General features: G+C 37.2%; 59 protein-coding genes, 1 tRNA gene, 7 pseudogenes and 1 riboswitch (2 of these 68 running past the window's edge). Of the genes and pseudogenes, 34 read left to right on the top strand and 33 right to left on the bottom strand.

Annotated elements, in window-relative coordinates:
* The 4 genes from AAZO_RS44045 to AAZO_RS39255 all read left to right on the top strand — a co-directional run.
* Window positions 1–177 carry the end of a glycosyltransferase family 4 protein gene (locus AAZO_RS44045; RefSeq protein ID WP_420807029.1) on the top strand. The gene continues 2,073 nt to the left of window position 1, outside the view, so 177 of the gene's 2,250 nt are visible here — the last part of the coding sequence; its start codon lies beyond the left edge, outside the window; it ends in the stop codon at window positions 175–177.
* Between the two features lie 278 nt (window positions 178–455).
* Entirely contained in the window at window positions 456–1,205 is a 750-nt protein-coding gene (locus AAZO_RS39265; protein ID WP_228371296.1) for a tetratricopeptide repeat protein, read from the top strand.
* A gap of 78 nt (window positions 1,206–1,283) precedes the next feature.
* Window positions 1,284–2,045 (top strand): O-linked N-acetylglucosamine transferase family protein, encoded by a 762-nt coding sequence (locus tag AAZO_RS39260; RefSeq protein ID WP_228371295.1) that lies wholly within the window; start codon window positions 1,284–1,286, stop codon window positions 2,043–2,045.
* A 26-nt stretch (window positions 2,046–2,071) separates the two neighbouring features.
* A complete protein-coding gene (locus AAZO_RS39255; RefSeq protein ID WP_228371294.1) occupies window positions 2,072–2,428 on the top strand; it encodes an O-linked N-acetylglucosamine transferase family protein in 357 nt (118 codons plus the stop codon).
* A 30-nt stretch (window positions 2,429–2,458) separates the two neighbouring features.
* Here the strand turns inward: AAZO_RS39255 and AAZO_RS19300 are convergent, their stop codons facing one another.
* From AAZO_RS19300 to AAZO_RS27315, 5 genes are all read right to left on the bottom strand, one after another.
* Window positions 2,459–3,964 carry a glycosyltransferase family 4 protein gene (locus AAZO_RS19300; protein WP_013192536.1) on the bottom strand — a complete coding sequence of 502 codons (1,506 nt, stop codon included), beginning with the start codon at window positions 3,962–3,964 and terminating at the stop codon, window positions 2,459–2,461.
* Between the two features lie 20 nt (window positions 3,965–3,984).
* Window positions 3,985–6,228: an O-linked N-acetylglucosamine transferase, SPINDLY family protein gene (locus AAZO_RS19295; protein ID WP_013192535.1), complete on the bottom strand. Its 2,244-nt coding sequence runs from the start codon at window positions 6,226–6,228 to the stop codon at window positions 3,985–3,987.
* 147 nt (window positions 6,229–6,375) lie between these two features.
* On the bottom strand, window positions 6,376–6,915 hold the full coding sequence (locus AAZO_RS19290) for a type IV pilin-like G/H family protein (RefSeq protein ID WP_013192534.1): 540 nt from the start codon (window positions 6,913–6,915) through the stop codon (window positions 6,376–6,378).
* Window positions 6,916–7,348: 433 nt separating this feature from the next.
* The gene (locus AAZO_RS35655) at window positions 7,349–7,552 is read right to left on the bottom strand and encodes a hypothetical protein (protein ID WP_187289526.1); all 204 of its coding nucleotides are present in this window, start codon (window positions 7,550–7,552) and stop codon (window positions 7,349–7,351) included.
* A 260-nt stretch (window positions 7,553–7,812) separates the two neighbouring features.
* Entirely contained in the window at window positions 7,813–8,001 is a 189-nt protein-coding gene (locus tag AAZO_RS27315) for a hypothetical protein (protein ID WP_049790828.1), read from the bottom strand.
* Here AAZO_RS27315 and AAZO_RS44040 point away from each other — a divergent pair.
* Window positions 7,989–8,315, top strand: coding sequence for an IS66 family transposase (locus AAZO_RS44040; protein ID WP_144031411.1), 327 nt, complete (start codon window positions 7,989–7,991; stop codon window positions 8,313–8,315). The two genes, AAZO_RS27315 and AAZO_RS44040, sit on opposite strands and share 13 nt — an antisense overlap.
* Before the next feature lie 325 nt (window positions 8,316–8,640).
* Here the strand turns inward: AAZO_RS44040 and AAZO_RS39250 are convergent.
* Window positions 8,641–8,873: pseudogene (locus tag AAZO_RS39250) on the bottom strand (class I SAM-dependent methyltransferase); the annotation flags it as partial.
* 284 nt (window positions 8,874–9,157) lie between these two features.
* On the bottom strand, window positions 9,158–9,385 hold the full coding sequence (locus AAZO_RS19280) for a type IV pilin-like G/H family protein (RefSeq protein WP_013192533.1): 228 nt from the start codon (window positions 9,383–9,385) through the stop codon (window positions 9,158–9,160).
* Window positions 9,386–9,806: 421 nt separating this feature from the next.
* Here AAZO_RS19280 and trxB point away from each other — a divergent pair, with 421 nt between their 5' ends.
* The 3 genes from trxB (at window position 9,807) to AAZO_RS35650 (ending at window position 12,677) form a co-directional block, all read left to right on the top strand.
* Window positions 9,807–11,168 carry a thioredoxin-disulfide reductase gene (gene trxB, locus AAZO_RS19275; protein WP_013192531.1) on the top strand — a complete coding sequence of 454 codons (1,362 nt, stop codon included), beginning with the start codon at window positions 9,807–9,809 and terminating at the stop codon, window positions 11,166–11,168.
* A gap of 365 nt (window positions 11,169–11,533) precedes the next feature.
* Window positions 11,534–12,412: an ABC transporter permease gene (locus AAZO_RS19270; RefSeq protein WP_013192530.1), complete on the top strand. Its 879-nt coding sequence runs from the start codon at window positions 11,534–11,536 to the stop codon at window positions 12,410–12,412.
* A 103-nt stretch (window positions 12,413–12,515) separates the two neighbouring features.
* Window positions 12,516–12,677 (top strand): hypothetical protein, encoded by a 162-nt coding sequence (locus AAZO_RS35650; RefSeq protein ID WP_013192529.1) that lies wholly within the window; start codon window positions 12,516–12,518, stop codon window positions 12,675–12,677.
* Between the two features lie 358 nt (window positions 12,678–13,035).
* On the opposite strand, the gene AAZO_RS27305 is transcribed toward AAZO_RS35650, so the two are convergent.
* The 5 genes from AAZO_RS27305 to AAZO_RS19250 all read right to left on the bottom strand — a co-directional run bounded on the left by AAZO_RS27305 (window position 13,036) and on the right by AAZO_RS19250 (window position 15,284).
* Window positions 13,036–13,359, bottom strand: a complete 324-nt coding sequence (locus AAZO_RS27305; RefSeq protein ID WP_187289668.1) for a glycosyltransferase family 61 protein — start codon at window positions 13,357–13,359, stop codon at window positions 13,036–13,038.
* Complete coding sequence (locus tag AAZO_RS27300; protein WP_049790826.1) at window positions 13,360–13,593, bottom strand: glycosyltransferase family 61 protein; 234 nt, start codon at window positions 13,591–13,593, stop codon at window positions 13,360–13,362.
* On the bottom strand, window positions 13,583–13,720 hold the full coding sequence (locus AAZO_RS35645) for a hypothetical protein (RefSeq protein WP_187289524.1): 138 nt from the start codon (window positions 13,718–13,720) through the stop codon (window positions 13,583–13,585). Before AAZO_RS35645 ends, AAZO_RS27300 begins: the two co-directional genes overlap by 11 nt.
* Before the next feature lie 519 nt (window positions 13,721–14,239).
* Entirely contained in the window at window positions 14,240–14,446 is a 207-nt protein-coding gene (locus tag AAZO_RS19260; RefSeq protein WP_041641467.1) for a tetratricopeptide repeat protein, read from the bottom strand.
* 595 nt (window positions 14,447–15,041) lie between these two features.
* Window positions 15,042–15,284, bottom strand: a complete 243-nt coding sequence (locus AAZO_RS19250) for a hypothetical protein (protein WP_013192528.1) — start codon at window positions 15,282–15,284, stop codon at window positions 15,042–15,044.
* Window positions 15,285–15,478: 194 nt separating this feature from the next.
* On the opposite strand from AAZO_RS19250, the gene AAZO_RS19245 reads away from it, so the two are divergent.
* A complete protein-coding gene (locus AAZO_RS19245) occupies window positions 15,479–16,387 on the top strand; it encodes an ROK family protein (RefSeq protein WP_013192527.1) in 909 nt (302 codons plus the stop codon).
* 25 nt (window positions 16,388–16,412) lie between these two features.
* Here the strand turns inward: AAZO_RS19245 and AAZO_RS19240 are convergent, their stop codons facing one another.
* Together AAZO_RS19240 and AAZO_RS19235 are read right to left on the bottom strand one after the other, a co-directional pair.
* The gene (locus AAZO_RS19240; RefSeq protein ID WP_013192526.1) at window positions 16,413–16,841 is read right to left on the bottom strand and encodes a hypothetical protein; all 429 of its coding nucleotides are present in this window, start codon (window positions 16,839–16,841) and stop codon (window positions 16,413–16,415) included.
* A gap of 163 nt (window positions 16,842–17,004) precedes the next feature.
* Window positions 17,005–18,642: a CTP synthase gene (locus AAZO_RS19235; protein ID WP_013192525.1), complete on the bottom strand. Its 1,638-nt coding sequence runs from the start codon at window positions 18,640–18,642 to the stop codon at window positions 17,005–17,007.
* A 294-nt stretch (window positions 18,643–18,936) separates the two neighbouring features.
* On the opposite strand from AAZO_RS19235, the gene AAZO_RS19230 reads away from it, so the two are divergent.
* A complete protein-coding gene (locus AAZO_RS19230; protein ID WP_013192524.1) occupies window positions 18,937–20,694 on the top strand; it encodes an N-acetylmuramoyl-L-alanine amidase family protein in 1,758 nt (585 codons plus the stop codon).
* A gap of 48 nt (window positions 20,695–20,742) precedes the next feature.
* Here the strand turns inward: AAZO_RS19230 and AAZO_RS31365 are convergent, their stop codons facing one another.
* A complete protein-coding gene (locus AAZO_RS31365; RefSeq protein ID WP_081462827.1) occupies window positions 20,743–21,093 on the bottom strand; it encodes an ISAs1 family transposase in 351 nt (116 codons plus the stop codon).
* Window positions 21,094–22,123: 1,030 nt separating this feature from the next.
* A complete protein-coding gene (locus AAZO_RS19215; protein ID WP_013192523.1) occupies window positions 22,124–22,627 on the bottom strand; it encodes a DUF2085 domain-containing protein in 504 nt (167 codons plus the stop codon).
* A 260-nt stretch (window positions 22,628–22,887) separates the two neighbouring features.
* Between AAZO_RS19215 and AAZO_RS27295 the strand changes: the two are divergent.
* The 3 genes and pseudogenes from AAZO_RS27295 to AAZO_RS42790 form a co-directional block, all read left to right on the top strand.
* Window positions 22,888–23,166: pseudogene (locus tag AAZO_RS27295) on the top strand (hypothetical protein); the annotation flags it as partial.
* A 77-nt stretch (window positions 23,167–23,243) separates the two neighbouring features.
* A pseudogene (locus tag AAZO_RS19205) lies at window positions 23,244–24,484 on the top strand (IS701 family transposase).
* A gap of 239 nt (window positions 24,485–24,723) precedes the next feature.
* Window positions 24,724–25,074 (top strand): DUF4351 domain-containing protein, encoded by a 351-nt coding sequence (locus tag AAZO_RS42790; protein WP_049790824.1) that lies wholly within the window; start codon window positions 24,724–24,726, stop codon window positions 25,072–25,074.
* Between the two features lie 474 nt (window positions 25,075–25,548).
* On the opposite strand, the gene argZ is transcribed toward AAZO_RS42790, so the two are convergent.
* On the bottom strand, window positions 25,549–27,660 hold the full coding sequence (argZ, locus tag AAZO_RS19195; protein ID WP_013192522.1) for a bifunctional arginine dihydrolase/ornithine cyclodeaminase: 2,112 nt from the start codon (window positions 27,658–27,660) through the stop codon (window positions 25,549–25,551).
* Window positions 27,661–27,948: 288 nt separating this feature from the next.
* On the opposite strand from argZ, the gene AAZO_RS19190 reads away from it, so the two are divergent.
* Complete coding sequence (locus tag AAZO_RS19190; RefSeq protein ID WP_013192521.1) at window positions 27,949–28,194, top strand: antitoxin family protein; 246 nt, start codon at window positions 27,949–27,951, stop codon at window positions 28,192–28,194.
* A 598-nt stretch (window positions 28,195–28,792) separates the two neighbouring features.
* The gene (locus AAZO_RS19185; protein WP_013192519.1) at window positions 28,793–29,101 is read left to right on the top strand and encodes an RNA recognition motif domain-containing protein; all 309 of its coding nucleotides are present in this window, start codon (window positions 28,793–28,795) and stop codon (window positions 29,099–29,101) included.
* Window positions 29,102–29,352: 251 nt separating this feature from the next.
* Here the strand turns inward: AAZO_RS19185 and AAZO_RS39245 are convergent, their stop codons facing one another.
* From AAZO_RS39245 to AAZO_RS39235, 3 genes are all read right to left on the bottom strand, one after another.
* Window positions 29,353–29,568 carry a hypothetical protein gene (locus tag AAZO_RS39245; protein WP_228371293.1) on the bottom strand — a complete coding sequence of 72 codons (216 nt, stop codon included), beginning with the start codon at window positions 29,566–29,568 and terminating at the stop codon, window positions 29,353–29,355.
* 29 nt (window positions 29,569–29,597) lie between these two features.
* Window positions 29,598–29,828, bottom strand: a complete 231-nt coding sequence (locus AAZO_RS39240; RefSeq protein WP_228371291.1) for a zinc-binding dehydrogenase — start codon at window positions 29,826–29,828, stop codon at window positions 29,598–29,600.
* 176 nt (window positions 29,829–30,004) lie between these two features.
* Entirely contained in the window at window positions 30,005–30,382 is a 378-nt protein-coding gene (locus AAZO_RS39235) for a hypothetical protein (protein WP_228371290.1), read from the bottom strand.
* Between the two features lie 179 nt (window positions 30,383–30,561).
* Between AAZO_RS39235 and AAZO_RS19175 the strand changes: the two are divergent.
* Both AAZO_RS19175 and AAZO_RS19170 read left to right on the top strand, forming a co-directional pair.
* A pseudogene (locus tag AAZO_RS19175) lies at window positions 30,562–31,482 on the top strand (ribonuclease D).
* A 301-nt stretch (window positions 31,483–31,783) separates the two neighbouring features.
* Window positions 31,784–32,626 (top strand): tetratricopeptide repeat protein, encoded by an 843-nt coding sequence (locus tag AAZO_RS19170; protein WP_013192518.1) that lies wholly within the window; start codon window positions 31,784–31,786, stop codon window positions 32,624–32,626.
* 87 nt (window positions 32,627–32,713) lie between these two features.
* On the opposite strand, the gene AAZO_RS19165 is transcribed toward AAZO_RS19170, so the two are convergent.
* From AAZO_RS19165 to chlP, 3 genes are all read right to left on the bottom strand, one after another.
* Window positions 32,714–34,369 (bottom strand): sodium:solute symporter family protein, encoded by a 1,656-nt coding sequence (locus AAZO_RS19165; RefSeq protein ID WP_013192517.1) that lies wholly within the window; start codon window positions 34,367–34,369, stop codon window positions 32,714–32,716.
* A gap of 9 nt (window positions 34,370–34,378) precedes the next feature.
* Window positions 34,379–34,630: a DUF4212 domain-containing protein gene (locus AAZO_RS19160; protein WP_013192516.1), complete on the bottom strand. Its 252-nt coding sequence runs from the start codon at window positions 34,628–34,630 to the stop codon at window positions 34,379–34,381.
* 311 nt (window positions 34,631–34,941) lie between these two features.
* Window positions 34,942–36,198, bottom strand: a complete 1,257-nt coding sequence (gene chlP / locus AAZO_RS19155) for a geranylgeranyl reductase (protein ID WP_049790823.1) — start codon at window positions 36,196–36,198, stop codon at window positions 34,942–34,944.
* A 314-nt stretch (window positions 36,199–36,512) separates the two neighbouring features.
* Here chlP and yidD point away from each other — a divergent pair, with 314 nt between their 5' ends.
* The 4 genes from yidD to AAZO_RS19140 all read left to right on the top strand — a co-directional run bounded on the left by yidD (window position 36,513) and on the right by AAZO_RS19140 (window position 40,263).
* A complete protein-coding gene (gene yidD, locus AAZO_RS42785; protein ID WP_338027215.1) occupies window positions 36,513–36,647 on the top strand; it encodes a membrane protein insertion efficiency factor YidD in 135 nt (44 codons plus the stop codon).
* Window positions 36,648–36,782: 135 nt separating this feature from the next.
* Window positions 36,783–36,977 carry a hypothetical protein gene (locus tag AAZO_RS34235; protein WP_013192514.1) on the top strand — a complete coding sequence of 65 codons (195 nt, stop codon included), beginning with the start codon at window positions 36,783–36,785 and terminating at the stop codon, window positions 36,975–36,977.
* 94 nt (window positions 36,978–37,071) lie between these two features.
* Window positions 37,072–38,088 (top strand): sulfate/molybdate ABC transporter ATP-binding protein, encoded by a 1,017-nt coding sequence (locus tag AAZO_RS19145; protein ID WP_013192513.1) that lies wholly within the window; start codon window positions 37,072–37,074, stop codon window positions 38,086–38,088.
* Between the two features lie 201 nt (window positions 38,089–38,289).
* Window positions 38,290–40,263, top strand: a complete 1,974-nt coding sequence (locus tag AAZO_RS19140) for a WD40 repeat domain-containing protein (RefSeq protein WP_013192512.1) — start codon at window positions 38,290–38,292, stop codon at window positions 40,261–40,263.
* Window positions 40,264–40,347: 84 nt separating this feature from the next.
* Here the strand turns inward: AAZO_RS19140 and AAZO_RS19135 are convergent.
* Together AAZO_RS19135 and AAZO_RS35640 are read right to left on the bottom strand one after the other, a co-directional pair.
* A tRNA-Gly gene (locus AAZO_RS19135) sits at window positions 40,348–40,419 on the bottom strand.
* Window positions 40,420–40,695: 276 nt separating this feature from the next.
* Window positions 40,696–40,851: a hypothetical protein gene (locus AAZO_RS35640; protein ID WP_187289523.1), complete on the bottom strand. Its 156-nt coding sequence runs from the start codon at window positions 40,849–40,851 to the stop codon at window positions 40,696–40,698.
* Here AAZO_RS35640 and AAZO_RS19130 point away from each other — a divergent pair.
* Window positions 40,841–41,716: an Npun_R2479 family HD domain-containing metalloprotein gene (locus tag AAZO_RS19130; protein WP_013192511.1), complete on the top strand. Its 876-nt coding sequence runs from the start codon at window positions 40,841–40,843 to the stop codon at window positions 41,714–41,716. The genes AAZO_RS35640 and AAZO_RS19130 overlap by 11 nt on opposite strands.
* A gap of 155 nt (window positions 41,717–41,871) precedes the next feature.
* Window positions 41,872–42,987, top strand: coding sequence for an ABC transporter permease (locus AAZO_RS19125; RefSeq protein WP_013192510.1), 1,116 nt, complete (start codon window positions 41,872–41,874; stop codon window positions 42,985–42,987).
* A 246-nt stretch (window positions 42,988–43,233) separates the two neighbouring features.
* Here the strand turns inward: AAZO_RS19125 and AAZO_RS44035 are convergent.
* Window positions 43,234–43,609: pseudogene (locus AAZO_RS44035) on the bottom strand (ISAzo13-like element transposase-related protein); the annotation flags it as partial.
* Between the two features lie 720 nt (window positions 43,610–44,329).
* Between AAZO_RS44035 and AAZO_RS19115 the strand changes: the two are divergent.
* Both AAZO_RS19115 and AAZO_RS34230 read left to right on the top strand, forming a co-directional pair.
* Complete coding sequence (locus tag AAZO_RS19115) at window positions 44,330–44,557, top strand: transposase family protein (RefSeq protein WP_041641430.1); 228 nt, start codon at window positions 44,330–44,332, stop codon at window positions 44,555–44,557.
* 319 nt (window positions 44,558–44,876) lie between these two features.
* Window positions 44,877–45,017, top strand: a complete 141-nt coding sequence (locus AAZO_RS34230) for a hypothetical protein (protein WP_013192509.1) — start codon at window positions 44,877–44,879, stop codon at window positions 45,015–45,017.
* A 121-nt stretch (window positions 45,018–45,138) separates the two neighbouring features.
* Here AAZO_RS34230 and AAZO_RS42780 read toward each other — a convergent pair whose 3' ends face one another.
* A complete protein-coding gene (locus tag AAZO_RS42780; RefSeq protein WP_338026936.1) occupies window positions 45,139–45,300 on the bottom strand; it encodes a hypothetical protein in 162 nt (53 codons plus the stop codon).
* 725 nt (window positions 45,301–46,025) lie between these two features.
* Between AAZO_RS42780 and AAZO_RS19105 the strand changes: the two genes are divergently transcribed.
* The 4 genes and pseudogenes from AAZO_RS19105 to AAZO_RS19090 all read left to right on the top strand — a co-directional run.
* Window positions 46,026–46,244 carry a DUF4327 family protein gene (locus tag AAZO_RS19105; protein WP_013192507.1) on the top strand — a complete coding sequence of 73 codons (219 nt, stop codon included), beginning with the start codon at window positions 46,026–46,028 and terminating at the stop codon, window positions 46,242–46,244.
* A 600-nt stretch (window positions 46,245–46,844) separates the two neighbouring features.
* Complete coding sequence (locus AAZO_RS19100; protein ID WP_228371289.1) at window positions 46,845–47,420, top strand: IS200/IS605 family accessory protein TnpB-related protein; 576 nt, start codon at window positions 46,845–46,847, stop codon at window positions 47,418–47,420.
* Window positions 47,421–47,460: 40 nt separating this feature from the next.
* Window positions 47,461–47,748, top strand: a complete 288-nt coding sequence (locus tag AAZO_RS19095; protein ID WP_049790822.1) for a Uma2 family endonuclease — start codon at window positions 47,461–47,463, stop codon at window positions 47,746–47,748.
* A 310-nt stretch (window positions 47,749–48,058) separates the two neighbouring features.
* Window positions 48,059–48,271 (top strand): annotated as a pseudogene (locus AAZO_RS19090) (Uma2 family endonuclease); the annotation flags it as partial.
* Here the strand turns inward: AAZO_RS19090 and AAZO_RS19085 are convergent.
* On the bottom strand, window positions 48,257–49,501 hold the full coding sequence (locus tag AAZO_RS19085) for an FHA domain-containing serine/threonine-protein kinase (protein WP_013192506.1): 1,245 nt from the start codon (window positions 49,499–49,501) through the stop codon (window positions 48,257–48,259). The pseudogene AAZO_RS19090 and the gene AAZO_RS19085 overlap by 15 nt on opposite strands.
* A gap of 32 nt (window positions 49,502–49,533) precedes the next feature.
* Complete coding sequence (locus AAZO_RS19080; protein ID WP_013192505.1) at window positions 49,534–51,462, bottom strand: serine/threonine phosphatase; 1,929 nt, start codon at window positions 51,460–51,462, stop codon at window positions 49,534–49,536.
* Window positions 51,463–51,660: 198 nt separating this feature from the next.
* On the opposite strand from AAZO_RS19080, the gene AAZO_RS39225 reads away from it, so the two are divergent.
* Entirely contained in the window at window positions 51,661–51,846 is a 186-nt protein-coding gene (locus AAZO_RS39225) for a hypothetical protein (RefSeq protein WP_228371288.1), read from the top strand.
* A 44-nt stretch (window positions 51,847–51,890) separates the two neighbouring features.
* On the opposite strand, the gene AAZO_RS19075 is transcribed toward AAZO_RS39225, so the two are convergent.
* Window positions 51,891–52,478: an rRNA large subunit pseudouridine synthase E gene (locus AAZO_RS19075; RefSeq protein WP_013192504.1), complete on the bottom strand. Its 588-nt coding sequence runs from the start codon at window positions 52,476–52,478 to the stop codon at window positions 51,891–51,893.
* Between the two features lie 181 nt (window positions 52,479–52,659).
* A riboswitch (TPP riboswitch) is annotated at window positions 52,660–52,756 on the top strand.
* Window positions 52,757–52,762: 6 nt separating this feature from the next.
* Between AAZO_RS19075 and thiC the strand changes: the two genes are divergently transcribed.
* From thiC to AAZO_RS27285, 3 genes are all read left to right on the top strand, one after another.
* Window positions 52,763–54,136 carry a phosphomethylpyrimidine synthase gene (thiC, locus tag AAZO_RS19070; protein WP_013192503.1) on the top strand — a complete coding sequence of 458 codons (1,374 nt, stop codon included), beginning with the start codon at window positions 52,763–52,765 and terminating at the stop codon, window positions 54,134–54,136.
* A 370-nt stretch (window positions 54,137–54,506) separates the two neighbouring features.
* Window positions 54,507–54,776 (top strand): hypothetical protein, encoded by a 270-nt coding sequence (locus tag AAZO_RS19065; protein WP_013192502.1) that lies wholly within the window; start codon window positions 54,507–54,509, stop codon window positions 54,774–54,776.
* A gap of 33 nt (window positions 54,777–54,809) precedes the next feature.
* Entirely contained in the window at window positions 54,810–55,004 is a 195-nt protein-coding gene (locus tag AAZO_RS27285) for a hypothetical protein (RefSeq protein ID WP_013192501.1), read from the top strand.
* A 1,247-nt stretch (window positions 55,005–56,251) separates the two neighbouring features.
* On the opposite strand, the gene AAZO_RS44655 is transcribed toward AAZO_RS27285, so the two are convergent.
* Together AAZO_RS44655 and AAZO_RS27280 are read right to left on the bottom strand one after the other, a co-directional pair.
* Window positions 56,252–56,419: a type IIG restriction enzyme/methyltransferase gene (locus tag AAZO_RS44655; protein WP_476691482.1), complete on the bottom strand. Its 168-nt coding sequence runs from the start codon at window positions 56,417–56,419 to the stop codon at window positions 56,252–56,254.
* A gap of 137 nt (window positions 56,420–56,556) precedes the next feature.
* Window positions 56,557–56,781 carry a type IIG restriction enzyme/methyltransferase gene (locus AAZO_RS27280; protein ID WP_049790819.1) on the bottom strand — a complete coding sequence of 75 codons (225 nt, stop codon included), beginning with the start codon at window positions 56,779–56,781 and terminating at the stop codon, window positions 56,557–56,559.
* A gap of 170 nt (window positions 56,782–56,951) precedes the next feature.
* Here AAZO_RS27280 and AAZO_RS19055 point away from each other — a divergent pair, with 170 nt between their 5' ends.
* The gene (locus tag AAZO_RS19055) at window positions 56,952–57,356 is read left to right on the top strand and encodes a hypothetical protein (RefSeq protein ID WP_013192500.1); all 405 of its coding nucleotides are present in this window, start codon (window positions 56,952–56,954) and stop codon (window positions 57,354–57,356) included.
* Window positions 57,357–57,630: 274 nt separating this feature from the next.
* Here AAZO_RS19055 and AAZO_RS19050 read toward each other — a convergent pair.
* A pseudogene (locus AAZO_RS19050) lies at window positions 57,631–57,671 on the bottom strand (glycosyltransferase); it runs 1,142 nt beyond the window's last position.

Below are 57,671 nucleotides of genomic sequence, written 5' to 3'. Positions count from 1 at the left end.
GAACTTGTTCCAGTAGGAAATTTAGCTCCAATTCAATGGAAAGCTTTATTGCCTCGTATTCATGCTAGAATTAGCTTACCTAATGAAGATAAACAAGCTTTAACACAGGCGCAATTTGTAAATCTAAAATCTTATGAATTACATAGACTGATTAATCAAGCATATACTGCGATTTAAACAAAAATGACAAAATTAAAGTTTTTAGTGAGCGGGTTAACCATAAATTCTAGCAATTGACCTTATTTAAAATAACAACACAAAGAATTTCAAAAGTGGAAGCAACCAAGTTTATTAACCACACAGAACAATATATATTCGAATCATGAGCTATAACTCCAGGGAATATTAATATTCTGATTGTCCCTGATTGGTCACAACCAGAATATCTACTGATTACAGAATTAGAACAAGCCATTAAAGCGGTAGTAACTCATCCTGATAGTCACCAGATAACATTGCTCATAGATACCAATGGTATTGATGTCCAAGAAGCCAATTTATTATTATTTGCCCTGGCTATGAATTTACTCCTAGCAGAAAATTTTGATATAACTCCTGAATGCGAAATTTCTCTAGTGGAAGATACAAGTGAACTTGAAAGAGAGAATTTAAAAGATTTTATTCATATAAAAATTATTATACGGCCTCAAAATCTCCAAAGATTAGCACTATTTCACATAAAGAAAATTCCAGCTTATGATATCAAAAATTTCATTAATATCCCACTAAGTCAGTTAATTTTGCATTTGGGTAATAGATTATTTGAAGAACGCAAATGGCAAGTAGCTAGTGAACAATACACAAAACATATACAAATTAACTCAGGAAATCCCGAAACTTATTGGCGGTTAAGCCAATGTTATAGAAATTTAAACTTGTCAGATAAATATTTTAGCACCCTCAAAGAAGGAATTCAAATGCAGCCAAGTGACCCAAGGTTAAATTTTCCCTTAATTATAGACTTGCGGATTAGTGGGCGCAATCAGGAAGCAATTATCAGTGTAGAAAATGCTTGTCAACTCTTACCGGATGATTACACTTTTCAAAAACTTAAATATTTAACAGTTCCTACCATCTATGATGATCAAGAAGAAATGACATTTTATCGCCATCGTTACACAGAAGGATTACACAAGTTAATTCAACAAACATCTTTAAAAACTCCTGAAGAACAAAGCAATGCTTTAGCTGGTATAGGTAGATGAACTAATTTTTATCTTTCCTATCAAGCAAAAAATGATGTAGATCTACAACGCCAATATGGCCAGTTAGTTCATGAAATCATGGCAGCTAACTTTCCAAAATGGGTTGTACCTTTATCTATGCCAAAACTTCAGCAACAAGAAAGAATTCGTATTGGTTATGCTTCTCATTATCTACATTTTTATAGTGGTACACTTTGGTTAACTGGTTGGCTGCGCTACTGTGATCATCAAAACTTCGAAATCTACTGTTACTATACAGGTAATCAGCCAGATCTAATTACTCAACAATTTAAAGACTATAGCGACTTTTTCTATAAAATTCCTGATAACTTACCCGCAGTTTGTAAGCAAATACTTGCTGATAAACTACATATTTTAGTTTATCCCGAAATGGGTATGGATCCGCCAACTATGCAAATGGCAGGTTTGCGACTTGCACCAATACAATGTGTTCCTTGGGGACATCCAGTAACTACTGGTTTACCAAGTATTGATTATTTTTTATCCAGTGAGTTAATGGAAGGGGAAAATCCCCAAGAGCATTACTCAGAAAAACTCATTCTTTTACCTAATATTGGTGTTACTTACCCTAAACCCTACATTCCCCCAATTGTTAAATCTCGCTCAGATTATAGTTTAAGTGACAATGATGTTATTTATTTATGTTGTCAAGCACCTTTTCAATATTTACCACAATACGATTTTATTTTGGCAGAAATTGCTCATCGTATTCCTCAAGCGAGATTTGTATTTCTACGTGGTACTGTATTAAAGTCACGGTTACACAACTTATTTTTGCTGCTGCGGGACTTGATAGCGAAGATTATTGTGTTCATCTAACTATTCCAGAACGGTTAGATTATCTAATGATTAACCTATTATCAGATGTTTATCTAGATACATTTACTTGGTCTGGTGGTAATACCAGCTTAGAAGTGATCGGTTGTAATCTTCCTATAGTCACTTGCCCAGGGGAATTTATGCGAGGTCGTCATACTGACAGTTTCTTGAAACTATTAGGAATGACGGATACTATCGCTAAAAATGAACAGGATTATATTGAAGTTGCTATTAAATTAGGCTTCGATCCAGATTGGAGAAAAAGTATTGCAGAAAGGATGAGTCAAAATCATCATCGTCTTTTTGATGATAAAAACTGTGTCACAGCATTAGAGGCATTTTATCAAGAGGTTTTGAAAACAAGTTTATCACTAAGCTCTTAGTAGTTATCTAGGTAGTATATATCTAAATTTCTATTTCCAAACTAGTAGTTTTTCTGCTGAAAATTTGACTATAACTTCTTGATTTTCCGCATCTAATATAATTCTACCATGCAAATGTGGTAAGAGACTTTTCCAATGTTTTTCATTGATGTCTAGCATTAGTGAAATTTCCAGATTTTCGGTAATATCAATCTCATCTTCCATCATTAAATTAACTGCTATACTGGATAACAGTAAATCAGCAGTTTCCCCTTCAGTATCATCAAGAACATATATCAGTAAAGTAGTTTTATAAGAATTAATATCGCTCACTCGTTTTTTAATTACTTCAACTAGTTGAATATATAAATCACCTTCTGATTGACTCCAATCAGGGAATATGATTAGATTAATTTCTCGCAAGTTTAAAAACTTTAGAGTTTCATCAATGAAAACATTACTCACTTCTTCAGCCATTTTTGACCAGGAAAACTTCTCAGCTTGTGCTAATCCTGCTTGAATGAGAGTTTGTCTTATTTGTTCATGTTGAATAGTTATTAAAGCTCTTTTCATGATTTCAATATCATCATCAATATAAAGCGCGGCTTTACCAAGCACCTCAGGAATAGCAGAACTGGGGTAAGTAATTACTGGACAACCACAAGCTATAGCTTCTAACACAGCTAGACCGAATCCTTCATACAAAGACGGGTAAACAAGTGTGATCGCACCTGAATAAGCCATACTTAATTCCTGATCAGTAAGTTGCAATTTTAAAATTTGTGTTTGAGTAATATATTCTTTAAATTGTTCTTCTATTCCCCAACCACCACCAACACAAACAATAGAGAAATCTTCTTGATTTGGTAACTGAGCAAACGACTTAAAAAATAAGAGAGCATTCTTATAACCAGTTCTTACTCCCACTAAAAGAAAATAGGGTTTAGTAATACCATAAGATTGTTTAAATTGATTAATTTCGGTTAAACTAGCTGGACGAAATACTTGATGATCTACACCATTATAAATGACCTTAACTAAAACATGATCAATTTCTGGAAAGAAGTGGGAAAAATCTTTAGCTGTATTTTGAGAAACTGCTATATATGCAGAGGCAGATCTAATACATTCATGTTTCTGCTTCCATTGAGGTTCATCCAAACCCTCAATTTCAGGAATCATATCATGAAGCATTAAAACACTGGGAGTATTAATAGGTCTTGTATAGTAGGTAGAAACAAATAAATCAGCATTTTCCTCATCACAAATTTCTTGTAACATTTGCATATCAGTTTGAGCATTTTCATAACTATAACCAGGAATTAACCTATACTTTAATCCTGGTAATCTTGGCATTGTCCCTAATGGATGAAAAACAGCATCTGGAGGAAAATTAAATGCACTTCCTTGACGATCTAAAACAATTATGTTTTCAGCATATCCGCTTTTAATCCATGCCTTGAGTAATTCCATCCATACTCTAGCTACCCCCAAAATATGAAGTTGGAAAAACACTCCATCTACAATGATTTTTAAATTAGGTTTACCAATTGTCATAAAGTTAATCAAATTAATAACTAACTATCAATATACCTTTGCCACATCTGCTCATAAGCTGTTTCCATATCACGGGTAAACTGCTTGGCATTCCATAGCGGTGCTGTATGTCTCGACTGACGCAACTGCCAAGAAATTTGTTGTCGTAATTTCTCATCCTTACCCAAACGCACACCCCACTCTACATACTCATCTTCAGTCCAAGCAATACCTTCTGTAATAGCAGCATTAATCATCATCCCATAGCTATTACGTGCAGAAAATTGTTCCCCAACTCTTGTTACCAAAGGAACACCCATCCAAAGGGTTTCTAATGTTGTCGTTGCTCCATTATAGGGATAAGTATCTAAAACCACATCAGCAATTTGCAAATTAGCTCGATGGACAGCTTCACTACGAGCATAAGGCAAAAATTTTATCCGATTAAAATCTACACCTTCTTCCTGTGCAATCTCTTCAAAAAATACCTTACTTGCTTCTGGGTCAGCATCCCCTTTAATCAGCAAATAACTATTAGGTACCTCTTTGATAATTTTCATCTGTAAACGTAAATGGGGGCGATGCCTTTTATATCCCTTTTGAGTCATGAAATAAATAATGGCATCTCTAGGAATATTTAAATCTTCCCGTCGTAAATCAGGTACATCTATCTCAAATCCATCAACCGCTATATATGTTTGTGGTAATCTCCAAATAGTTTCACTATAATAATCCTGTGCTGACTCTGGTAAAACATAAGGATCAGCAATAAAATAATCAATTGATGGTAAACCGGAACTATCCCAACCCAGCCAAGTTGCCTGTATGGGAGCAGATTTGATTGATAATAATTCACAGACTTGATCTAAAGTTAAACTATCTAAATCAACTAAGATATCAATTTCATCTTCTTGAATTTGATTCGAAAGATTATAAGTTTGACGAAGTCCAAATTTATAAAATTTATAAGATTTATCAACAAAATACCTCTGGGTAAAACTGTCTATTCCTTCAGAGTCATCATAAGAGTAACAATGTATTTTAAATTTTTCTTGGTTATGATATTTAAAAATCCATCTGCATAACCAAGAAACAGAATGTCGCTTAAAACAATGGGAAATATAACCAACCTTCAAAGTTTCTTTATTTAGGGTGAAATTCTGTCGCCGTAAATGAAAGTTTTTATAATTTTGTTCTACTATCTCTGTATGTTGCTTAATAAAATGAGATTGGCAAAAACTAGATATCTGATGTTGAAGTATGTGGTTTCTTTCAGGTTTATCCTCAAAATAGGGAAGAAAAGACAACGCATTCGATAACCTGGTAATATCTATTATGTGAGCAACATCAGGTTGGTTTTTTACTAACTGTTCAGTTAATAAAATCTGCTCTTGCAAATGATCATAAGCTTCTTTCCAGTAACTACCAGAAGTCATGAATCCTCTGAGAACAATATGGTTAGCACAAATTTTTTCTGCTACAGAATCTCCTAGTTCATAACATAGTTTGGCACTTTCTATACCTTTATCATATTGTTGGTTGTCTTGGTAAAAATATGATATCAGTGTTAAAATCTCTCTATGTTGAAGATGGTAATTTTTGGGAACTCTCCCCAAACAAAGTTCTGCAAATTTTGCTGCTAAATCGGGTCTTCTATAAAAAGCTGATAATTTGATGCATTGGGTCATTACAGTTTCAATAATAATCATCACAGAACTATCTGAATAGCTGTGTAAGCAAACTTTAATAAAATCAAAAACTGAATTAATTGCTGCTTTCCGTTTACTTGTATAAACTAAGATTGTTTTTATAACATCTACCAATAAATTGGTATCACATTTATCTGTGCTAATACATAAAGAATGACGGACTGATTCTAATAACTCTGCAATATCATGATTGAATGTTTCTGAACTAATGACAATGGAAACAAGATGCAGTAAGTTATTAATATCTTCAGATACAATTTCTTTGATATGCTGACGGATTGCCCAAGCAACATGATAATCTTCAATTGTGATGCGACGCTTGGCTTCTTTATCTAAAATTTCTAATAGTTCTTGCGTATCAAAATCTATTTCTTCTGATTCTGATAAGGCAGTAAACCAAGTAATTTGTGCTTCGGTTTCCTGATTCTGTAATAATAAAAGTAATCCTAAATACCAATAATAACTCTTAATATTAGTTTCTCTTTCTATTGCTTCTTCGTAAAGTTTTACACCTGCATTGTAATTTTCATCTATAAGATATTTTTGTGCTTGTTCTTGCCAATTATCTGGAATCATAAGATAAGACAAACCTATTATATTATTATTTCGTAATAAAAAATATAAACCCTCTATGTCAAACTATCTCAAAGTCAAACATGGAGGGTTAAGCATGATTTCGATTTCTTACCCTTGATTTAGTTAGTAAGAATAACAATTTATTAATTACTTAATTAGTTTACCGCTGTTAGTACAAGTTGTGCCAGTTGTACCAACGGCTACACTACCATTAGCTTCCACGTCCTTGGTTTCACAGAGGTACGCTACGCTCGTTAACTCAGAGTTAGCACCGATTGATTTCAAATAAACATTACCACCGTAGTTTTTCAGTCCACTTCCTGTGGTTGTTACAACTGAATAGTTAACAGCATAAGCCTCTGTACCAGCTCCAGTACCAACGTTAGCATAGAATATATAATTAGCTGTCTGAGTGGAAATACCAATGCCCATAGCATCAATACTGCTAGTAAAGGAATCGTTTTCTGTCATGTATGCTTGCTGACCTCTGTTCATAGAACCAACGTAGGTCTTAGATTCAGACTGTTTAGCTTTCTTCGCTTGGTTTAAGAAGGAGGGTAACGCAATAGCGGACAGAATACCGATGATGATGATTACAACTAACAATTCAATCAGGGTGAAACCTTGATCATCTTTCTTTTTACCGAGGAGGTATTGTAAGAATTTTACCTTCAGTTCGGTTTTCATAGTAGTTTTTCTTGGGTTAATGTGTTGTTTGTTTCTTTACGAAAATAACTTACCCACTTCTGAGCAGTTTCATATCACCCCATGGAAAAAATTTTCTCTTTGCCTTGGTGTATAAGGATCAAAGCCTTGCTATTACTAGATTTTAGTAAATCCTGGTTTATGTACAGCAGATTGGATATTTATAAAATACAGTAGAGACGTTGCATGCAACGTCTCTACTACAAGGGTTAAGATTTTATTTGTTTACCTGATTTAGCTCATATCTGCTGTATCTTCTCATCTCTCAGTAGGTGGGCGGAAAAATTTATAACTATGTCATGGCGAATACAGCCAAGGGGAATCAACCAATCCCAAGGGTTTCCAGTAATTTACATTTTGTTACATAGTTATGTTCATCTTTGTTACATAGTTATGTTTATTTGTGTCTACCTACTTAGAGATGAGAAGATAGCTTTTCCAAAATCATGCAGTCAAAATCTTCTAGCGTTAATAGCGTCGCTTTCACTAGTTCAAATACTTGAGTGGTTGATATAGGTTCTCCAGTTAGCCTATCAATAGGTCTAACTTGTTGCCAATACTCCACTAAGTCCATCATTAAGTATGGTTTCTCAAATAGAGGAAGTAAGCACAGAGCCATAGCACTATCTATATAGATACTTTCCTTGTCCAAGGTGACTTTTTAAACATGGGAAAACCCTTATTCTTGCTTAAGTATTTATTACTAGAGTTGTTAAAACTTAAGTTATTAAATTGTGGATGTAAATACATTTTAGTAGTTTCCCACTTAGAATTATGCCACTCAGAAACAGGTACGAAATTGCGTTTTGCTTGGGGGTATCCACACCAAAAATCCAGTAGTCTGTGCATGGGATGTACTAATTCAAATAACTATAGCTGTTATTCAAAAGGAATTTCTGGTAAACCCATGGACAGAAAAGGAGGTAAATTATCAGGTTCTTTAAATAAGCTGATTAAATCCCATTGTCGCCAATTCACCATACTAATAAATTCTAACTCTGCTGCTCGTAAAGCGGAAAACATATTACTGACAGTATAGCCTTGATCTCCTTGAAATAAATAGTTCATCAAAAACGGACTTCGCTTTATTTCATGGGTCTGATACTCGTTTTCCTGGCGAGTTAGAATCTGTTCTGGGGTTAAGTTACTCTGGTGTACTCAGTTGTGATGACTTTACTGCCTATAACGGTTATCCGGTCACAGCTCAACAGAAATGTCAGGCACATCTACCCCGTCACTTCAAGACACTAACCAAGATTCCTGGCTTCAATCACCAAGAAGTTGGCACAAAATTCATCGACCTCATAGATGAAGGTTTTAAAAACTACCCCTTATTCCAACAAACCCAAAACCTTCATGAACTCTTGACTTGGCCATCCTAGTTTCAACCAAAAGTTGAATCTTCCATTCATTCATTGATCAAGCCCCAGGGGAACCTGGTAAACTTTTACCTTCCTTAGGCAATAGACCTTGATCATAATTTAGCTGAACCAAGATTAGGTTTAGCACTGACATAACGAAAAGTCTGTGGTGATTCTCTTTCTCTGGAGCTATTCCAACATCCTGCCAATTTATTGACGGTTATACAAACTTGTCGTCCTCAAGCACTTTCTCTAACTAAGTTTTCTGACCAACCTATGAAAGCCATGGTTCACTATGCTTTCCATAGACCTTCTTTAATCCCTCTACCTTAGACCTGAATCCTTACGCTTCTGCTAATACCAAAGATTTGTAACCTGTTCCACACCCAGCGTCTAATATGACTTTGTCTTTGTTATCTACAACTTTTTGATTCCGCAAATAATATCCAGTTACTAAATTATGAAAATATAGTAAACTAGCATAATTTTGGGATTTTTACCAAGTGGTGTGTTTGGGTAGGGTGCGCTATCAAATTGTTGGCTAATTTTATCCCATAAACAAATCAGAGTTGGAATCATTCATGATAATTAATGTTACTCCTAAGAGGTTGGATGCTTAAAACCAATAAATTAGATTACATAACATTACTTAACTTGGCAACAGTAACCAACCAGTAGGACCAGCACGTGATGAAACTGTCTGAGTAGTACCTATACCAGCAGTAGAAATTTAACATGAAAAAATAGTTAGAGTCACTGATTCAGTAGTACCTGCTGGTGTCATAAATGAATTTAAATAGGTAACTCCTGCATAAGAATTTAAACTGACTTCCCTGGAAACACTGTTGTTTGTAGCTACTGTATTATTTCAAGTGATTATTTAAAGTGATTATATATTGGTAATTCTCCGTTTTTTGTTGAATACCAACTCCTAATTCGTCAATAGAAGTAGTAAACGCACTATTTTCTAGGTAATAAGCTTGTTGAGCGCGGTTCATTGAGCCAGTATATAGTTTAGCCTCAGTCTGCTTAATTTTATTAGCTCTACTCAACAAAGAAGGTAGGGCGCTCGCAGACAGTATACCAATCATTACTGTAACTATAATTAATTCTGTCAGTATAAACCCTGGATTTCTTGCTTTTGTGCGATAAAATGCCGTAACAATCCCGCTCGATAATTGGTGTTCATGGTGTTTTTAGAGGTTAACTTATTTTCTTTAGGGGTTAACTTAGCAGATATTCTTAGCAGATATTTAAAGATGCGCTTTGACATAAATGTCAAAAATATCCAGAAATATACCCTGAACTCAGTATTCCCAATAGCTCTCAAATTTCTATCACCAAGGAGCATCGTAAATTCGCTTTCTTTTGCGAGTCATGTATAAACTTACTATGGAAAGTCCTTATACAGAAGAAAATAACGGCTTTTTGCTTTTATGGAAATGCTCCTATCACCAAACTTCAGTTATGCTATATTAAATAGTACGTAGTGGTTATGAGTTTGTAAAAAAAATGACTAACTCCACAGCAGAAAACTTAGTAATTATCGGTTCTGGACCCGCAGGGTATACAGCAGCTATCTATGGGGGACGTGCTAATTTAAAGCCTGTCGTTTTTGAAGGATTCCAAGCAGGAGGTTTACCTGGTGGACAACTCATGACAACGACGGAAGTTGAGAACTTTCCAGGTTTTCCCCAGGGTATAACGGGACCAGAACTGATGGATAATATGAAGGCACAGGCAGAACGCTGGGGGGCTGAGTTATATACTGAAGATGTGATATCAGTGGATTTAAGTCAACGTCCATTTACTATCCGTTCCCAAGAAAGGGAAGTGAAGGCACATAGTTTAATTATCGCTACTGGTGCAACAGCGAAACGTTTAGGTTTACCTAGTGAAAATGAATTTTGGAGTCGGGGAATTTCCGCTTGTGCGATTTGTGATGGTGCTACTCCAATTTTTCGCGGTGTGGAGTTAGCAGTTATTGGTGCGGGGGACTCGGCCGCTGAGGAAGCTATTTATTTAACGAAATATGGTTCTCAGGTACATTTGTTGGTGCGTTCTGAGAAAATGCGGGCTTCCAAAGCGATGCAAGATAGAGTTTTTAGTAACCCGAAAATAAAGGTACATTGGCATACAGAAGCAGTCGATGTGGTTGGTAAAGGTAATATGACGGGTGTGCAGGTCCGTAATAATCAAACTGGGGAAGAAAGCACAATTAATGCCAAAGGTTTATTTTACGCTGTTGGCCATACGCCCAATACAGGATTGCTTCAGGGACAATTAGAATTGGATGAGGTGGCGTACATTATCACTAAACACGGTGGCGTAGAAACCAGTATAGATGGTGTATTTGCGGCAGGTGATGTGCAGGATCATGAGTTTCGGCAAGCTATTACTGCTGCGGGTACTGGTTGTATGGCGGCCATGTTGGCGGAAAGATGGTTATCATCAAGGAATTTAATTCATGAGTTTCATCATCAGTCAGAAACCGCTGCTAATGAATTAGCAGCACAACCAGCAGCAGAGAAAACAGAAACAGAGTTTAATTTGCAAGCGACACGCCATGAAGGTGGTTATGCTTTAAGAAAATTATTCCATGAGAGCGATCGCTTGATCTTAGTTAAATATGTCTCTCCTGGTTGTGGTCCCTGTCATACCTTGAAACCAATATTAAATAAAGTAGTGGATGAATTCGATGGTAAAATCTACCTTGTCGAAATAGACATTGACAAAGATAGAGACATTGCCGAAAATGCTGGAGTGATTGGAACACCTACGGTACAGTTCTTTAAAGATAAGGAACTAGTCAAGGAAGTTAGAGGTGTAAAGCAGAAAAGTGAATATCGGCAGTTAATTGAAAGTAATCTGTAGGATTGGGGACTGGGGACTAGGGACTGGGGAAATTTCACTAAAGTAAATTATGATTCAAGCTTTACCTGAAACTAAATTAGTCTCTTTTAAAGAGTTTGTAGAGTGGTATGGAAATACAGGAAAACGTTCCCAGAGTTAAACTTAACTGCTAAGCAAATCTTTCAAGCAGGTTTTTAGCAGTATTGAATATTGATTTTTACTCAATGTGAAATAAAATAATTATAAATAAATTTCTATCAAAAACTATTTTGAATTTTGAATTCTTTAACCCCACTCTCCAATCTTCCATGACCAATAATTTCTTGATGGTACAAGCCACCAGATTTATCCGTCGAATCAATCCAAAATCCAAAATCTAAAATCGGATGACCATTACAACACGTCAACTACCAAGTTTCCTCAAATTTACTAAAAATCCTACCCTATCTCAGGGTTTGATGCTAATAGGGTTATGTATGACGCTATTTTTTATCTTTATAGCCTTTTTGGCACCTGTTTTTCAAAGTTGGGGATGGTTACAAAACCCCAAAGAATTTCTCTCTAACCCTATTCATAATGCACCTTCAGCTAAACATTGGTTTGGTACAAGTAGGTTGGGTTATGATGTCTTCTCGCGGACTATATTTAGCGCACAAGCTGCACTGCAAGTAGTTATCTTAGCTACTGCACTTAGTATGATAGTGGGTGTGCCTTTAGGGATGGTGAGTGGCTATTTGGGGGGAAGATTGGATAAAGTGCTGCTGTTTCTCATGGACAGTATTTATACTTTACCGGGATTACTGCTTTCCGTGACACTGGCTTTTGTGGTAGGTAGAGGAATTTTAAATGCTGCGATCGCAATCAGTATAGCCTACATCCCCCAATATTATCGCGTAGTTCGTAACGACACAGTCAGCGTCAAAACAGAAGTCTATATCGAAGCCGCACAAGCAATGGGTGCTTCTACCTGGATTGTACTTTCACGCTATCTATTTTTCAATGTCATTCAAAGCGTTCCCGTCCTCTTTACCCTCAACGCCGCAGATGCCATATTAGTTTTAGGCGGTTTAGGCTTTTTGGGTTTAGGACTGCCAGAAGACGTACCCGAATGGGGCTATGATTTAAAACAAGCTCTAGAAGCACTACCTACAGGCATTTGGTGGACTACCCTCTTTCCCGGTTTAGGGATGACAATTATGGTGGTAGGGTTATCACTACTTGGTGAAGGCTTGAATGAATTTGTCAATCCCCGTCTGAGAAGATAAAATAGGTGATTGGTGATTGGTGATTGGTGATTGGTGATTGGGAAAAATAACTTAATGACTAATGACTAATAACTAATGACAACTGACAAACTGAGAGACTCGTGTGAAAGATAACATTACTGTAATTGCAGCTGCGACAGGTGGATTCATGCTTTCTGTAGTTTTATCCGGTATTTTAAAAGGCGCAGCCGTGACAACTTGGGAACAAGCACGTATTAGTTCCTACCCTGTGGCTAATGTACGAATTATTAGCAATAACAAATAAACTAAAACTATCTATCACTAAAACCTAATATTTATAGTGTTTTCAGTGGCTAAAATTCCATCGAAAATACTGTGATTTATAATAATCTATTTCCGAAGTTTCTGAAAAAACTGCGGATTTATTTATATATTTCCTAATTCGATATTTTTATAAATATCATTGATATTAATTAAAATATCTTCATAAAAGTCTTGAGGATAAATAAGATGATGCAAATACTAACCAGGAAGAGTTTCACCGATTAAATAATAATAATCTAAACCAACTAAATTACTAATCCACCAATAGCAATGATAAACGTAATTGGGGGAAAATAACTCCATCACTTTAGTACCGGGTTGACAAAAAACTAAATTTGTTAACCCACTTCACTTCCATGAGAAGAAATAAAAATTTCAGCTTGAGAAAATAATACCGCTTGTTCTTCTACTGACATTAACTCTAAAATTACTGATTCAAAACCATAAAGCTGAAGGAAATTTAATATTTCCTCTTCATTTAAAAGTCTGCGACTTTTAGCTAATTTAAGAGTAATATAAATCCTTTTCTTAGAAGAAGTAATCTTTAGATATTGTGTATTTAAAAACTGTTGCTTTAAAAATTCGCAATTCCAAATAGGCATCCATGCTACACAACCAGGGAAAGAAGGAACAATTAACTCAGTAGCTTGTAAATGTTGAATTTAACTAATATTAATCTGTTTATCTTCTGGTATTTCTAGTTTCCTTAAAGTTTGTAGTGGAAATGGTAGTCGATTATCTAGCACAGAATAATCAATTTCCGAAAAAGAAAAATTATAATTTATTATTCTCAATAATTCCCATATTGCTAAAATATCCAACATCCAATGAAAATATATATGATTTGTTAATCCCGCTAAAACAGCTACTTTTCGCTCAACAAACTTAATCAACAAACTTAATAGGAGGTAATTTTTGAATTGATAAAATAGGATGTTGGTTAGGATGTTTATCAGGATGATGAAGAATTAATATAGGAAGATGTGGAGAAACATCAGCTAAAAAATATGATTCATCTGTCATAATCGCAGAAAGAGTTTCATCATAACTCAACCAAAATCTACCTTGGGGAATTTTGACTACATAAGAAGCTGGTAACTTAACTAAGTTACCAAATCTAAGCCTAAAGTGTATATCTTTATGGAGAGATTTAAGATAAGTTAATTTAACATCATTCTCTGGATAAGTCTGTACATAATTATCTCTACATAATCAATTATTTTCTGCCCATTCTCAGCTTGATCCATGAAAATGTCTGGGAGGAGATACAAGTTGAATTTCCGAGAAATCAAATCTTTGATTTAACTTTCCTGTTTGCACAATATTAGATAGTCACTCATCTATAAATGGCGTAACATAAGAGTTAATTTCCATAGCTTTTTGAAAAAAAAATAGCATCTTCAAACTGGTAATTATGTGCCAACATAAAACCTAAATAAGCTAAATTAAAGGAGGAATTAAATTTTAAGTTTAATTGCTTTGCTGCTTCGAAAAAATAATTACTTCATCAAAGTTACCAATTTTAAATAATGCAATCCTTAATCAATAATATGCTTCTGTTAAATCAGGATTAATACCGATAGATTTTCGTAAATAAACAATTGCTTGCTGATCATTTTCAAATTTCATCCAGTACTTACCAAGAGTAAAATAAACTTGTTCATGGTTGTAAATATCAATAATCCTGCCTAGAATAGCAACTGCTTCTGGGCATTTATTTTGGTTTAAAAATAAAGTGCTTAATTCCACAGATGTCAGTAAATTCTGTGGTTCATTTTCTAATATTCTTGGAAGTAAATTTAAATATATTTCAGGATAGATATTAAAAATGATTTTATGGAGAAATAAATATGACTCACTAGTTTCGTGTCAGATTTGAAAGATTTGATTTAAGGAATTGAACTCCATCATTAATAGTATTTTTTGAAGATGAAATTAATGCTTGAGAAATATTTATTAAGGCTTGGGATAATTCCGGTTTAACTTTAATAGCTTTTCGTAAATAATTAATACCTTGATCAAAATCGGCTTGCTGAAAAACAACAAAAGCTAAATCACTATAAGCAGGTGCATAATCAGATAATATTTGAATCGTATTGGAAAACTATCTTTAGATAATTACCACTGTTTATTGTAACAGTAAATCAACCCTAAGTGATAATAAGTTAAATAAGTTTTTTCTAAAGGAAAATCATTTTGAGAATTTCCGATTCCTAAATTCAAATGTCCTAATTTTTGCCATATATAAGCTTGGTGAAGATGTGCATCAACCCAATCTAATCTGGTTAGATTTGAAGAACCGTTTCCCAATAGGAAATTGCTACTTCTAAATTACCCTCTATTGCTATTGCATGACCCAAGTTATAATATCAGCTTGCTTGTCATCCCACTCTAAAATAGCCTTATAAATTTCCTGAGCTATGTCAGCTCTCTGCACAGATAAATATTCTTGAGCTCGATTTTTACGGAAATCAATAAATTCCGTTAATACTGCATCTTTATGTTCTAATTCTATCGTTGCACAACTTGATAGCCAAGTCATTTGACATTTTTCTTCATCTCCTTGCAAAAGCCAAGATAAACCCAAATACCAATATAAAGAAATGACATGAGGTTCTAAGTCAAGACATTATTCGTAAATACTAATAGCTGTGGCAAAATTCTCTTGTGATAAACACATATTTGCCTGATTGTTAAGTTGGTGAATATCCATAATAGTAAAATTGGATAATTTCTGTAAATTTGTGGTTTGATATAAAATCAAGAATTAGGAATTAATCTGTGCAGCAAGTAATCGGTATTGATTTAGGTGGAACAGCGATTAAGCTAGGACGGTTTACAAAAGATGGAAATTGTCTACAATCTATAACTGTGGATACTCCCCAACCTGCAACACCAGAGGCTGTATTATTTGCAATGGTGGATGCCATAGCTACGCTGACCAAAGGTAACGCTCAAATAGACCCAGATAATCAAACTATAGCTATAGGTGTAGGAACTCCTGGCCCTGCTGATGCTGCTGGTAGAGTTGCCAAAGTTCCTATAAATTTAGCAGGATGGCATGATATACCTTTAGCAGATTGGTTAGAAGCAAAGACCAGTAAACCTACTATCCTCGCTAATGATGCTAACTGTGCAGCTTTAGGAGAAGCTTGGTTAGGTGCTGGACGTAATTTTCAAAATTTGATTTTGTTGACTTTAGGAACTGGGGTTGGTGGTGCAATTATTCTTGATGGTAAATTATTTGTCGGTCATCAAGGTGCAGCTGGAGAATTAGGTTTAATTACCTTAAACCCCGATGGTCCAACGTGCAATAGTGGTAATCACGGTTCTTTAGAACAGCATACTTCTATTTCCGCTATTCGTCGTCGCACAGGCAAAGAACCAGCAGAATTAGGCAAACTTGCCCAAAATGGTAATCCTGAAGCATTGACTTTTTGGCAGAATTATGGTAAGGACTTAGGAATTGGTTTAACGAGTTTAATTTATGTTCTCACACCCCAAGCAGTAATTATTGGTGGTGGTATCAGTGCGAGTTTTGAATTTTTCTTTCCAGCAATGCAAGCAGAAATTGAAAAGCGGGTTTTACCAACATCGCGTGTACGGTTACAAATATTACCAGCAGAACTGGGTAACTCAGCCGGAATGGTAGGTGCTGCTAAGTTAGCATTGGGAATAGGTGACAGGTGACAGGGAGAAAATAACAACTGACAAATCACGAATTATCAAGATAAACTCCTGTGTATTTTTCCAGGTAGTGTATGACCTTTTGATAGGATTCGGGATTGCTTATGGGGTTAATAATTATGGGAAAATTAAGATCAGGTAGCCAAAAAGTTAACTTGCCATTATGTTCATGACAGAAAGAATTAATGCAGTTGAGATTAATTATATATTCTTTTCTCTCGTATATTATTTTTACCCAATAGGCATGATTGATATCTAATCCTTGGGCGTACTCTACATAATCACAAATTTTCTGATAGTCTTCCCAATTACTCTGGGGGTTAATGACTATGGGTATGGAACTATTGGGCAACCAGAAGGTGACTCTAGCATTTTTTTCATAGCAAAAAGTGTTTACACAGTCAAGATTGATTACATATTCCTTCCTTTGGTCTTGTATTTTTACCCAATAAGCCACAAAATTGCCTCAACACTGACTAAATAATCATGTATTTTCTATAGCAATTTTACCCAAATTTTGATGTTTACCACAAATAGGAAATAGGGAATAGGGAATAGGGCATTGGGAAAATTACTTCCCCATCTCCCTCATCTCCCCTAGTTCCCACTACCCAAAATGATTAAGAAACTTGAACTGGTTTTGGTGCTGTGGGAGTGGGTTGAGTAAGAGGAATGGCTGCTTCCATGAATCCTTTAAATAAAGGATGGGGGTTGCTAGGACGAGATCGAAATTCTGGGTGAAATTGGCAAGCTATAAAGAATGGATGTTTGGGATATTCGACAATTTCCACTAAACGTCCATCGGGAGAAGTCCCACTCACAACATAACCAGAGTCTAACAAGGTATTGCGGTAGAGGTTGTTAAACTCATAGCGATGACGATGGCGTTCATAAATTACTTCTTGTTGATAAAGCTCAAATGCTCGTGTACCTGGTTGAATGCGACAAGGATAGAGTCCTAAGCGCATTGTTCCACCTAAATCAACTACATCTTGTTGTTCGGGCAAGAGGTTAATAACCGGATCATTGGTGTAGGGGTCAAATTCAGCACTGTTGGCATCAATTAAGCCTTCTACGTTTCTAGCCCATTCAATTACGGAACACTGCATTCCTAAGCATAAACCTAAGAAGGGAATTTGGCGATCACGTGCGTATTTAATTGCTGCAATTTTTCCATCTATACCCCGGCTACCAAAACCACCGGGAACAATGATACCATCAACACCTGCAAGATAGTTTTCTGCTGGTTCATTTTCTAAGGCTTCTGAGTTTACCCACCGCAAACGCAAATCGCTGTGAGTAGCAATAGCTGCATGACGTAAGGATTCGACTACAGATAGATAAGCATCACTTAAACGCACATATTTACCAACAATGGCAATTTCGACGCTGTATTTGGGACTATACATCCGTTCTACCATTATTTCCCACTGTGTTAAGTTGGGTTGGCCTTGTTCCATTTGCAGGAGGTCTAACGTTTGTTGTGCCAGTCCTTCCCGTTCTAAAATCAGGGGTACTTCATAGATACTACTGGCATCTTGGCAAGTGATGACGCATTCTACTGGGACATCGCAAAATTCTGATAATTTCTGTTTTAAGCCGACAGGGATTGTGCGATCGCACCGACAGACTAAAATATCTGGTTGAATCCCAATTGATCTCAATTCCTTAACAGAATGTTGTGTTGGCTTAGTTTTCATCTCTCCCGCTGAAGCAATCCAAGGCAAAAGTGTAACGTGCATATATAAGACATTTTGCCGTCCTACTTCTTTACGTAACTGGCGAATTGCTTCTAAAAAAGGCAGCGATTCAATATCACCTACAGTCCCACCAATTTCAGTAATTACGGTGGAAGGATTAGTTTCTTTAGCAACTCTAAGAATTCTGTCTTTAATTTCATTAGTAATATGGGGAATTACTTGTACAGTTCCACCATTATAGTCTCCTCGGCGTTCCTTATTAATTACTGACTGATAAATCAAGCCAGTAGTAACGCTGTTTAATCGAGACATAGAAGTATCTGTAAAACGTTCATAATGTCCCAAATCCAAATCTGTTTCTGCACCATCTTGGGTAACGAAAACCTCCCCATGTTGAAAGGGACTCATCGTACCTGGATCAACATTAATATAAGGATCGAGTTTGAGAATGGATACCGAATAATCCCGTGATTTGAGTAACCTCCCCAGACTAGCTGCTACAATGCCTTTACCAATACTGGAAACAACGCCTCCAGTTACAAAGATAAACTTAGTCATAGTATTTTCAATTTCTAGCAACTTCTAAAAATACATACCATCTCTTGAAGGATAAAACCTGCGTCCCAATACTGAATATGAAGGATGGAATGTAATCCCCGGATGAATAGGCGTGTTTTCATCAGATTTATTAACCAATAATTCCTTGATGGTACAAGTCCCCGATTTCTCCGTAGAATCAATCCAAAATCCAAAATCCTGTTAGAGGATGACCTCTTATTTCATGCTTCATTTTCGCTCTTGATAATACTCATTGTCTCACAGTCACTATCCTGAAATCTTCTCTGTTTTGCCGTGAAAAAAGTCTTAGGATTAGTAGTGTTTAACTGTCTGTTTACCTCCTCCGTTGCTTTAGCACAAACATCACTCCTAGTAGTTTTTCCCCCAACAAACTACCAAACCAGTGCAGAAAAAATATTTTTTATCGGTACAGCGCCAACGGATGGACAAGTCCTTATCAATAGTAGACCAATTACCTGCAGTAAAGCTGGTCATTTTTCTCCCAGTTTCCCCTTACAGTTAGGGGAGAATGTATTTAAGGTACGTTACCAGAATCAGGAACTAGAGATTAAGGTAACAAGGTTGTCTACTCAATCAGAATTACCCCAAGGTTTAGGCTTTGCTAAAGATTCTCTGACTCCTGCTGCTGATATTGCTAGACTGCCGGGAGAATTGATTTGTTTTGGTGCTGTTCCACCTCCTCAAGCTACTGTCTCTGTCAAGCTGGCTAATCAAACCATTCCCTTGTCACCACAACCACCACAGGCGCAATTACCTGCTAATTCAAGTGTACTAACGGGAATAAATAAGCCTAGTACTAGTACTACTAGTCCTAAAAAATATCAAGGCTGTACAACAGTGGCCAATGTTGCTGATTTGGGACAACCTCAATTTAGTTTGACATTGAATGGTCAGACCATCACTCAAACTGGTAAGGGCAGAATTCAAATTCTTGATGCTGCACAGTTAACAGTTGTTGAAGTAACAGCAACTTCAGGGGTGACTCGTACAGGAGCAAGCACAGATTATTCTCGACTCACGCCACTACCAAAAGGTACAAGGGCAACAGTGACAGGTAAAGAGGGTGATTGGTTACGCTTAGACTATGGGGCTTGGATCAATAGCAAAGAAACCAAAATTATACCAGATGCACTACCACCACAGACGGTAATTAGTAGTGTCGGATATCGTCAGCTTCCAGGTGCGACAGAGATGATTTTTCCATTACAAATGGCTGTACCTGTGAGTGTGGAACAGAGCGATCGCACTTTCACACTCACCCTTTACAATACCACTGCCCAAACAGACACTATTCGTTTGGATGATAACCCCCTAATTTCCCGGCTAGATTGGCAACAGGTCACTCCACAACAGGTTAAATACACCTTTAACCTCAAAAATCTCCAGCAGTGGGGCTATAACCTGAGATACGACAATACAACTATGGTGTTAACTTTACGTCATGCACCGCATCTTGAACAAAGAAAACGCCTGCCTCTATCTGGCATCAAGATTGTACTTGATCCGGGACACGGTGGTAAAGAATCTGGTGCAAGTGGTCCAACGGGGTATTTAGAAAAAGATGTAAATTTGATAGTTTCTAAGTTACTGCGAGATGAGTTAGTGCAGCGTGGTGCAACAGTAATGATGACAAGGGAAGATGATCAGGATGTTTCTTTAGTAGAACGTCAGGAGATAATTAGTAAAGAAGAACCTGCGATCGCACTTTCTATCCATTACAATTCTTTACCTGATGATGGAGATGCCGAAAAAACCAAAGGCTTCGGGGCTTTTTGGTATCATCCCCAATCACATAGCCCAGCAGTGTTTTTACATAATTACGTAGTCAAAAAACTCCGAAAACCTTCCTATGGCGTCTTTTGGAAGAATTTAGCCCTGACTCGTCCCTCTATTGCACCTTCCGTACTATTGGAATTGGGTTTTATGAGTAATCCCTATGAGTTTGAAGAAGTAGTGAACCCAGAGGAACAGAAGAAAATGGCCAAGACTCTGGCTGATGGGGTGACAGAGTGGTTTAAAGCGGTCAAGTAAGAAAGGGTTTCGCGCAAAGACGCAGAGGACCAAAGGCACAAAAAATAGTTAATTCATGTGTAAAATTCTGAAATAGGATATTTGACGATGACTAATGGTTTCTATCCATCTCCAGAAACAACGATTTAGTTCTTCTGGATTGATCAACTCAAATACTCGTGGGAAGGTGTCATCGGAAGGGATTCCGTTTGATAATCCTAAAAACTCTTCTAAGCACCTTTGCTTACTGATGCCATACTTCTGGATATCTTCCCACCCTTGGGCTCCGGCTATCACTACCAGAATCCCAATTACCAGGATATCTGTGAGTTGATGTTTCTTTGTTCGCTCTACTCTTGGGTCTTTGATGTCTCCAAAATTCTCCACTAAAGTCTTTTGAATGGCTTCAATGGATGCCACCTGTCCTGGCTATTGCTTTTCTTCGCTTGACCAGATTTAGTTTCAAACTGCTCAGACATAAAGCTTAATTCCCTTTTTATGTTGAGGTTAATTAAGATTAACAAGATCCAATGATTTTTACGTTCAAATAAATTTCATAATCTCAATGAACGAATAATATCAAATATATCACCAACATTCATCAAAACATAACATCCTGGGAATCCTTAAATCCTGATTCAGATAAGAATGTCCCATGAACATTAATAATAAGTCCTTCATACCTTTTTCATTACAGCAACTAACATAGGTGGGCGGAAAATTTATAACTATGTCATGACGAATGCAGCAAAGGGTAATCAAGCAATTACATCTTGTTACATAGTTATGTTTATTTGTTTCCACCTACTTAATACCTTCATTAAACTTAATACTCTCATTAAAGTGTCTAAATCAGTGGGTACACGATAAAGAGTTCAATCTTGAGTAATTTGTTTTGATTGACGATGCAAAATCACAAACTGCCAAATATTGCTAATTGACACTGCTCCATTCCATAAAGTATAGGATCATCAATAGGCGACTAATTATCAAAAGCGATTAATTCTACAGCTAGTTAGACAACTCCTCTTTCTAAATCTGCATTTTTAGCTTCAATCACTAATAATTGGTTTCAGATTTGAGATAATAATCAACAACTCCTTTCAATTGGTTATTGATATTTAACGCATATTCTACTCTAACCTTAGCATGGGTATAGTGAATTAGTTCCATAATTAGAGGAGCAATTAAAAACTCCCATCTTACTGTTTCACTTGTTAAACTAACCTAACATAAGGAAAACTTTCTTCAATTCGAGATTTTAGGCCTGTTAATATTTATAGATTTTCTTGAGTTATTGGTAAAGTAACAGATTCAGATTGAAATTTCTAGCCAAAATCTTCTAAAATTTCTTCTGGCTCAGAATTTAATTTGAAGTAATCTGCATAAGTATAGGATTCATTAGGATCAATTACTTTTGTCTTTGCCATAATCCAAACCTCAATAAAAATTATAATGTCTTACGAAAATGCAAAATTGGCATGGTAAATAAACCCCAAGCCAAACCCGTAATTAAACCAAAAGGCGTAACAATGTAATTGTTAAAATCCCACAAACCAAAAACTTGCGCTGCTAACTCCAACGGATAAGCCATCATTAACACACTAGCAAAAGCCACACCATCCCAACCATATTGACATAACCAAAAAATACCCTTACGACCAGTCACTTCATACAAAATCCGAGTAATTAATAGTCCAGTTACCGTCCCATAACAGCGCATACATACCGCCATAATAAAAGGTGGAGATAACTCCAAACCAAGTGTAGGCTGAGGACATACATGATCACCCATAAAGTAAATCATGTCCGCAATACCCGGAAGCAAAAACACACCAGAAGCAGCCAGAAAAGGAGCAATCGGGGGACCAAAAACCATTCCAGCTAACAGGAAATCAGCAAAAAGACTCACCCAATTAACCTGTAATAACCTTGATAAAACCACCATTTGCATCTTCTCTTCCTTTGTGTAAAACCTTTATTGATCTGATATTATATCAGGAATGAAAGCAGAATTACCCATCTATCTAGGTAGTACCGCCGTGAATTCAAAATGCTTCTTTCAGAAGAGCTAAGCTGACAAAATAGTGCTTCCAGCAGGCTGCGCCAACAAAATTCAAAGTGAATACAGCGAAATCTTGTCAGGGGTTTGGAATGGGTGATTTATTTCCCCCGTACTCTACTAGTATAATCATAGTTGTTATATCTATCTTCGTGAGTTTTGACAATCTTTGTAAATTATTAGCTGAAAAATATCCCCTTGATTTTGCTGGTTGGTTACTAACTGAAGAACCTCAAACTGTCAAAGTCTTAAAAACCGAATTAAGTATAGAACCAATTCGCGCTGGTTTTGTCAATTTCTTACAAGGAGAAAACCGAATTTTACATCTAGAAGTTCAGACATAAGCAACTTCTAAACCTCCTATTCCTTTACGGATGTTAGATTATTCAGTCAGACTAATGCGTAAATATCAACTTCCTATCACTCAAGTAGCGGGACTTAAACAAAAGTTAAGAGTAAAAAGGAGTATAATGCAATTTCGGTGTAGCTTTCACGTTAAAAGAAGCTGATGGAAGAAAGCACTCCCGCAGCATTTGATGATGTATTTACTCATAAAGCGGAAAAAAGAGAGTTTAGACATTATTTAGGGGGATGATTGGGTGAAAGTGAGAGAAAAAACCTATTTCAAATGGCAGAGAATGCCCTAGGGGTGATGTACCAACGATTACACCACGTTTTAACTGAAGCACCTTGGTCCAGTTCTCAAGTCAATGAGTGTCAGTTAGAGATTATGAAGAAGTGTAGTCAGAGGAGAATTACCAGAGGATTTAGCTTAATAATTGATGATTATGGCCATAGAAAAAGCGGGAATTTTAGGGATGGAGTAGGAAGAAAATATATTGGAGAAATTGGGAAAAGGGACAATGGAATAGTAGTAGTAACAACACATCTATATGATGGCAGTAAAAGCTTACCATTAGATACAGAGTTATATCACCACGGTGATTCTTGAACCAAAGGAAAACAAGACCCTCTATTTGAGAATAAACCTGAGTTAGGAATTAAATTAATAGATCTGACCTTAAGCCGTGGTAATCAACCAGGAATAGTAATTATAGATCCTGGATATGGCCACATATCTAAAATACATCTTTCTTATTAAAGATAGAAAATCGGAATTGAAAGTATTGAGGAGGATTAGCTAAAAATCCCAAATTCCTTGCCAGTGACCAAGAGGATAGTCTAAAAATAATTAGGTTAGATGAATTAGCACAAAGTTTACCCCAAGAGGCTTTTACAGAAATTCAACTGGAGTTAGATAAACTCAAAACATTATGGGTAGTAACTCAAGAAGTAGAAATATCACCCTTAAGTGCAAAGAGGAACATTGCTATAGTCATCAACGGTTCTACTTTCTCCCAAGCCACTGATATTGACTACCTTATTACCAATGTTTCTTCATCAATTGTCACACCCCAATGGATAGTTGATACATATTCTCAAAGAAATTGGGTAGAAGTTGTTTACAGGGAAGCCAAGGGATGTTTAGGACTCAAAGAATATCAAGTTGGAGATAATAGCAGTTGACTGCGCCATTTTATTTTGGTTTTCTGTGCCTACACTTTTATTCTTTGCCATCAGTGGACTGGAGGATTAAGACCAAGGTGGTCTAAGAAACCTTTGAATAATTTTACTGCAGCTTTAGAAGCGTTGAGAACAGCCATATCTTTTCTATTTATTGATTGTTTCAACTTGAATCCGGACGTGTTTCCTTCTGATAGAGCCAGTTTGGGCTATATTTGGGCTTGATTTTTGTTTCAGTCCCGGTAGTAATTTTTGTGCAAGAAATAAATGATCAAATCGCTTTTACTGAAGCATACATCAATGAAACTACAAATCACCGTTATCGGGTAATCAGAATGTGAGAAGAAGAAGCAGAATTATTGTTAAATAGTCTGGCATTATTACCATTAGCACCATTAGCGTGGACAAATTCACCTCAAGTTCTATTATCCCAAGTTTCCTAAAATCTTGATAAAATTGTAGATATGGAGACTAAACAGGATATTGCGGCTTACACAGAAATTTTACCAGGTTTGCAGTTTGAGAAAGATTTTATTCGTCACTTGTTAAGTGAGGACATTATGAAGGAGTCAGTCATTTATCAGGATATTTTCCAAAAGGGAGAACTTAAGTTTTGTCTACCGTTACTTAATCAACGGTTTGGAGAAATGGATCCAGAAATAATTGCCCAAATTAAAGTGTTACCCATAGAACAGCCAGAAAATTTAGGTGTAGCTTTGTTGAATATTCCTGAAGTTGCTGATTTAGTAAATTGCTTGAATAGAGCTCTTGCAGAATTAATTATATGTTATAATGGGGGGTTGTCTTTGTCTTAGCCGAAAGTTAGAGTTACAGCGTTATGTTTGAATTAGCGAGCGCAAATAACACCGAAAATACATAAAATCTAAATCTCTCTATCATACCACATCAACAATTTTGCAATAGGTCTATTTAACAAGAAGATCATAACTAATCAAATCATTCTGTGGTGGGCAAAATACCCACCCTTTGTTAATTAGTGAAGATCTTATAAAAGAGTCAGTTATTCAGTTTTGTATAACTCATAATTAATTACTGAATATGACTATTCAAAAAATAGCTTTTATCGTAATAAATATATTAGTATTTTTAATACTTCATTCTTCTTAAGTTCAACTATAAACCATCATAAACCATAACCTTTAAACACCTCTGAAAACACTATAATAATTCTCTTCCTTTGCGTCTATCCATGAAATATTTCTTCAATTAAATTTGACACCAAACAAAAGGGCGGACAAGATGCCACCCCATAATATTGATAATTGACTTTAAGCTACCTTAGCAACATAGGGACTTGTCAACTTATCCAACTGTTGAATCAAGAGACTGAGGAACAAACCCACATCTGTCACGACACCTACTGATTCTATTGAACCGCGATCGCTCAATTTTGTCACCACAGCCGGGTTAATATCCACACAAACCATCTTCACACCGGCTGGAGTCATATTTCCGACACCGATAGAATGCAGCATAGAAGACAACATCAAAATCATCTCCGCACCCTGGATGATTTGAGAATATTCCTGTTGTGCTAAAATCAGGTTCATTTGGGTATCTGGTAAGGGTCCATCATCACGAATTGAACCAGCGAGGGAAAAAGGTATGTTGTTTTTCACACATTCATACATCACCCCACTTTTTACCACTCCAGCTTCTACAGCTTTAGCAATGCTACCAAAACGACGGACAGTGTTAATTACCTTCAGGTGATGTCGGTGTCCACCGCGTACAACCACACCTCGCTTCATGTCCACACCCAGGGATGTACCCAAGATATTTTGTTCCATATCATGGACTGCGATCGCATTTCCACCCAAAAGACCTTGAACGTAACCTTCTCGAATCAGTCGGGATAAATGCTCACCACCACCTGTATGAATTACCACTGGTCCAGCGGTGACAACTACTTTACCACCCCTATCCTTGATTTTACGTAATTCCCAAGCCACTTGTTCAACAACTAATTCTACCCGTCTTTCGCTGGAAACACCGGAAGACATAAAGCCAAATTCTTGGGAGTTGCGTTGTTCTCGTGATTCGGCTTTGCGGATGGTGCGGATACCTAAAACATCAACTACGACGCGATCGCCTATTTCCAAATCACGCAATAGTTTACACTTAGCTACTATACCATTGGCAGTTTGAGAAATGGTGATCGCACCATCCATGCGTTGATTCTGCACCTTCAGCCATTCTCCATTTACCCGGATCTGAGTGGGATAAATCGTGCTGACATAGAAATCATCAGGAGCGATACCTGCTTGTACCACTGGTTCTAATTTAGAATCTCGTTGATCCTGGGGTAAATCAACCGCACCTAAATCAATCAACTGAGATATAATCTCTTCCATCACCTCGTGGGATGGTGCAGATACCCTCACCTCAGCCGCAGATGTACTTTGGCGTTGTTCTCCCAAGTTGAATTTCAGAACTTGGAAACTTCCCCCCATTTCCACAATCAAATCTAAAGCACGGTTAATTAAACCTGCATCTAGCAAATGTCCTTCCATACGGATAATACGGCTTTCTACACACACATTAGCGTGTACTTCTTCCGCAATTGGTTCAGTTACTCGCAAAGTTAAGCATTTAGCCGCACCACCAGCTTTGAGAAATTCCGTTAAAGGCGTTTCAATGACTTGAAAACCCACTTCCGCCAAACGTGATTTTAAACTCTCACTGGCTTTGTTCATAATCACGATGCTATCAACATTCACTGCATTACAGGCGAAATTAACAGCATCAGCTTCTGCAATAGGAATGCGCTTTTCTGGTACGACGCGCATTTCAATCACCCGGTTGGAGTAGGAGTCAAAAGCACCAGGATAATACAGCAAATAACCATTTGATAAAGGACAGAAACAGGTATCAAGATGATAAAAACGTTCATCCATCAACCGGAGAGAAATCACTTCAATATCCAGCCATTTAGCCAAATAGGGGTGAGAATCTAATTCTGACCGAAAACCGTATCCAGCCCATAACCAACGCCCTTCTCTGTCTAAGAGTGCGTCACCAGCACCTTCAAAGGGTAGGTCTTTGGGAAGATTGTAAACATTATAACCGTTTTGCTCAAACCATTGTTGAAAATACGGTTCTTCACCTTGCCGTTCTTTATGTAAAAAGCGGCTGAGAACGACGTTTTTACCGAGGACTAAACCTGCATTGGCACTAAATACCATATCAGGCCAACCCTTCTCTGGTGCAACTAAATCAACTATGGCGTGATTTTTGATATTATTGTATAATTTATTCCATTGTTCTACAGCGTGCTCACGTGAGGATTTGTGAATATTCCCTTCCATCCAAGGATTAATCACATAATCCACATTATAATGGTCGGGAGCGCACATTAAAAACCGAATTTGGGGAACCATAAAAATTTTTACTTCGCTTTTCAGTAATCTCTTGTGGATACAGAGTTTTGGTGTTCTAAGTCTGTCAAATCTGCTAGTTAACTCTACCTTCTGTTCTTGGTAGGCTTTATAAGGTGATCGCTTCGCTCGCCGTAGGCATCGCTCTTATTCTATTACTGCTAGGGACAATGTGAGTGATAGAAGCCAAACGGTTGTATATCAATACGATATTAACTTGTTAATTGAGGGGTTATTTTTATTGTGTGCTTAACTTACTCTACAATAATTAAATTATGTATGGAGTTTTTTATGATGCCCCATACCCTAAAAGCAGTTTATCGTAACGGCACGTTCATTTTAGAAACAGCCTGTAATCTACCTGAAGGTTCTGAGGTTGAATTACTCATCCAATCAATATCTGTTGTTTCCCCACCCATTTCAGACCTAGAGAGTAAAGAACGTTTTCTCAAATCTCTAATTTCCCGAATGCAGCAAAATCCGATTCCCTTAAATACACCTCATTTTACACGGGAGATGCTACATGAACGAAGTTGATAGTAATATCTTAAATTTAAGTCAACGATTCTCGTGATCCTAATCAAGCAGAAAGATGCTCAGGGTAAACTTGAGAAAACTGATACCTTACTGTTTGGACCAGATGGAAACGGTGATGGTAAAAGACACCTTTATGTAACTAACCAGTGGAGAAGAAGCAGGAAGTTCTTCTATATTGAGGATTAACGGACAAACTGGGGAATTTATTCATGTATTTATCGGCGATAATCCAGTGAATTTGGGAATTCCGCTACAACTTTAGTTTTGTATGAAATAAGTGCTAATACAGAAATTCACTTTAGTGATAAAACTCTCCCTATCCTCGGTGTTACAGGCTTAGAAGTAAATGTCATCAGGTTAGAAAGTTAAAGATGCTAATAAATGATAAATATACTTAGTAATAAATTGCTTACATAACTTTATGTAACAGTTTTTGTAACTTCCTGTGTGATCGAAAGTTTCTATGTCATGATAGGAGGTGAGAAGTAATTCGGCGACGGCGTTTGTTTTTAACATTGATGGGTTTTTTCCTTTTGGTATTTACAGACTTTTCTCCGAAATCTAAATCTCTACACTCTTATGATTTTGGAGACATTCTATGTCAATTTACGTAGGCAACCTCTCTTATGAAGTTACCCAAGATACTCTAAGTGCGGTTTTTGCAGAATATGGTTCTGTAAGGCGGGTGCAACTACCTACCGACCGTGAAACAGGCAAACTGCGCGGGTTTGGTTTTGTGGAAATGGGTACAGAAGCTGAAGAAACAACTGCTATTGAAGCACTTGATGGTGCTGAATGGATGGGTCGTGATTTGAAAGTTAACAAAGCTAAACCCAGGGAAGATAGAGGTGGTTCTTTTGGTGGTGGTGGTGGAAATCGCAGTGGTGGTTTCCGCAACCGTTACTAAGCTATTGACTCCAGGATTGTCGCTAGTCCAAAACTTTTAGAAATTAACTGAATTTCGCAACGGCTCAGGTATTAGAAAATAGTAATACTTGAGCCTTTTGAATTGATGATTTTCTGTAGGAATTCAGGAGTCAGAATGTCTGATAAATTGGTTAGTTATCAAATAGGTATGTATGGCGTTAGCCTGAAAAAGCTGACTGCTGTTCGCGTAGCGTGCCGTTAGGCATTAGCTGAATGCTTACGATTTTTCGATTATGGTTCTTCAGAAATTTTGATAATTAATTTACCCATTTTTGCACTATCAAAAACTTTGAGAATTGCTTTTGGTGCATTTTTCAAACCTTCTATAATTTCTTGATTATATTTAATTTTACCCTCTTTTAACCACTGTCCAAGATCCCTAAAAGCAACATCCCATTGCGGCATATAATCGACGACAATAAAACCCTTTAAGAAGACACGTTCCATCAAAACCTGACTAAAATCATAGGGAATAGTTACGGTTTTTGAGCATTATAAGCAGGAGTTAATCCACATAAAGGAATGCATGCATTTAAATTCACTTGCGTCAAAACAGCATGAAGAATTTTCCCACCAACATTCTCGAAATAGATATCAATCCCATTAGGACATGACTCAGTTAGGGCTGCAATTAAATCAGCGGTTTTGTAGTTAATTGCAGCGTTAAAACCCAATTCTTCCCGCAAGCAACCATTGGCATTTTTCATCAGAACTGGTAATCCCCACGACAGGACAACCTTTGATTTTGGCTATTTGTCCCACCAAAGAACCAACTGCACCAGATGCGGCGGAAACAACTACCGTTTCTCCGGCTTGGGGTTTGCCTATATCTAGCAGTCCGAAATAAGCGGTACAACCAAACTAAGGGGATGCAAAAAGGTAGTCAGGGATGCTGGTAAAGGGTTAGGTAGTTTTGTGAGGGAACGGATGTTTTGAGAGTAGAAATTAGGGTGTAATCTTGCCATCCTAATACTCCAGAAACCATATGCCCTGTTTGAAAGTTGGGATTTTTAGATTCTTCAAATACACCCAGAACTAAACCACGCATTACTTCCCCAAGTTCCACAGGAGGCATATACTGGGGTTTATCAGTCATCCAAATGCGATGGGTAGGATCTAGAGAAAGATAGATATTGCGTACTAATATTTCACCTTCTTGAATACTGGGAATTGCTTCTTCCCGATACTCAAAATTACTTTCTTTAATATCACCAACAGGACGAGAGGCCAAGCGCCACTGACGATTTATAGTTTTCTTCATAAAGTTGAATTTACGAGTTTTGAAAAATCAATGTATCCCTTCTGGGGATGATTTTGGCAGATTGGCAGAAATTTCTTCTAAGATTTACCATAATGATGGGGCAGTATGTCAGAGCACAATTAGTCACAAAATGTTAGTTTGTAAAACTATGACTAAGTTTAACTGCCCTACATCTACCAATGCCTTATCTTACTGCTACTGGGGAAATTAGTTCCCTGATCGCTAAATATACCACTTCTGAAACTCTGTGGATAGATACAGAAGTTGCTGACTATACAAGTTAGAATCCTCGATTATCGCTGATTCAGATATTGGACAATCCTCAAGATATGACTGGTGACAGTGTTTATATTTTGGCTGTTCTAGGACAGCCCAATGTGATTGTTGATTTTATTGAACAAATCATGGTGAATGCGTCTATTGAAAAAGTTTTTCATAACGCTAATTATGATTTGAGGGTATTGGGGAATAAAAAAGCTAAAAATATTACTTGTACTTTGAAAATGGCTAAGGGAATAGCCTATCATATTCTACCTTTACCTAATTATCAACTGAAAACTCTGCCTACTGTACTTTGTAATTTTCACGGTATTGATAAAGAAGAACAAGGCAGTGATTGAGGTAAAAAACCTTTAACTTATGAACAAATAGAATATGCTTAGTTGGATTGCATTTATCTGGTTCAAATCCATTGGCAACTATTAGCATTACAGTCCAAAATTGTCTCAGATCCGGCAAGGGAAGATTTAACTACAATTTATGAGGAATTTACATAATTTTAACAATACCGTAAGTTGATAAATTCTGAATTTTATGACTTACAATAGTTATTAAAAAAATCTATGTAAGTTCAAAATCTTTCGGAAACTGAATATTGTCAACTTAGTGGTTATGAGTGTAAATTCGTGAAATTGAAGTTTACAGAACTTGTACGATTGGTGGAGAATCAAGATGTTGATTTAGATTTTCCCATTACTCTAACTGAGAAATTGCAAAAACATTTAGGGAGAAATTTGGAAGAGTTAAATGTAGATTTTGAAAAAACTTCTGTTTGGGGATTACTTGCTAAAAGTAAGGAAGGTGCTGTTAATGATCAGTAATATAGCAATCTTAAATTAGTAGTGGAAAACAAGATACCCGATTCTTCCAAAAGATTGGGTAAAGCTTGATAAGAATGTAGCTAATCACAGATTTAGAGAATTAGAAAATGCAAGTATTTATACCTTCAATTGAGATTTAAATGGTTTAATTTAAAAAAGGTTTAACTATATTGATAAAATATGAGGAAAGCTTGTCAATTGAGTGAAAACTTATAGTTCAAGTTAAAATTCTAGTAGACTGAAAACTAAGTTAGTTATGGTAATGATTTACTCCCGGTATGAAAGGAGTTTATAAGCACTTATGAAAGGGCAGTTATTTACACAGAAAAGGCAAGTTTTAGGCAAAATATTCACGATAGCAGTGCTTACTGGTTGCACTGGAATGTTATGTGTTTCTTGCAATAGAAGTCAGGATGTTTTGGTGACAGAAATAGGGGTTAGTCCTCCAAATCGTCTGACTCCTAAAACTTCCAAAGCTGGAGAATTCTATATTCAAGGACAGAATCAACACGCTAAAGGCAACTCCCAAGCTGCTATTGCTGCCTATAGTAAGTCGATTAGTCTTAATTCTCAATATGCACCGGCGTTTAAGAGTCGAGGGTTAGCATATTTTGATGTTGGTAATAAAGAAGGTGCGATCGCAGATTATAATCAAGCTTTGCGTCTCAATCCCAATGATGCGGAAACCTACAATAACAGGGGAAATGCCCGTGCATCTCTGGGAGATCAACAAAATGCGATCACAGATTACAATGAAGCTATTCGTCTAGCTAATAACTACGCTCAAGCTTACAATAATCGCGGAAATGCCCGTGCTACCCAAGGACATAAAAACGGGGCTCTGGCGGATTATACTCAAGCTATTCGTATCGATCAAAACTATGCTGTTGCCTATAATAACCGAGGCAATACTTATGCTTCTCAGGGTGATCAACAGAAAGCGATCGCAGATTATAATCAAGCTATCCGCCTCAATCCTAACTTTGCACCTGCCTTTAATAATCGTGGTAATGCCTTTGCCGCTACTGGAGACAAACGCAGTGCATTACAAGACCTACAACGGGCAGCAGCTATCCTTGATAAGGAAGGTAACAAAGAATTGTATCAACAAGTAATGAAGAATATTGAAGAATTGGGAAGGTAAGGGGAATAGGAGTTCAGGAGTCAAGAGTTAGAAAAAGAAGATATTTCCCCATATCCCTCATCCCCCTCATCCCGAGTCCCCAATCCCCTATTCTTCAAAACTAGGAGTACGTAAATCTTCAACTAAAGCTTGAATATCTGCTCCTGGTGGTGGAGTACAACGGGAAACTGTAATGGTGACAATAAAATTAATGATCATCCCTAAGGTGCCGATACCTTCAGCAGAAACTCCAAAAAACCAAGGTGTCATTCCCGTAAATTTCACACCGATAATATAGATGATAGTGAAAATGAAACCGGTTAACATTCCCGCAATAGCACCTTCGGCATTTGTGCGTTTATCAAAAATTCCTAAAACTATCACTGGGAAGAAACTAGCAGCAGCTAAACCAAAGGCAAAAGCTACGACCTGAGACACAAAACCAGGGGGGTTTACGCCAAAATAACCTGCAAGAACTAAGGCAAAACCGACAACTGTTCGGCCTACAAATACTCGTTTTTCTTCGGAAGCTGTAGAATCGAAGATGCGATAATAAACGTCATGGGCAATAGAACTAGAAATTACTAGTAATAAACCAGAAGCTGTTGACAATGCTGCTGCTAAACCTCCCGCTGCCACTAAAGCTATGACCCAAGGTGCGAGTTTAGCAACTTCTGGGGTAGAGAGAACAATAATATCATTGTCGATGGTAATTTCGTTAGTTTCTTTTTTGCTAGTTAACTGTAATTTACCATCTTTGTTTTTATCTTCAAAAGTGAGGAGTTTGGTTTTTTCCCATTTATTTGCCCAGTCTAATTGTCTAACCTCTTCAACTGTATGGTTGTGGAGAGATTGAATTAAATTGTAGCGGGCAAACATGGATAAAGCCGGGGCAGTTGTGTAAAGAATGGCGATAAATAATAATGCCCAACCTGCGGAAAATCTCGCTGCACGCACATTAGGTACTGTGTAAAACCGGACGATAATGTGGGGTAAACCCGCAGTTCCTACCATCAAAGCAATAGTGATGAATAGGACATCCATCATGGTTTTGTTAGCAAAAGGTTGGGTATATTGTGCAAACCCTAAATCGGTCTGAATTTTATTTAAGTTATCAGCAACATCACTAAAGGTAAATGCTAACTGAGGAACAGGATTGCCCGTGAGAATAAAGGCGAGCGCAATGGCAGGAATCAAATAAGCGAAAATTAAGATGCAATATTGGGCAACTTGTGTCCAAGTAATACCCTTCATTCCTCCCAACACTGCAAGAAAGCCGACTATTACTATACCGATAATGACACCAGTATTGATATCAACTTCTAAAAAGCGGCTAAAGACAATACCTACACCGCGCATCTGGCCAGCAACGTAGGTAAGAGAAACGAAAATAGCTGCAACTACTGCTACTAAACGAGCTAGATTAGATTTATAGCGCTCGCCTACAAAATCGGGAACTGTATATTTACCAAATTTCCGCAAATATGGGGCTAATAATAAAGCTAACAAAACATAGCCACCAGTCCAACCCATCAAATAAATTGAACCATCATAACCCAAAGTAGAAATTAGCCCAGCCATGGAAATAAACGAAGCCGCAGACATCCAATCAGCTGCTGTTGCTGCACCGTTAGCAATGGAAGGAATACCCTGACCAGCAATAAAGAAATCTTTTGTATCCTTTACCCGTGATTGCCAACCAATGTAAATATAGAGTGCAAAAGAAAGTCCAACTAAGATAATTGTCCAAAGTTCAACTGACACCGTTTATCCTCACTTCTTATTATACTTGCGGTCTAATTTATCCATTTGGAAAGCATAGGTAAAAATCAAACCCACAAAAATCAAAATAGATCCTTGTTGTGCCATCCAAAAGCCAAAAGGTAAACCAAAAAAGCGAATTGTATTTAATGGTTGAACCAATAAAATGCTAAAAACACTTGAAGCTAACGCCCAAATAATTAAAAGATTTCTAATTAAAGCAGTGTTAGCAAGCCAATAGGCACGGCGTTGTTCTTCATCCATTATTGTTACCCATAGATAAATCAATCACACTTTATTATCTAGCCTGAATTCGTTTTTTATGTTAATTATTTTTAATTTCTCTGAATAGTTTGTGAATAGGTTGTCTATTTGTGAATAGGTTCTCTAAAAGATATTTATTAAAAAAAAAACATATTTATTCCATCTTGATAGTCAACCTACCGGAAAATATAAAAACAATATAAAACCTCTCTAAATATCTTCCAGCCTTTCTTTGTAAGATAGACAAAAAGAGATTAAAAAGAGATTAAAAGAGGTTTTACAGTTAAGTTGATAAATTGAATAGCAACTTATTAAGGTGCAAGGGCATTACCGCGTAATAAACTAGCGATGGTTTTGGCAGTAATTTTGAGTTGAGTGATGGGGTTAGCTGGAACTACTGTTTTGTATAAATAGCTATCAAATGTTAGCCGTTGTACATCCATGTCATCACACATTTCTACAAATGCTTCACGGGTAGCATCGGAACGATAGAACACGGTTTGAAGAATATCCAATACCTTGTAAGTGAGTCCGTATTTCTTATCCCAACGCTTCAGGTAAATCTTCAAGTCGTTTTCTGTAGGAATACGCACACCATTGTTAGAAACTTCCACAATGGTTTCTGCACACATCCGTCCAGATTTAGCCGCGAAATAGATACCTTCACCAGAGGACTTGGTGACATAACCAGCAGCATCACCTACCAACGCAATACGTCCAACTACACGACGAGGACGGGGATGTTCAGGGATGGGGTGGGCTTCGACTTTGATAATTTGACCACCAGCTAATTTTTTAGAAGCACGGGCGCGAATACCCGCTTGTAACTGTTTGATGTTGGCTTTATTAACCTGCATTGTTCCTGTACCAACAGCTACGTGATCATATTTGGGAAATACCCAAGCATAGAAGTCGGTAGAAACGTCATTACCCACATACATTTCGGCCATGTCGTTGTAGTAGGCCATTTTGTCTTGGGGTAGACGAATGCGTTCTTGGAATGCGATCGCATAATTGTAATCCCCAGCATCCATTTCTTTAGCAATGCGGGAATTTGCCCCATCAGCACCAATCACTAAATCTACCTTCAGTGTTTTCGTAATCCCTTGTGCCCCACCTTCTGTATGGTCAACGTAATGGATTGTATAGGGGTCAGTGTTGTTTGTGGGTATATCAAGTTTATGAACAGTGGCGTTAATTAAATTAGCACCTAGTTTTGCCGCCCGTTCGCGTAGGAATCCATCCAATACTTCACGGCGGCACATTCCTATATATTCTTCTTCATTTACCAGATTGATATCTACCTCACGATTAGAAGGAGAAATCATTTTCATCTTCCGCACTCGACGGTCGATAATCTCTGGAGGTAGGTCAAACTCACTCACCATACATAGGGGAATAGCACCCCCGCAAGGCTTAGCGTTATCCAGCTTGCGCTCAATTAAATAAGTTTCAATCCCAGCTTTTGCTAATGTCTCAGCAGCAGATGAACCAGCTGGGCCTGAACCAACAACAGCAACCCGTAGTGTCAAAGGTTTTCTCCCAATCTTCACATTTACCGAAAGCATCGTATCATGGACTTTCGGCTGATTTGGCCCTCAAGCGTAGGGTTTTGACAGAATTGCAATATACCTTAACATTTCTACATATTTATCGTCATTACCAATATAAATTTCTTCATGCTCAATAGATAAAGGTCAATGGTAAAAAATAAAGGGATAGGGAAATTCAAAATTCAAAATAGTGCTTATAGTACTTACAGTAGGCTGCGCCAACAAAATTCAAAATTTAAAGAACTTTTACCCCCTACCCCCTACCTACTAGGGTGCTTTTATATCATACAAGATGCAAACTGGTGTATTTGACTAGTCTATCCTGAAAAATCAGTGTAACGGCGATTGCAGGCTATCAAATACACATTTCTCCCCACAAAGGCTTTCAATGCGCTCATCGAGTCTTGTATGGCAGCGAATCTTGCTCTCAATACATTAAACGGGTCATTGCTGAGGAAGGGTGAGAAGTCCCTTTCTTTCATCAAATCTAGAATCAGATTCCAAGCTTGTAAACAGGCAAATATTATTCTTAAATCTCAAAGGGAGGAACTAGAACCACCAACGGATATAAATGAGGATGATCAGACAAAAAACCTCAAGTGCCCGCACCTAAATCCTCTTGTCAAGATAGTTTTGATGTTGTGGATTTAGGAATAAATTGTGCTGATGCTAGTTGCAGTTGTCCAGAACTACTGAATATGAGTCCAGATTGTGGTTCATTACACTGTGGTACTACTGATTGTAGCGGTGCTTGTAGTTCCCTCGATTGCAGCGGTGCTGATTGTAGTTGGTAATTTTCTCTAATCCAATCTATTCTGGATATGATATATATAAAAATACAGTAATCCTACCTAAAAGCCGTAGATTAGTTGCAGAGGTATAAAAGCAGTGGGCATTGTAGTTGAAAACGTCTCTAAGCAATTTGGCAGTTTCCAAGCTGTTGATCAAGTGAGTCTAGAAATAAATAGCGGTTCACTAGTTGCATTACTAGGACCTTCAGGTTCTGGTAAATCTACCCTGTTGCGATTAATATCCGGTTTAGAAATGCCCGATAGTGGCAAAATTATACTGACAGGCAAGGATGCTACATATCAAAGTGTGCAAGAACGTAATATTGGATTTGTATTTCAGCATTATGCCTTATTTAAGCATTTAACAGTCAGACAAAATATTGCTTTTGGCTTAGAAATTCGTAAAGCTCCGAAAAAGAAAATAGAGGGGAAAGTAGAACAGTTATTAGAATTAGTACAATTGAATGGGTTAGGCGATCGCTATCCTTCCCAACTTTCTGGTGGACAAAGGCAACGGGTAGCATTAGCTAGAGCATTGGCTGTAGAACCTAACGTATTATTACTAGATGAGCCATTTGGCGCATTAGATGCCAAAGTACGTAAAGATTTACGTGCTTGGTTACGTCGTCTCCATGATGAAGTCCACGTTACCACCGTTTTCGTTACTCATGACCAAGAAGAAGCAATGGAAGTCTCGGATGAGATCGTAGTTATGAATAAAGGAAAAGTGGAACAAGTAGGAACACCAGCAGAAATCTATGACCATCCCGCTTCAGCATTCGTTATGAGCTTTATTGGTCCGGTGAATGTGTTACCCAGTAACTCCAAAATTTTCCAGACCAGCGGCTTCGATTCAGTTAATCCCGAAGTATTCTTGCGTCCCCAAGATGTAATTGTAGAAAGAATCGCCAACGGCACCACAGCACCAGCTATAGTGAGTCGTGTGATTCATTTGGGGTGGGAAATTCAGGTAGAGGTAAAGTTAGATGATGGACAAACTGTTACCGCCCACTTAACACGTGATCGCTTTGATGAGTTAAAGTTAGAAGCCCAAGAGCGCGTCTACGTCAAGCCCAAAGACGCGAAATCTTTCCCACTTTACTATTCTATATAGAAGCAACTTATCCCGAAACCTACGCCAACAGAGGGTTAAACTCCTTATATTTGCTAGATTTATTGGGTAGGTTTGCTTGCTGTTCGAGAAACTGGATACTGATTAAATTAGTAGTTACACGGATACATTAAGGACTTTAATGGTTAAAATTGACTAAGCCTGTGTTCTTTCAACCTTGTAACTTATATATAATAAATATATATGTCATTTGATATTGTTGGTGCTGCCGTCGATTTTGTTACTCTTACCACTAATCGAATTATTTCAGCATTTACCAGCCAAACACTTATTAAAGAAAATCAAATTAATCTACCTGCCACAGTTCAAAAAGTCAGACAAGATCAGCGCGTAATTCAAGCAGAGATGGATTACTATCAGCGTAGAGAAGCCAGAAAAAAAGAATTTATGCAAATTCAGGAGACCCCCGTTAATACAGATACAGAGGTAATATTATTACCTGATAGGCAAAAGAAATTACTTAAAATCAAGCGGGAAGAAATCGAAGATAGGAGCAAATTAAGTGCATTGTATTTAGATTTAAGTCGAGAGACAACTGCTAAAGAAATTGAATTTAAACAAAAAGAACTTCAGAGAATTTTCGATCAGCAAAAATGGCCTGGTATTTTGAGTCGTGATGAAGCACAGAGAATTTTCATAGATGAACACAAGAAACCACGCTTATTGATGTTAGTACCACCTCCAGATATTAGCGAAGACTTTCCGATTTCATTCCGTGATAGCCTCAAAAAAGAAATTCGCAACCAATTAAAACTATTTTTAGAAAAATATTATCCTCTTCATGGTGATTACTGCCCAGTTGAATTTTATGGTAAATATTTTGAGCGTTCAATTTTTGATGCCGAAGTTAAGCAATTAGAAACAATCTTATCCGCTATACCAACCGCAATTATTTACACTGACATTACAGACCACGAAGTTTATTTAAATGTCAAATTTTGGGGTTTGCAAGAACCAGTATCTTTATCTTTTGAGCCTTGGAACTGGGAAGAAGTAAAAGGACAACTTGAAGAAGTTGGCAGCGATCAGACTAAGAGTTTGCGAGCAATTAGACAAACTATTGTCATTCTGCACAAGCTGTTAGCAGCATTTTTAGCAGATTGGTATTACCTAAACATCAACCCAAATTATGAACCTCAGCTATTTAAATTAAGTGCAGATTTTCCTTCAGTCTGGACTAAAGAAATGTTGCAGAAACTAAGAATTATCCTACAAAGATATAGAGCAGCTTATAACTATGAGTTAAAAACATTAGCAAATCTTGAAATAAAAAAACCAAAGGTTTGGCATTGTGTTGATACTCTGTATGGTCATTCAAATTATGTTTTTTCAATTGCTGTCAATCCTCACGGAGAAACATTTGTTAGTGGCAGTGCAGATAAAAACATTAAAATCTGGGATATCCAAACAGGTGAACTTATTCACACTTTAACTGGACATTCCAACTATGTTTGCTCAGTGGCTTTTTCTGCTGATGGACAAAAAATTGCTAGTAGTAGCTATGACAAAACATTTAAGTTATGGAATTGCTTAAAAAGCAAAACTTTCATTGAACATTCAGATTGTGTAACTTCAGTTGCCTTTAATTATGATGGTAATACCTTGGCTACAGCCAGCTTAGATAAAACCATTAAAATATGGGATTTAAACACTGAAAGGTTAATATATACTTTAACTGACCATGCAAATTATATTAACTGTGTAATTTTTACATTGGATGGACAAAAATTAATTAGCTGCGACTCTGATAAAACTATCAAAATATGGAGTGTTAAACAAGGACTAGAAATTGTTAGCATTACTGGACATACAGATGCAGTCAATACTATAGCTATTAGCCCTGATGGCAAAATTTTTGCAACTGGTAGTCATGACAAGACAATTAAACTTTGGTATTTGGCAACAGCAGAACTCCTGCACTCATTTAATGGACATATAAATTCTGTCACCAGCGTTGCTTTTAGTCCTGATGGTAAAACTTTAGTAAGTGGCAGTAGTGACAACACAATTAAGCTTTGGAATCTGGAGTCAAAAGAATTGATAAATACTTTTTCAGAACATTCCTCAAGCATTAATAGTGTGGCTTTCAGTGTTGACGGGAATAAAATCATCAGTGGTAGTGCTGATAATACAATCAAGATTTGGCAATTTGATTAATGAAAAAAGAAAATAAGACCCGCAAGGTGATATATCAATTATTACCTTTTGGAAAGTGGGGAAAATGTAGAAATAAATCTTAAAAGCGGGCGATGGGACTCGAACCCACGACATTCTGCATGGGAAGCAGACACTCTACCACTGAATTACACCCGCAAATAGCAATGATGGAAATTTAGTCTAAATATCAATATCATTGTATCATAATTCAGGAAAAATTGAAGAACTGTATTTTTTCTGTGTTGGGCTGCTGAATAGAAAGCATAATGAACTGCATCAACTTAAGTCATCAACTAAGATAAATTTAGAAGGATCATGTACACTTAATGCAATGGGAGTTAAAAGCACTAAAGTCTCTGGCTATACTAACTTCCTAATTTAGGATACGCCCTTCATTTGCCTGAAAAGCTTTGCTTTAGCTTTTCGATCATGCTAGCTCGCCCCTTCTGTAAGTAAAACAGCGGGATTACTGGCCGCAGAACCTTTACCAACATCAAAAAAGCCGAATGTAAACCGACCGTAATTACAACTGGTAAATGCGACTATACAAACAAAATATATACCTTGAGCCTCCAGTATGTTCAACACCACTGAAATTATCATTAATGCTTTTGTAAATCAACTCCGATCAGGATACCAACGTACCTACGGTGGATTAAAAACTGATTATCAAGACATTATCGCTTGGGCTGGTAACATGGCATTGGAAAACATTGCCAACAGTGATGCTTTATATCACAATGTTGAACACTCCGTTCTTGTTACCCTGGTAGGACAAGAAATCTTACGTGGTAAACACATCCGCGAAGGAGGAGTTTCCAGCGAAGATTGGTTGCACGTCATCATTTCCTTATTGTGTCACGATATTGGCTATGTAAAAGGAGTTTGCCGAGAAGACCAAGAATCAGAAAGCCTATATGCTACAGGGCAAAATGGGAACATGGTTTCTCTTCCTGATGGTGCTTCTGATGCTAGTCTAACACCCTATCATGTAGATCGGGCAAAACTATTTATTGATGAGAGATTTGGTGGACATCCTTTAATAGATTCCGATGCAATTAAAGTTAATATTGAATTAACTCGCTTTCCAGTTCCTAGCGCAGATGATCATCAAGATACCAGTCACTTTGCCGGATTAGTACGTGCTGCTGATTTAATTGGACAATTAAGTGATCCCCGTTACTTGAAAAAAATTACAAGTTTATTTTACGAATTCGAAGAAACAGCAATCAACAAAGCTTTAGGCTATAATAATCCTGGAGACTTACGCAAAAATTACTCCAAATTTTACTGGAATGGTGTCTATCCTTATATCAAAGAAGGACTACGTTATCTAGGTCTCACACAACAAGGAAAACAAGTTTTAGCTAACCTTTATTCCAATGTATTTGTTGTTGAACATGAGAAAAAAAATGAAGAAATGCGGTATTTAGCAGAACAGTTAAATGGTTAAGTAATTAACGTTGATCAAATTTTGGATTTTCAATTTCGGATTTTGGATTGAAAATTCAAAACTTTAAAAAGCTGCAATAGCCCGAATTTATTCAGTCAAAGGATGTAAAATCCAAAACTTAAAATCTAAAATTGTTAGACTTGTAAATCAAAATTATGAATTGGTGGCAGAGACTCAAGAAAAATTCTTTAGCGCAATTTGGGGCAACTCTACTATTAGTGTTCTATGTAGGAGTAATTGGGGCTGATTTTATCGCCCCCTATAATCCTTACGATTCACAGCCAAATGGTTCACTATTGCCACCAACCCGTATTCATTGGGTTTCCCCAGAAGGTGAATCTATTGGGCCCCATATTTATCCCACAACTCAAGGAGACATAAGTCTAGAAACAGGGGAACGGAAATTAATTATAGACCTTAAAAAACCAACACCGTTAGGTTTCTTTGTTTCCGGGACTGAATATAAATTATTTCAATTAAGTTTACCCCTACCTCCTAAATGGGATGAAGTCACCATTATTCCTGGTATACCCCTAAATTGGCATTTATTTGGTTCAACTGGCGAAGCAAAATGGAATATTTTGGGTACTGATGAACAAGGAAGAGATCAGTTTAGTCGTCTGCTTTATGGTGGTCGGATTAGTTTATTTATTGGTATTTTTGGCATCATCATCACCTATCCATTGGGCTTGCTGATAGGTGGTATATCTGGTTATTTCGGCGGTGTAATTGATAGTGTAATCATGCGTTTAGCAGAAGTGTTGATGACCTTTCCCAGCATTTATCTGTTAGCAGCATTATCAGGAGTGTTAAGTCCACAATTAACCAGTACACAAAGATTTTTATTAATTGTTGTTATTACATCTGTAATTAGTTGGGCAGGTTTAGCCAGAGTGATTCGTGGTCAAGTCCTATCAATTAAAGAACGGGAATTTGTACAAGCATCACTAGCCATGGGTGGTAAGCCGATTTATATTATTCGCCGTCATGTTCTGCCCCAAACGGCTAGTTATGCAATTATTTCTGCTACTCTAACAATTCCTAGTTTTATTGGTGCAGAAGCAGTTTTGAGTCTGATTGGTTTAGGCATTCAACAACCAGATCCCTCTTGGGGAAATATGCTTTCCTTAGCAAGTAATGCTTCAATTTTAGTATTACAACCTTGGCTGATTTTGCCACCTGCAATATTAATTATTCTCACTGTTTTAGCTTTCAACTTACTGGGTGATGGGTTGCGTGATGCCCTAGATCCCCAAAGTTTGCAGAGGTAAGCGGGGAAGATGCCATCGCTAACCCTATTTTCTTAGATGGAAATTTCAGAGCAATCAAGGAAAATATGATAGACAGTGATTGTATTTCCTGTTGAGCGATCATGTTCACTCACTAACTCATTTTGTAAAGAAGCAATAACTTGACCTTGGCTCAATTTTTGTCTTATAAAAAGGCTATTATCAGAGTCAGTAAATTTTCTATTTAGTTCTCTAAGAGTGTTCCAACTAAAAAAATGATCCAAAACGTCAGTCACTTCGACAAAAGATTTCAACAAACCATTTTTTCAAAGTTGGTAAGCGGTGAATCAGCTCTTCGATGTCCGCCATTGCTTGTTGTGTCAGTTTAACTCCTGTATGATAAATTGTCTCAACCAAATTAACCACAGGATTTTCGCCCTTGAAAGTTAGGGTAGAAGCGAATCGTAATACGGTTTCGGCACGGGTTTTTCCACCTCTATCGAACTCTCCGATTTTGATTCCCACCTTAGCATCTATAGAAGTTCTTAATGTTGTTGATTCATCATCCGCTTGTTGATTGATGCGATTAACTTCTTTTAAAGATGGCTTCTGTTTTTGGTATCTCTTTGATTGGTCTTGTTTTAGCCACCCTTTTTAAGCCATAAAGTTGAGCTTGTTTAGAATTGACTATTCTCTGAGCTGTAGAAACAGCAGCATAGATAGTAGGCTAGCTGAGGTTGATCCATCAAAGTTAGTTGGGAGCCTGTGAGCTTTCATAACACACAGGTTACATCTAAATTGACCGCAGGCTAAGGATGTAATGCTACTGCTTACTGTTAAATCAGCATCACATAACTGGAGGGTGGAGGTGTGTGATGTTGTATCTTTAGCTGATGACCAAACCTCTGCTAGTTGTTGTGCTAAGTTCTTGTGTGATGGTTGCTGCTGTACCAATCCTCAGATCCTGTCATATCTAGAAAATTACTCTTTTTGAAGGAATACCCGGACGCTAACATGGAAGTTTCTCTTTCATATTATCCTGTTGGTTTGCACTTTTCTACACAGCGAATATACTAGACCTGTCAGGAAAATTAACTTGGAGTCAAAAAAATGGTGGAAGGGAATTTTGAGGGTGTAGCAAAAGGAAAAATCTACTAAATTAACTATATTCAATAATATCCACATCGTAGAAAACAAATACTGGGAATAACTAACCATAAGTTTCAAGACTTGTTAGCCCAATGTGGAATGTAGCATAAAAAACTTCAAGGTGACATAGAAAGTAAAAAGATAGGTATAAATCAGAAAGGAGGAGGGGGGAAACGGAAACTAGAGATAAAAGAAAAAAGAAGAGGTATGTCTATGCTTATTCTATTGGAGGAAAATGCCAACATTTGAGGTTTTAGGTTTGCATTTCGGTATATGGAAAACGGAAGCAAAGGACACATTTCATTACTGGATAGAGATATTACGAAATGTTTTCCCTCCTAGTCTCCTTAAACAGGTAGAAAAAGATTATAGCGATTATGCCATGGTGACTCAGAACAAAAGGCAGGAAACAAAGAGTTTTCTACCAAGGGTATTTTTGTTAAACAGGTCATTAGACTTGTAAAAATATCCCGGGTACCTAAACAAAGATTTCCCCTGGATTGCCCAATTTACTCACAAGTAATTCTTACTAACTATTTGTGGTTTAGTCACATTAGGAATTGGTTCATTAGTTTTGCCCATTTCATACATGTTATGGATATGAGGTCACTTATTAATTTGTCATCAATATCTTCATGGATAGTTCCTATCTATCATTGATACAAGTCTATTAAGACAGATTATTATCTATATTTTATTGCTAGAATATTGGCATCAGTAATATGCTCGTGATTGTTTCTATTGGGAGGGAGAAATCATTGCTTTTAGATATGATTTAAACGATGAATTTAAGTACGACTTTAAAAAATCAGCTAACTGTAGATTTACAAGGAATTCATCAACTTTCTCTAAACTTAGTTGGGAAAAAAACCGGGCTATCTCCTAACCTATTCCCACATATTTGTCACTATTATTTAGAATAATAATTAGATAATAATTGCTATCCTGAAAAATAAGTGGGTGGAAATTCCTGCAAAATATCAGCAATACTGTTATATTTATTGGAAGACATAATTGCCTCCACTGGATAACATCCGTTCGAGCTTACTTACCAGCTTGATTAACTTCTGCCACCCTCTTCTTCACATCCCTCAACACAGTATTATAATCCTGCCTATCAGGATGCAGCTTAACCAACTTTTCCATTAGTGCGCTCGCACCCTTATCATCCCCTGAGTTTAACCGAATTATAGACAGTTTCTCCAAAGCCAACTGGTTATTCGGTTCTCTTTGTAAAACAAATTTATAACCCTGAGGCTATTTTTGCTCAGCCTCAGCCGATTGAACTACCACTAGTTCTTTAGGTTTTTCCCAAGCCTGTTTGACAGTATTAAACCCCCCGAATAGTTAGTATTGAACCAGCGAAGCCGAATAAGGAAATATTATATGTAACCATTTTTTGCTTTCTTGCAATTTGCTGACCACGTTTCTCTAGGTAATCACTTTCTGCACTTGCCATAGTTAAAATCTAGTGCGGTAAACACCTAGATAACAACAATCTTTCTCTCCTATCCTATTTACTGATATTACCCACAAAATACCAGAAACTATCATATTACGCCCAATCATCACGACGAGTTGAGTTATACTATTTCGGGTTTTGAATTGAGAATAAATACCTTTCTGTGTCCGGGTTGGAGCGGAACAATCGGTCACAATCATTTTTCAAATTGGTATTAGCTGATAAATATATAAAGATTTGCTGACATTTAGCCAAATTTGGTCTATCATTCATAATTTATAAGTTTGTGGTCGTGATTACCGTACAAAAACCAATTTTTAGTAAAAGACCAAAAAGAGTTATGGTATACTGGAAAAGTTAAGACTAGCTTTACAAAACTATAGCGCCCTACCCACCATTCAAAATTCTTAACCGGAAAGCAGTTTTAATCAAGCATTTACCCAAATAAAATCTGAAATACATCGAGGTTATGACTCAGCAAGTAATTCACCCTATGGTGAAATTGCAGCGTAACGTGCAATCACTCGTAGAATCCAATATTATCAAGCCCACTGATAGCATCTGGAAAATTGCCTTACTCTATGGCAATGACTGGCAGCACTGGAAACAGGAACTGCAAGACTTTGGTTTTAGTATGCAAGACCCAATTGCTGACCTACTAGCCGTGGAAAATTGGGACGAAAATTAACGGTTCTGGGTTTGCTAACTGGGGACTGGGAAAAGATTTTGACCAATTACCAATCACCCAGTTAATTACCATATTCTTCTTTATCCTTGTTTTTGTGAATAAATAAAGGGACAGTAGCCATTAAGACCTTTTTCTATCCGGTCTTTCAAAGCTCTGTTGTATTTGAATTTTTCTGCCTTGCAGTCGTTTAAAATATGAGCGATGATAAAGACTCTTGTGCCTTCAGTCTAAGCAGCTTTTCTGAGTTGGTCGCTTAAATTTTAGTGCTAGCAATCTGATAAACTTTATCCTAGTCTATAGGTCACTTTTAGCAGTAATTGGCTAACTTGATAGAAGTCTAAAGACTCAAAACCACTATTTCCCATACCAGATTATAAAAAACCTGAGGGGAGTTTGGAAACCCAGTGGCTTTTAGCCCTGGGAGGAAAAAGGAGAGGGTGGGCTAAAGCCCACTGTATCCATCTGTATCCCTAATATGGGCATCCCTTCTTGTGGATGGTCAACTAATCAAATCTATTAAGCCAGTGGTTCAACAACCGTAATACTCAACTGCAATATATCAAGGATACGCTCTTAATTAAGGGTATCACTAATCAACAAGTGAAACTTACAGCAAAACACAATAATCAAGTCAGAGATTACCTGAATAAGACAGCACGATTTATGGTGAATCACTGCATCCAAAATAGTATCGCTAATTTAATTCTTGGCTACAATCCTGCTATCAAACAAGAAATCAATATTGGTGGATGCAATAACCAAAACTTCGTCCAAATTCCTTTTCACACATTGTCTTCAGCTTATAAGGCAATGTGTGAAAGATATGGATTGAACTATCAGGAGCAAGACGAATCTTACACCTCCAAAGCCAGTGCGCTTGATGGTGATGAGATACCTGTTTACAACGCCGAGAATCCAAAAGAATATCAGTTCTCTGGTAAGCGAATTCAGCGTGGATTTTACAGGACAAAAAGTGCACATCTTGTGAATGCGGATCTGAATGGTTCACTAAATATTGGACGAAAAAGTAAGCACGAAGGTTTTCACCAAGTGTCGAGAGGGTCTTTGACCGCCCCAAGAAGGATTAATCTTCTTAAATTGCAAAGGAAAACGCCTAGCAAGCAATATGGCTTTAGCCTTTTGCGTAGCATCCTTTTAGAATCCCCTAGCCTTTAGGCTAGGGGAGAGTCAACAATCCCAAAATTGGTAAATTATCATGCAAACCTTAACTAAACCTCAGCTAGTCACCTTTGATGAGTTTATTCAGTGGAAGCCAGATAAGGGATTTTATGAACTCCATGATGGGGAAATCGTTGAAATGAATCCGCCAGTGGGAAAACACGAAAGAAGAACTGGGTTTTTAACTATAGACTTAGCTATAGAGTCTCGGCGCTTAAATCTTCCCTATTTCATCCCCGAACAAGCATTAGTTAAACCCTCAACCAGGGAATCGGCCTATTCTCGAGATGTTTTCTTTGTTGATAGACCCCACCAACCTAGTTAATGAACCACGGTGGGAAAAGGAGTCAACAGTTATCCAAGCTGATTCAGTACGGTTACTCATTGAAGTTGTGAGTACAAATTGGCGAGTTGATTACTATAAGAAATATAGTAGACCTCTTGCAAAATTGTTTCTGTAGTATGATAGAGAGTTTTAGATTTTATGTATTTTTGGTGTTCTTTGTGATCGCTAATTCAAACATAACCGTGTAACTCTAACTTTTGCATAAAACAAAGATAACCTCTGCATAAAACAAAGATAACCTCTCATGATAACATAAAATTAATTCTGCAATAGGTCTAGTGATTATGAGGAGATGGGAATTAAAGAATACTGGATTGTAGATTATCAGCCTTTTGGTGCTAATAAATTGGTTAGCGACCCTAAACAGCCTACTATTTTCGTTTGTTGTCTGGTTAAATATGAGTATCAAATCAACCAATTCAGAGGTGATGAACGGGTAATTTCATCTACCTTCCCAGAGTTGGGTTTAACAGCTAATCAGATTCTTCTAGCTGGTCACTGACATTAACGCTTTGGCTAAATCTTGAGCAGTTTGATAGCGATCCCGTGGTAGAGGTTCAGTTATACACTCAATAACTTCTCGGAGTTGATGTGTAATATTGGGCACAGTTTTAAGATCAAATGAAAAACCTCGTCCCCTTTGCCGGAAAAACTTCAAAGGATTTTCCCCTGTGAGTAAAAAAATCAAAGTTGGACCGATCGCATATAAATCCGATTGTATCAAAGGTTGTCCTCGTTCCTGTTCTGGAGCGCAATAACCTTCTGCGCCGATTCTTGTACCCGGTGCGGTTCCTGTTTCCTTGACAGCCCCAAAATCCAATACCACGATACGATTATTAGCACTCCTCACCATCAAATTAGCAGGTTTAATATCACGGTGAATCAGTGGTGGTTCTTGTCCATGGAGATATTCTAAAATATCACAGGTTTGAATCATCCAAGCGATCGCTTGATTAGGTGTAACAGGTCCAGTGTTATATATCCGTTTTTCTAAATCCTGTCCATGAATTAATTCCATTCCCAAATATTTTTTACCACCTTCGACAAAAAAGTCATAATACTTAGGAATTCCCGGATAATTAAGACATTTCAGAGCATTCGCTTCTCGTTCAAATAACTCTTGTGCTTTGGCTATTTTAGCCATATCCGCGTTCATCTGCTTTAACACCAACAACTGCGGTACTCCCGTACTCAAGCCCGTATCATCCCAAGCTAGGTAAGTAGTACCCATCCCTCCTTGTCCCAGAATTCTCAAAATCTGATAATGACGAATTCGCTGGAGAACAGTCAGCGGTTGACCACAATGAACACAAAATATATTGTTTGGCGAGTTTCCTTCGTGAGTACAACGAGAAATAGAGAGATTTTCCGTTTCCTGGTGTATGGGCTGCCAAGGAGCAACTGTCGGTTCTGGTATATCCTGAAGTTGGAATTTGAGTATGGGACCGCCCTGTGCTAATTGCAGCAGGGAATTATCTGGTAATGTACTTTTGGTAACCAGAACACCATTGAGAAAAGTACCATTTGTCCCTTGACTAATGACCTGCCAAGCATCACCCTTCTTACCAGTACCGAATTGTTTAAGTTCGAGATGATAGCGAGAAACTAAACTATCATTTAAAACAACGTGATTATCCACTGCTCTACCAATACGAATTATGGTATAACCCTCAAAGCGCCACTGGTTAAGGGGTGTTTTATGTTGCATGTCTAACAGGGTCAGAGTAACCACAAGAAAGCCTAAGAGTTAAGAGATGGAAATTGTTAATGCCAACTTTGCTGATTTGGAGAAACCTTTACCCGTATCAGTATACCTGTAATGTTGTCGTGGCCATTATATTCGTTCGCTAAATCAATTAAGTTGTTAAGACCTGATTCTAGATTAGCGCCAGAACTAAGCAGAGGTTCTAGATGAGTCTGCCAATTATTTTCTACTAAATCATTATCTGATAAACCGTCCGAAGCTAACAGCAGCAAAGTATCTTCACTAATTTCAAAAAAATCTACCTCTGGATGGACGAAATTTGCATCTCGTGGTCCAATAGCTTGGGTGAGTTGGTAGGCATCTGGACGAGCATAAGCAATAGCAGATTCTACACCTTTGGCTATTTCCCGCTGGCCAACTTCGTGATCTACAGTTATTTGTTCTAGTCCCCGTTGGCCTGTGCAACGATAAAGACGACTATCACCAACATGAGCAACTGCGGCTCTGGTATTATGCATTAATAACATCACCAAGGTAGTACCCATGCGCCCCACACCAGAACGCAGTCCTTGTTGATTGAGATTGTAGATCGTCTCATTAGCCAAAAAAACTGCTTTTTGGATACTTTCTGCGGTTGGGAGTTCTGCTGTCACCCAGTTTTCTTGAAAGTATTGTTGCAGAGTACTTACAGCTAACTCACTGGCTACTTCACCAGCAGCGTGTCCTCCCATACCATCACACAAAATATACAAACCTCGTGCTTGCAAATTCCGACTTCTGGGCAATTCCAGTTTTTGCTGCTTGCTGTTAATGCCAAAATAGTCTTCATTGTGATTTCTTTGACGACCAACGTCGGTGCGTCCTGTATTTTCCACACTCCTTAACTGCATTGACAATATAATTGTTGGTGCATCTTCGTTTTTATCGATTTCTTCACCATCATCATCATCTTGCAATATGGTGGATGCCGAAGGATATTTTGCCTCTGTAGAACTAAAATCATGATTGGCAGGTGGTTCTAGTTCCGTGGCTATTTCTTCCAATCGCGATCGCAATTCTTCCAAATTTTCAATCTTACCAATTTCTAAATCCTCCAACATCTTTACAACCGAACCAATTTGAGTGCGTTGGGACTGTTTACATAAAGTCTGCCAAACTCGTCCCAACGCCTTGATGGTTAAGGGTTGCTCCGCATGTTCTGATAAATTACTCCCAGGTATTTCCAGATGCAACCGTTGTAATCCCAATGTTTGATCTTCATCCAGTCGCAAATTAGATAATTCCAACAAACTTTGGCGACAATTCACCCGTTCCAGCACTCCCCAAAGATGAATCATCTGATAACACCAGTGCAGAATTTGTAAAGGATGGGTTGTCTGATCTTGCCACGCATCCAATAACAACTGCCAATGAGAACGGTCTTCAATCAAAATCACCTGTATATTATCTTGCTGCCATGCATCGTGGATTAGTGGTATTACGGATGGAGTTTCTGGTTGTAATACCACATAAGCTTTCGCTAAATTAGGAATTCCAATCACACTGAGGGATGGCACAATCAATCCATCTGGTTGATTTCCTAGCATCGCCTCAATAGGTGATATTTGATAGGGTTGGCAATCTAAAACCCTAACTTTAAGTTCAGTATTAGTCGCCATAACCTCTCGACTGGGTAATGGTGCCAGTAACTGATAGCGTTGTTCTCGATCTAAAAATGAGCCTACCGCAGATTGTGGCTGAGAGTTTATATTTCCCTGCATTTGTGTTAGTGCATGCCCAAATTCTGAAACTATAACAGGTGTTTCTTGGGTAATAATTGCCCACCAAATTGTGCCGCATTCTGCACCACAGTTTTGACAGTTTTGTGTATCTACAGAAACTTCATATCCACATTTATAACAAGCCCTATGAGTTAAAGACGTGCCACAATTTTGACAAAACTTGTTGTCATTGGGGTTTTCAAATTGACAGTGAGGGCAAATCAGCATAGTAGAAATTCCTTGATTTTCCTTCTAAGATGCTTATAGCCACTAGATTCAAAGTGCCACAATTAGCTAACCCTGATTACAGTGGATATACAGGAGAATATGGATTCACCACGGAAGATCGGTGACAGTATTAATTGTAATTGCCAATAGAAATTCTTATGAATCATTAAGAATAGCCATAGTCCGTGGATCAAAAAGTTGTCGGTGGAGATAACTCATGGGGAAGATGTTTTGGTATTTATGAGTATTTTCAAAGCATTTTTAGATAAATACCATCTACAAGGTGGTATATTCTTCACTTTTCTAGCTCTAAATAACTCAATAATTCATTCACCAATCCTGGGTTTTCCCCATAATCTACAACCAGCCTTAAGAGATATATAGGACTCCTATATAAGTTTGTGATTTACTCATAGTAGCTAGGCAACTTAAATCCGAGACTTGTGCAAAATTTGGATTTCTGGGGCTGTGAGGTAGCGCCATTCACCTGGTTGCAGACCATTTAATTGTAGGTTGGTAATACTGACCCGAATCAATCGCAAAGTCGGAAACCCTACTGCAGCAGTCATGCGCCGCACCTGACGGTTTTTTCCTTCTGTGAGAGTCATTTCCAGCCAAGCTGTAGGAATATTTTTTCTAAATCTAATCGGGGGATTGCGTTCACTGACCGTAGGTTCTTCTAAAAATAGCTTAACTTGAGCAGGACGAGTCTGGTAATTTTGAATTTCTACCCCTGTGCATAGCTTATTGATAGCTTCACCATCAGGAATGTGTTCTAACTGTACCCAGTAGGTGCGTTTATGACCAAATCGGGGGTTAGCGAGACGGTGCTGTAATTGTCCATCGTTTGTTAATAACATTAACCCTTCACTATCCCAGTCTAAACGTCCCACAGGATAGATTTCAGGAACATCAATATAGTCTTTCAGGGTAATGTGTTTGGGAGATTCTTGAGTAAATTGACTCAGAACTCCATAGGGTTTATGAAAAATAATATACTTAAAGTCATTAGTCATTAATCGGTGGTAATTCCAAAATGGTGATCGCCCAGCAGTACCATAATATTTAACCAGAATAGATGCGATCGAGTCTTTAACCCAAGACGGGTTGTGTAACCAACTACAAACTCTTTTTACCCCCACATCCTCACAATTTATAACCCCTCTCGCCCTATTCAAAACCAAAATGCTACAATCTACACCATGCTAGGGGTGCCTGCACAACAAGGCTGAGAACAAACTCTTAACACCTGAGTCTGGGTAATACCAGCGGAGGGAAGCTGTATATTGAGGATTGTAATATGCGTACAGAATGGGTAGCCAAGCGGCTTGGACAAGGCAATGTATCGCAAATGCACTACGCCCGTCAGGGTGTCATCACCGAAGAAATGCACTACGTAGCCAAGCGGGAAAATCTTCCTGCTGAACTGATCCGCGAAGAAGTGGCACGGGGAAGGATGATTATCCCTGCTAATATTAATCACACTAACTTAGAACCGATGGCGATCGGTATCGCTTCTAAATGTAAAGTAAATGCCAATATCGGCGCTTCTCCAAACTCTTCCAACCTGCAAGAAGAAGTCGATAAACTAAACTTAGCAGTAAAATATGGTGCAGATACCGTCATGGACTTGTCCACAGGAGGCGGTAATTTAGATGAAATTCGCACTGCAATTATCAACGCTTCACCTGTTCCCATTGGCACAGTTCCAGTTTACCAAGCGTTAGAAAGCGTTCACGGCACAATTGAACATCTCACCGCTGACGACTTTCTCCACATCATCGAAAAACACGCCCAGCAAGGGGTAGACTATCAAACCATCCACGCGGGAATTTTAATAGAACATTTACCCTTGGTCAGAAGCCGCATTACAGGTATTGTTTCTCGCGGTGGTGGAATTTTAGCGCGGTGGATGTTGCATCACCACAAACAGAACCCCCTGTATACCCATTTCAACGACATCATTGAGATTTTCAAAAGATATGATGTTTCCTTCAGTTTAGGCGACTCCTTGCGCCCTGGATGTACCCATGATGCCTCAGATGAAGCCCAGTTAGCAGAACTGAAAACCCTGGGAAATCTCACCCGCAAGGCTTGGGAAGATGATGTCCAAGTCATGGTAGAAGGTCCTGGTCACGTACCAATGGATCAAATTGAGTTCAACGTCCGCAAGCAAATGGAAGAGTGTTTAGAAGCACCATTCTATGTTCTTGGTCCTTTGGTAACAGATATTGCTCCTGGTTACGACCATATTACTTCAGCAATTGGGGCAGCAATGGCGGGATGGTATGGTACTGCAATGCTGTGTTACGTGACTCCCAAAGAACATTTAGGTTTACCTAACGCTGAAGACGTGCGAAATGGGTTAATTGCTTATAAAATTGCCGCTCATGCAGCGGATATTGCTAGACATCGGCCAGGTGCTAGAGATAGAGATGATGAACTTTCGAAAGCTCGATATAATTTTGATTGGAATCGTCAATTTGAGTTATCTTTAGACCCAGAAAGAGCGAAGGAATATCACGATGAAACTTTACCCGCAGATATCTATAAAACTGCTGAGTTCTGTTCTATGTGTGGACCGAAGTTCTGTCCAATGCAGACTAAGGTTGATGCTGATGCGTTGACTGAGTTGGAGAAGTTTTTAGCGAAAGAACCTGTAGCTCAAGTTTAAACACCGAACAACATAATCCCCGATTTCTTAAAGAAATCGGGGATTTGAAATATAAAATCATATGAAAATATTTTCTTACTTTAATAAATCGTCAATCTCATGACAAATTTGAGAACATTTAGAGGAAAAATTAACACCTCTAGGAACAATTAAAAATAGCAAAAAAGTTAAAACTGAAGTTCAATAAATTCATGTTTGGATTGAACTATTTCCTTGTGAGAATCAGAATAATTTCCCTTTGGGTTTATTAGAAAAAATGGCGACAACTCAATATTTATTTGATCCTTTTCGCAACCCACCCTCTGAATTAGAACTATTGACAAGTTCTAGAAATTCATTAGCATAAAAACATGAATTAACAAATGATTATATGTTGACAAGTAATGAGTTTTCATTGGCAGAAATTTCAGAAATAAAGCTGCCAGCACATAGAACATTAAAAGTGACTGATGACGATATAGATGGTTTTCTTGATTATAGGAAAGGTAATTATACGTTTATTATTTTATCTTTTTTAGATCCAAATCTAAAATATGGTCACTTAAAGTTTCATCAAGGCCACATATACCCAGCGTCACAATTTACCGATGCTAAACTAAATACAAATAATATTGATTTCGATAAATATAGACTGTTTTAATATCTGAGAGATAAATTACTCAACTTCCAACTTATGGAAGGTTTAGAAAATATTACAAAAAACGATACTCATTTTAAAGATTGGCTTTCAGGTCAACCAGATAAAGATAAATGTTTGACAGATAACTATATTGATATAAATCAAAGTGTTGAACTTAAAGGTTTTGAAGATTTTTTTGAAAAGAGAAGAAATAAATTGAAGACGGAATTACAAAAACTGCAGAAATAGCGATTGAAATAGCGATTCAAAAACTTTACAGTGCGATCGCTTGCTGTGAGAGATGCGATAGCGAGGCTAACCGAAGGTATCGCTTGTGGTGATGGTAGTGCGATTGTGGAAAGTTGATGAATTTCTTTTTCTAACCCTTTCCACTTTTTTTGACAAGTTTTTTTTCTGCATCACTTTCTGCAAAGAGTGGTATTTAATTATCTAAATCTTCAATTTCTCTCTTTTTCTGATTGAGCTTAATGTGTGTAGCTGCAAAATTACTAATCTCTGAGGAAATATTCTATTTAATATCATTTATTAACTTCGCTATTTTGTGTTTTTATTATTTAGTTTCACCACAGCCGTATCTTTTTACAGCATTTCTGTAGCTTTCAATATTCCATTGATTTTTTTCCCAAGTTGGAGGAAAATCCCAATTTAAAGGAACGCGATTTATTAACGAGTTTCTGCACCTGATATTAATATAAATATTATGTAATGTTTGTAATTGGGTAGAATTAGTTTGTTCTGTATAGTAGGCATTTTTTAAAATATCAATAACCGCAACCGATAAATATTTACAAATTTTAAATTTATATCTACACCAAATAAATAATTTTCAAGAATTGTCCGCTTTTCATGAAAAAGCACTTTCTGTATACGTTGAATTTCTGGATTTTTGGGTTGATATTCAAATGGCTGCCCATCATGATCAAAAATAATTAATTCATCATTCTTTATTTATATTATTTATATCTGATAAATACTTAATGTCTTATCTTTCGTGTCAAATAAAATTTGAAGCTCGCTTTTGATAACAAGAATTTCATTCAAAGCCGAAACTGAAAAATTTCCTGTTACTACGGCTGAGCTACAAATTTCTAAACTATTAATAATGTAATTGGCTTCTTTTCGAGAATCAACTTTCTCATATGAAAGTTGAATATCTTGGCAATTCCAACCTTTAATTTAATTAAATTAAATTTATGTATAACTGATCTGCGAATAGTTTCACGACAGATATACATGCTAATAAAACTAGGAGTAAAGAAAGAAGCATCTTTATAATTATTGAGTCTTTCAAAAATTAATCCCAGAACAGAAGCATTAATTAATGTTTGATGTTGTGTTTGTATTTCTTCTGCACCTTGATTACTAAAATCATAACCATTGAGAACAGAATTAAAAAAAAATACTCTAGTGCGTTTATTACCATAATTATCCTTAATAATAGTTACGGGGAAAATAGACAGCTTTTTATCAAAGCTTCAGCTGCTTATTGTAATAGTTAATTCTTGAATATGTGTTCCTTCAAAAAATGAAACGTTTAAGTAAGCAACATGACCAAAAATATTTTTCGAACTTTGGTCCCGTTCACTAGATAGATAATTAAAAGTCCTGAAAAAAAGGTGGTTCAGTTCGTTAAAGCTCGGTATTTTTCACAACTGTAAAATCTTAAAGGCTGTATCGTTTTTGTGGAATTTTAAAAGTTCAAATTCAAGAGATTCAAAAAAATAATCGGAGTGACGCAAGTAATTACTAATTCTAAAGCAATTTGAGAAATTTGCTGTTACTAGGTGTTACCAAATTTGTGAAGGTTTTCTAATCTGGTAATTTTTTCTAAAAATTCTGGCTGAGTAGTGGTATTCTCAATCAATGAAGCTGAATAACGTTCTCCTTGTTTTTTAGGCCTAATTATTTCTTCACCACTTTCCTGAACTTCGGTTAAACCAATTATGTGTAGTACTTCACTGTAAGGTTTTTTATTCAGGCTGTTATTATCATTATCTATCTGCAAAAACTAACTCTATACTCATCATTTATCCTTATTTTGCTGTTGCTAGGCTACACGAATGAATATAATATATCTGTACTATCCTAACGCATTTGTGAAAAAATCTTGAGACAAGTTGATACTTTTTATAAAAAACTCGTAAAATTATCTCTGAAGATGAATATAAAAAAAATATGATCCGGTTTGTTTTAACAGGAATTTTGCTGTTATTAATGACAGCTTGTACTAGTTTAGCATTGCTACCGACTTATGACTTAGTGGAGAAAGGAATTATGATACAACTGGAACAAACCCAACAGGGACTTCAGCAAAAAGTGGATTTAGATTTTCAAAAGTTTGATATTAAGGGAGTGTCAATTACTCAACAACAGCCTTTGAATATTGGCAATTTACCTGCTTATCATGTCCAAGGGACTTATGATTTAATTTTTAAATTACCAAACCAAGAAATCTCTCAGCTACAAAAACCCTTTGACATTTATCTGCAAATTCAACGAGAAGGTAAAAGTTGGCGTTTGCTACTACCGGAAAAAAATGATAGGACCCCTTCGATTTGGCATAGTTATCTGATTCTTTAGTAGCTCTAATCCCCCAATGATTTACAGCGATTTTCAAGTAAATAAACCACATCTTTGTTATTTCTCTCATAGTCGTTTAGCTCCTCCTAGATCCTCCTTAAAAACGAGGACTTTGATCAGGTTATTCTTTTCAGAGGGGTTGGGGGGATATCGATACAACACTAGATTTTACAAACATTTTCTAAAATCCAACATGGTATTAGATGTTGACTTTCGATTTAATATTTGGTATTATGAAGTCCATAAGAAAGAACTACTTTGAATTTCAATAATCCTAGTTTTGATAAACTCTACCCTTGCAAGGTCCTCCCCTTC

Origin of the sequence: 'Nostoc azollae' 0708, assembly GCF_000196515.1 — a bacterium.
Lineage (GTDB): Bacteria > Cyanobacteriota > Cyanobacteriia > Cyanobacteriales > Nostocaceae > Trichormus_B > Trichormus_B azollae.
This window is presented reverse-complemented; position numbering and strand designations above follow the sequence as displayed.

Excerpts from the sequence above, each read along its gene's own strand:
- AAZO_RS34230 (WP_013192509.1), top strand. The coding sequence starts at position 44,877 with ATGAATTTAAGTACGACTTTAAAAAATCAGCTAACTGTAGATTTACAA.
- AAZO_RS19095 (WP_049790822.1), top strand. The coding sequence starts at position 47,461 with ATGCAAACCTTAACTAAACCTCAGCTAGTCACCTTTGATGAGTTTATT.
- AAZO_RS19105 (WP_013192507.1), top strand. The coding sequence starts at position 46,026 with ATGACTCAGCAAGTAATTCACCCTATGGTGAAATTGCAGCGTAACGTG.
- AAZO_RS19160 (WP_013192516.1), bottom strand. The coding sequence starts at position 34,630 with ATGGATGAAGAACAACGCCGTGCCTATTGGCTTGCTAACACTGCTTTA.
- AAZO_RS27315 (WP_049790828.1), bottom strand. The coding sequence starts at position 8,001 with ATGAACTATTTATTTCAAGGAGATCAAGGCTATACTGTCAGTAATATG.
- AAZO_RS19215 (WP_013192523.1), bottom strand. The coding sequence starts at position 22,627 with ATGCAAATGGTGGTTTTATCAAGGTTATTACAGGTTAATTGGGTGAGT.
- AAZO_RS19140 (WP_013192512.1), top strand. The coding sequence starts at position 38,290 with ATGTCATTTGATATTGTTGGTGCTGCCGTCGATTTTGTTACTCTTACC.
- AAZO_RS19055 (WP_013192500.1), top strand. The coding sequence starts at position 56,952 with ATGATCCGGTTTGTTTTAACAGGAATTTTGCTGTTATTAATGACAGCT.
- chlP (WP_049790823.1), bottom strand. The coding sequence starts at position 36,198 with ATGCTTTCGGTAAATGTGAAGATTGGGAGAAAACCTTTGACACTACGG.
- AAZO_RS19170 (WP_013192518.1), top strand. The coding sequence starts at position 31,784 with ATGAAAGGGCAGTTATTTACACAGAAAAGGCAAGTTTTAGGCAAAATA.
- AAZO_RS35655 (WP_187289526.1), bottom strand. The coding sequence starts at position 7,552 with ATGGCTCTGTGCTTACTTCCTCTATTTGAGAAACCATACTTAATGATG.
- AAZO_RS42790 (WP_049790824.1), top strand. The coding sequence starts at position 24,724 with ATGGAGACTAAACAGGATATTGCGGCTTACACAGAAATTTTACCAGGT.
- AAZO_RS19290 (WP_013192534.1), bottom strand. The coding sequence starts at position 6,915 with ATGAAAACCGAACTGAAGGTAAAATTCTTACAATACCTCCTCGGTAAA.
- AAZO_RS39260 (WP_228371295.1), top strand. The coding sequence starts at position 1,284 with ATGGCAGCTAACTTTCCAAAATGGGTTGTACCTTTATCTATGCCAAAA.
- AAZO_RS19280 (WP_013192533.1), bottom strand. The coding sequence starts at position 9,385 with ATGATTGGTATACTGTCTGCGAGCGCCCTACCTTCTTTGTTGAGTAGA.
- argZ (WP_013192522.1), bottom strand. The coding sequence starts at position 27,660 with ATGGTTCCCCAAATTCGGTTTTTAATGTGCGCTCCCGACCATTATAAT.
- AAZO_RS19130 (WP_013192511.1), top strand. The coding sequence starts at position 40,841 with ATGTTCAACACCACTGAAATTATCATTAATGCTTTTGTAAATCAACTC.
- AAZO_RS39240 (WP_228371291.1), bottom strand. The coding sequence starts at position 29,828 with ATGAAAAATGCCAATGGTTGCTTGCGGGAAGAATTGGGTTTTAACGCT.
- AAZO_RS19190 (WP_013192521.1), top strand. The coding sequence starts at position 27,949 with ATGATGCCCCATACCCTAAAAGCAGTTTATCGTAACGGCACGTTCATT.
- AAZO_RS19080 (WP_013192505.1), bottom strand. The coding sequence starts at position 51,462 with ATGCTGATTTGCCCTCACTGTCAATTTGAAAACCCCAATGACAACAAG.
- AAZO_RS19235 (WP_013192525.1), bottom strand. The coding sequence starts at position 18,642 with ATGACTAAGTTTATCTTTGTAACTGGAGGCGTTGTTTCCAGTATTGGT.
- AAZO_RS27285 (WP_013192501.1), top strand. The coding sequence starts at position 54,810 with ATGGAAGGTTTAGAAAATATTACAAAAAACGATACTCATTTTAAAGAT.
- AAZO_RS19295 (WP_013192535.1), bottom strand. The coding sequence starts at position 6,228 with ATGATTCCAGATAATTGGCAAGAACAAGCACAAAAATATCTTATAGAT.
- AAZO_RS19125 (WP_013192510.1), top strand. The coding sequence starts at position 41,872 with ATGAATTGGTGGCAGAGACTCAAGAAAAATTCTTTAGCGCAATTTGGG.
- AAZO_RS39235 (WP_228371290.1), bottom strand. The coding sequence starts at position 30,382 with ATGAAGAAAACTATAAATCGTCAGTGGCGCTTGGCCTCTCGTCCTGTT.
- AAZO_RS19115 (WP_041641430.1), top strand. The coding sequence starts at position 44,330 with ATGCCAACATTTGAGGTTTTAGGTTTGCATTTCGGTATATGGAAAACG.
- AAZO_RS39245 (WP_228371293.1), bottom strand. The coding sequence starts at position 29,568 with ATGGAACGTGTCTTCTTAAAGGGTTTTATTGTCGTCGATTATATGCCG.
- thiC (WP_013192503.1), top strand. The coding sequence starts at position 52,763 with ATGCGTACAGAATGGGTAGCCAAGCGGCTTGGACAAGGCAATGTATCG.
- AAZO_RS19300 (WP_013192536.1), bottom strand. The coding sequence starts at position 3,964 with ATGACAATTGGTAAACCTAATTTAAAAATCATTGTAGATGGAGTGTTT.
- AAZO_RS39255 (WP_228371294.1), top strand. The coding sequence starts at position 2,072 with ATGATTAACCTATTATCAGATGTTTATCTAGATACATTTACTTGGTCT.
- AAZO_RS19075 (WP_013192504.1), bottom strand. The coding sequence starts at position 52,478 with ATGACTAATGACTTTAAGTATATTATTTTTCATAAACCCTATGGAGTT.
- AAZO_RS35645 (WP_187289524.1), bottom strand. The coding sequence starts at position 13,720 with ATGACAGATGAATCATATTTTTTAGCTGATGTTTCTCCACATCTTCCT.
- AAZO_RS19270 (WP_013192530.1), top strand. The coding sequence starts at position 11,534 with ATGACCATTACAACACGTCAACTACCAAGTTTCCTCAAATTTACTAAA.
- AAZO_RS19065 (WP_013192502.1), top strand. The coding sequence starts at position 54,507 with ATGTTGACAAGTAATGAGTTTTCATTGGCAGAAATTTCAGAAATAAAG.
- AAZO_RS19185 (WP_013192519.1), top strand. The coding sequence starts at position 28,793 with ATGTCAATTTACGTAGGCAACCTCTCTTATGAAGTTACCCAAGATACT.
- trxB (WP_013192531.1), top strand. The coding sequence starts at position 9,807 with ATGACTAACTCCACAGCAGAAAACTTAGTAATTATCGGTTCTGGACCC.